Raw genomic sequence first — 57,671 nt, forward strand, 5'->3', positions numbered from 1 at the left:
CAGAAAGACCCCGTGAACCTTTACTACAGCTTGGCATTGGTTTTTGAGGTAACATGTGTAGGATAGGTGGGAGACTTTGAAGTGGCCACGCCAGTGGTCATGGAGTCAACCTTGAAATACCACCCTTGTTATCTTAGGAATCTAACCGCGATCCGTTATCCGGATCCGGGACATTGTCTGGTGGGTAGTTTGACTGGGGCGGTCGCCTCCCAAAGAGTAACGGAGGCGCGCGATGGTTCCCTCAGGCTGATTGGAAACCAGCCGTAGAGTGTAAAGGCATAAGGGAGCTTGACTGCGAGACAGACATGTCGAGCAGGTACGAAAGTAGGTCTTAGTGATCCGGCGATTCCGCATGGAAGGGTCGTCGCTCAACGGATAAAAGGTACTCCGGGGATAACAGGCTTATCTCCCCCAAGAGTCCATATCGACGGGGAGGTTTGGCACCTCGATGTCGGCTCATCACATCCTGGGGCTGGAGCAGGTCCCAAGGGTTTGGCTGTTCGCCAATTAAAGTGGTACGCGAGCTGGGTTTAAAACGTCGTGAGACAGTTTGGTCCTTATCTGTTGCGGGCGCAGGAAATTTGAAGAGATCTTCCCCTAGTACGAGAGGACCGGGGTGGACGAACCTATGGTGTTCCAGTTGTTCTGCCAAGGGCATTGCTGGGTAGCTAAGTTCGGAAGGGATAACCGCTGAAAGCATCTAAGCGGGAAGCCCACTCTAAGATGAGATTTCCCATGGCATTAGCCATCTGAAGGCTCGTTGTAGACTACAACGTTGATAGGTCAGGTGTGGAAGCGTGGTAACACGTGGAGCTAACTGATACTAATAAGCCGTGCGGCTTATCCACTTCTTTTGATTAAATACAACTACTACTACCCTACTATTCGATTATCGATTTTTAGTGGGAGTTATCATGATTCATGGTAAAACCCGCAGCCGAAATACCACAGTTTTTCGGCGGTCATAGCGAAGAGGCTCCACCCGTTCCCATTCCGAACACGGAAGTTAAGCTCTTCAGCGCCGATGGTACTGCATGGGAGACTGTGTGGGAGAGTAGGTCGCCGCCGATTCTTTATACAAAAGCCCCGATCAGATTATTTCTGGTCGGGGCTTTTTGTTGTGTAAATTGCGATTGAGCACTGGTCTGAGGGTAAAAGCCAGAAGTAAAACGTAAAGCGTTCTTAAACACTTCTCACTTCTCCCCTCCCCCTATCTGTTCACGACCAAAATGTTTTTCTACAGTCATAGCGAAGAGGCTCCACCCATTCCCATCACGAACACGGAAGTTTCCTGAAAAGTTCACCCCTTCGGTCGAGTCGATATGGCGCCGCTCGCTGCGTCGCTTGCGAGCCCGGTATATAGCCATATTACCGGGCTCACGTCTCCTTACCAGCAGCACCATCCCAACCCGTGAACTTCTCTCAGGATCAGCTCTCGAAGTCTGCCTGCGGTCACTTATCAATCGCCGATGGCACTGCATGGGAGACTGTGTGGGAGAGTAGGTCGCCGCCGATTCTTTATACAAAAGCCCCGATTAGATTCATTCCAATCGGGGCTTTTGTTTTCGAACGTCCAAAGCCCCCTCTCCCCTATCTTTCACAACCAAAAATATTTTTTGTAGTGATAGCGAAGAGGCTCCAGGCGTTCCCATCACGAACGCAAAAGTTTCCTGAACTGTTCACCACTTCGTTCGAATCGATATGGCACACTCAGAAATGGGTGCGGAAAATTGGACAGATCGTTAAGGTCGAGTCAAAACATTCGAGAGGACTTCACTTATGAGACAGCGAAGAAATTTTTCTGCAGAATTCAAAGCAAAGCTTGCCCTTCAAGCATTAACTGGAGAATCAACGCTTGTTGAACTTTCCATGAATAGGTGTTCATGCGAACATGATTACCAGGTGGAAAAGACAGGGCCAGCTAAGCATTTGTCGCCAATGCGAATTGCTCCGTCTCAAACGGTCCACATTTTACTACAAACCCAAGGGCGAAAGTGTAGAAAATCGTGAGCTGATCCTGCCGATAGACGCCCAGTTTCTCGAGACACCTTTTTATGGCACACGGCAAATGAGACGCCACCTGCGAAATCTCAGGTACTCCCTTGGACGACGCAGAGTGAAGCGGCTTATGCGAAAAATTGGACTGGTAGCTATATATCAAAAAACACGAACCAGCACAGCCCACGCGGCTCACAAGAAACAACCATACCTATCGAGAGGGCTGAAAATCGACAGGTATGGTGTACAGACATTACCCATATCACGATACCACGAGGGCCACCTTAATCATACCCCGATCCTGTCCAATGAGCCGGGACCACTTCTCAGGTCGTCCCAGATTCCACATCCAACGTCCCACATCCAACGTCCCACGTCCAACCTCCAACTTCCAACCTCCAACGCCCCCTCTCACCTGCCGTTTCTCCATGTATTATAATTTTGAACTCAGCAATTTCGATCAGTTTCAGGAAATTATGCATGTAATCTATTGTTTTTTTGGGCCATTTAATGCTTGTAAATTAGCCAACCATCCCTCTCTGCTCAATGGACTTCATCATTTAAGCAAAAGAGGCCATCATTCCCTGAACAATTCCTTTTCACCAAAAACACCCTGCAAAATATCCTGATAATTAACAATTCTTCTATCAAATTGATGTGCCAGATGAATAAAATGCACATTACGCCCAACCGCAATGACACCTATTTTGTCTACTCCCTACACCTTAAAAATTTTTTTTATATTTTTTTGATTGTTAAAATTCGTAACCACGGCAGATAATTGTCTTCCACCTTCCATCACGCCACCCTCACAACCTAACCGTTTACATCGCCCCTCAAGGATAAACATTTATCCACAATATCGTGTTGTTGATTCCGGCTTGTCTAACTTGTGTGACACCTTTACTATCGTTATCTATTAGATAAAAGGTATCAATTCACCTTATGAAGCCTTAACATAGTACTGATTGTAAGTGAAAATCGCTCGTAGCAAGATCTCTAAAAAGGTTGCCAGTCTTTTGAGGTTTCGCTAAGATCGAATCGTTCCGGTTCAAGGGGATCTGACCCTTAAATTATAATTGCTGTTTTTTTAATGAAGCACAGTGGCTAACAGGATTTTCATACACCTTTGTCTATGTGTCCCGTTATCCTTTAAGCTATAGTACGTCCTTCAAGAGCATCATTCGATCCCCCCACTCTAACGGAGTAAGAGATGAAAGAGAAAGCTGTAGGATTATCTGCGCCCAGGAAAGACGATGTTGAAGCAAAGAGTCCTTTAATGGAACGCTCTCATATCAAAAAGGATACCTATTTTAACTGCTGGTGCCCTCATTGCGACAAAGCTCTCAACGAAGAGGGCAAGGCCGTCTTCCAAATTGTTAACAGCCGTGGAGAAACCGGTATCAGCAGGGTTACTCCCTCCCTCAACGTTCTTGATCGAGAAAGTAATATTCATGTCGAGGACGATGAAGAACTGACTGATGTTCTCTGCCCTCACTGTAACACGTCACTTATTGAACCGGACCAACTCTGCAAAGAGGACGGGTGCAAGCTCGTTAAATTCAATGTCTCGGTTTCCAATTCGATAAAATTGAAACTCTTGCTCTGTGTCCGCCGGACGTGCCGCTGGTACACGATGAGCGAGGAAGACAACGAACGACTTATTTTAAGGGATAGTCATGAGTGGTAGCCACAGGAAGCGTAGGAACTGGATACGATCACTAACGGTCGTGACAATTATTGCCGGGGCCGGGGCCGTTTTGAGCGGTTTTGTCCCTAACGAACCTGCTGAAACAAATAGACTCTATTTGCAAAGCAGCGCAGGTGCAGTTTTGTTTGATCACAGCAAACACAGCAGTAACGCAGAGTCATGTGCTGTTTGTCATCATGAACTTTATAGCGCCGAGCCTGTCACTGCATGCATCGAATGTCATGATGAAGGGTTTTCCGCCGATGATGTCAGCCATGACCGACTCAAGGAAATCCACAGTCGCGACTGCTCTACCTGTCACGAACAAAACAGTGACAACGTCGAAGCAATTTCCTGCAGAGAGTGCCATCCCGGCGCTCAGCAGAGTGAACCGGATTCAATCAGCTGTACAGAATGTCACGATGATGATTATTCGCCGGAAATCATGGAGCACGATGAGTATCTTGAAATAGAAGAACATACCTGTCTGGGATGTCATTCTCCAGGTACAATCTCTGAGGTATTTCATTTAAATTGTTCTAACTGCCATCTTGAGACCGCTCCAGACAGATTCGCCACCGATAGTGGAGAAGTGTCATGCGGTGCATGCCACTTACGATGAGGAATTTATAATGCAGGGACTGCTGAAATTATTCAAGAAAAAGCCAATGCTTAAGGCTTTGACAAACTATGATCCTGAGATTCGCCAGGTTCCTGATCCCGATCGGGTAGTCATCCCCATCGAGTATCCTGGCAGGGTTCGATATCAGCCCACAGTTGCAATAGATGACGTAGTACGCAAAGGACAGGTTATCGCAAAATCCCCTATTGGAAACTGTCTCTGTGCCTCTATCAGCGGTACAGTCAAAGACATTACCAGTATCTGGACAGCTCAGAGCTACCATTCTCCAGCCATTATCATTGAGGGTAATGGAGAAGAGCCCATAGATCCCGAGGAACTCTTTGCGAGTACCGCGGCCGCCTCTTCAACAGATGATTATGAAATCGCGCTGAAACGTCTTCGTACCGCAGGCGTCGCTCCGCCCTGGTCCATGTCCGGGCGCGAATACAGTGATGACGATGAGGTAATTCCCGCTTTGCCGCCAATCAAGGCCTTCATCGTTACGGGTGTCCGCCAGGAGCCAACCATTGTCACCTCGCAAATTCTTCTGGAGCAACATGCTGACAAAGTGGCTGAAGGACTTCAACGGATAGGTGCACTGCTCCCCGGTGCCCGTGTATGCATGACTCTACCCCAGCAGTTCCGCTCCTGGGCATGGCAGAAATTTGCGGACATTGCCGAACTTGAATTCATTCCTCAACATTATTCAGGGCGCATCGAGCGTGATATCGTCTCCAAAATTGTGGGTCAGAGAATACCGAACCGTGAAAGCTACAGGTACCACGGAATAGCAGTACTTGATGTCGAGTTTTTACTCGCCATGGTTGACGCTCTTAATGGAAAGTCATCACTCACCCAGAAATGTGTCACCATCAGCGGCCCCGATATCGAGCAGGCTATTACAGTTCGTTTTCCATTGGGCAGTTCCATCGCCCATATACTTACCAGCCAGGGCTTGAATCCTTCAGATTATTCCCGGCACGTGGTTGGCGGCCCAATGATGGGATTTGCCCAGTATACTGACTCGACACCGCTCACCTATAACAACGGTATCTATCTCATTACCGAGGATCTCTCACCTTTCGATAGCATCGCCCCTTGTATCAACTGTGGTAGATGCGCCCGTGCCTGTCCAGAAAACATCCAGGTACATCTGGTGAACAGAATGATAGAGTTCGGACAAATCCAGGAAGCAAAGAACTATCACCCGGAAGCTTGCCACGAGTGTGGGCTCTGCGCCGGCGTATGTCCTGCAGAGAGACCAATCGTTCAGCTCCTCCATTTCTGCAATCACGAAATGGTTCACGGTGAGCGTTACAACTGGATTACGGGAGACAACCAATGAAAGAAATACAATCGTTCCAACAGCAGTCTCCTCCAGAGACACACATGCTTGATGTTGCCGTGGGCCCCCACTATCGGCTTGGCAGCGGACTGGCGGAAATCTACCAGCGCTGGGTTGTTGCCCTCGTACCCGCCATGCTCGCCAGTGTATATTATTTTGGCCCTGCTGCCGTGCGCATCTTCGGCCTATGCGTTCTTTTCTCGGTTCTCATCGATCTGGTATCAGAAAAGCTCGCTCCTTCCCGGGATCTTACCTCCAACTGGAGCAGCGTTAGCCTGGGACTGCTCCTCGCATTCATGATGCCCCTCAACGCGTCATGGTGGCTGGTTCTCATCGGTTGTCTGGTCATGATCGGGATAGGCAAAAAATTCTTTGGCGGAGTAGGAGCCTACCCTGCTCAGCCCGCAGTTCTTGCGTTGGCTGTTCTGCATCTTTCCTGGCCTGCCCGGATGGATCACACAGCCGCCCTCAAAGATCTCGACTGGTCAGTTACCATGGTCGAACCTCTGAGACTGTTGAAGTCCATGGGAGCCGGGGCAGAGTCTTACTACAGTTCACTCGATCTTCTGGTCGGCCGGCAGATAGCAGGCACAGCAGAGGGGATGGTGCTGTTTATTCTTATAGGCGGAATATTTCTGCTTGCACTGCGTGAAATCCAGTGGCAATTACCAGCAGGTTTCCTGATCGGTCTGTTAACTACCGCGGCCCTGCTGCATAAGACCAATCCCGAACTCTTCGCAAGCCCTGCATTTTACCTGCTGAGCGGAGGTACAGTATTCATGGGATTTTTCCTCCTTACAGACCACACCACCTCACCCGTAAACAAACTGCCTCTTTTTCTTTACGGTGTTCTTGCCGGTGTGTTACTGATTCTCGTCCGGGGGTACTCCAAACATGTTGACGGCATCGTCTTCGCCGTGCTGCTGGCCAATCTCTGCGCACCTCTGCTCGATATGATCAAACCGAAAGTCAAGGGGGCTAAAAATGTCTGAGATAGTACGCATGGTGGTGGTGCTCTCCCTGATTGCCGGGTTCTGCTCTGCCGCCCTCACCGCAGCCAACGTCAAGCTCGCACCCAAAATAGAGGAACAGACCGATCTCTATGTGAGGGGTCCCGCACTTGAGCGACTCTTTAACAAACCTGCCAAGGAAGTACTGGGTAATAAAGTGGTCATGGAGTTGAACGAGCAAGAGATCCCAGTATTTTTCACCATAAAGGATCAAAAGGTTTCCACAATTGCCGTTGAGGCCATTGGCAAAGGCGGTTACGGCGGGGACCTCAAACTGATGATCGGTATTGACCTCGCCGCCGAACGCATGACAGGCATGGAGGTGGTCAGCCACAGCGAGACCCCAGGCCTTGGAGCCAGAATCGAAGAAATTACTTTCAGGAAACAATGGCAAGACTTACCGACGGACAGCCCCATAGCACTCACAGCTGACGGTGGCCAGATCGATGCCATCAGCGGCGCTTCATTTACATCAGGCGCTGCGGTGAGAGGTACCAACGAAGTAATAAACTATGTACGTGACTACAGAGATGAGATCATTCAAGCGATCTCCAAGCTTCAAAAGGATGCGTAGCTATGGCTGAGAAACTTCAACAAACACTTACTGCCGGACTTTGGAAGAGAATACCACCCTTTCGCCTGGTGCTTGGATTATGTCCATCACTGGCGGTTACCATGTCCGCAGAGAACGGATTCGGTATGGGCCTCGCAACCGCCTTTGTACTGATCCTCTCCAATGGTGCTATTTCCGCGTTACGCAATATCATCCCCAGCAAGGTGCGTATCGCTTCATACATCGTCATTATTGCAACACTGGTCTCAATCGTTGAGATCATTATGAAAGCGTATTTTTTCCCTCTTTCCGAACAGCTCGGCATCTACATTCCCCTGATCGTCGTTAACTGCATCGTTCTCGGTCGGGCGGAAGGGTTCGCATCCAAAAATCCTCCGTTCAACTCGATGGTCGACGGCTTAAGTGTCGGCGCAGGATATGCCCTGTCACTGACCCTTATCGGTTCTGTCCGCGAGATCTTCGGTGCCGGAACCTGGTTTGGATTGCCAGTCTTTGGTGAAGCTTTCGAGCCAATGACTTTTCTTGTATCAGCGCCAGGTGCCTTTGTTACCATCGGGTCCCTGCTCGCTCTCCAAAACCTCTTCTCCCGCTGGCGCGGCGAGAAGTTTATACAGGGATAAGGGGGATAACAGCTATGGACCTTATTTATCTTGCTATTTCAGCAACTTTCGTCAACAACATTCTGTTGGCCCAATATTTAGGCAACTGCCCGTTTCTTGGTGTTTCCAAAAAACTTGAAACGGCCATGGGTATGGCGGCGGCAATCGTCTTCGTGACACTGCTTGCCTCCATTTTCACCTGGTCGGTTTTCACCTATGTTCTCCAGCCGTATGATCTGGAATTCCTGAAGACGCTGAGCTTCATCCTGATCATCGCCTCACTGGTTCAGCTGGTGGAAATCATCTTAAAGAAAAAGAGTCGAACACTCTACAATGCGTTGGGAGTCTACCTGCCCCTGATCACCACGAACTGTGCTGTCATGGGTGTGGCTCTGCTCATCGCCAAAAATGAAATGGGGTTTGTAAATATGCTGGTCTTTTCAACGACCAGCGCCCTTGGTTATGGCCTGGCCCTGATCTTGTTTGCCGGCATTCGTGTACGGCTGCAAATCTCTGCTGTGCCGCATTCATTACAAGGCACAGCTATCGCGCTGGTAACAGCGGGAATCATGGCTTTGGCTTTTATGGGCTTTCAAGGAATGGCCTAAGTTGCCCGGTTATAACCTAACAGGGAATTAAGGAGAATTATTGTGACTACCCCGGTACTCCTATTAGTCGGAATCGCTTTTGTGGCCGCTGTCATTCTTGGCATAGCAGCCCGAATTTTTCATGTGGAGGAAGATCCCCGAATCGAAGCTGTGACCAACCTTCTGCCAGGCGCCAACTGTGGTGGATGTGGACAGGCTGGCTGCAGCGCCTCAGCCGAGGCAATGGTTAAGGGAGAATTAGAAGTAAATGCCTGTGTGGTTGGCGGCACTGAAACCGCTGAAGCCATTGGCGCGTATCTCGGTTACGACGTAGCAGGTTCAGAACCTTCTCTCGCCTGTGCTACCTGTGAAGGCGGCTACAGAGCCGCCCGTAAATATAACTACTCCGGCATGGAGGACTGCCGCGCCGCCCTCCAGCTTTATCATGGTTACATACGCTGTGAAAATGGCTGTCTTGGCCTGGGTTCCTGCCGTAAGGCCTGTAAGTTCGGCGCGATCACTATGGACCCTGAATCGGGACTGCCACAATTTCATCCCGACCGTTGCGTGGGCTGTGGCAGTTGTGTTGCCGCCTGCCCGAAAGGAATCATCAAGCTGGTTGGCGAAAAAACCAGGATTCTGCACTGGAACCAGTATACCCAATGCCTTTCACCATGCCGCCAGAGATGTCCGGCCCAGATCAACATTCCGAAATATCTGGCCCATGCACGTAACGGAGAGTACGGTGCCGCATTGGCGACCGTAAAAGACAACAACCCGTTACCTGTTGCAACCGGTCGAGTCTGTCCTGAACTGTGCGCCACCGAATGTCGTCGCCAAACACAGGACGACCCACTGGCCATTAATGCAGTCAAACGCTTTGTTGCCGACTGGGAACGCAACAGCGGCGAGCGTATGCAGGTCTCAATTGCACCCGATACCGGGAAAAAGGTTGCAGTAGTTGGTGCAGGTCCATCAGGTCTGACGGCTGCATACTATCTCAGACGCCTTGGTCATCATGTTGAAATTTTTGAACAAATGCCTAAACTTGGCGGCATGCCTCTTTACGGCATTCCGGATTACCGTCTGTCCGAGGAACAGTATGAATGGGACATCGACGGGGTTCTCGAACTCGGCGTTGAGGCACACACCGGTGTCAAGCTTGGACGAGATTTCAATATTCACGCACTCAAGGCCCAGGGGTTTGATGCAATCTTTCTTGCCATCGGTCTTTGGCAGGGCCGCCTGTTGCCGTTCGAGGGTAAGGAATTAAAAGGTATCTATAGCGGTATCGATTACCTGAGACGTTTCCACACAGACGAGGAGATCATCAAAGGGAAAAGATTCGTTATCATCGGTGCCGGTAACGTAGCCATGGATTGCGCCCGTTCCGCCCTCAGGGCCGGGGCAGAAGAGGTGATCCTTACCTTCCGTTTCTCCCGTGACCTGATGGAGGCCAATGCCCACGAAATAACGGACGCGGAAAACGAAGGTGTTATCATGCGCTGCCTGCTTTCCCCGGTTCGCTTTGTCGGTGAAGATGGCAAACTGACCGGTATGGAAGTGCAGGAAGTTACCCTGAAACAAAACCCGGGCAGCTTGCCTGACTGTATCCCCGTTGAAGGCTCTAATGAAATTATCCCCTGTGACGTAGTCATTCAAGCTGTCGGCCAGGCAGCCGAACTGGATGAAATTGTCGAAGCAGACGGCTTGGAGCGAACCCGTTACGGTACCATCGACGGTAAAGAGGAAACACTTGAGACCAACATTGAAGGTGTCTTTACAGGCGGCGACTGTTTCACCGGCCCTCGCCTCCTGGTCGAAGCGGTGGCCGGCGGCAGATACGCTGCCCGCTCGATTCATTACTATGTAACTACCGGGGAGATTCCACCCATCGAGGACAGGCAACGCGAGATGGTGCCTCAGGCAATGGTCGACTCGCTCATCAACGTAGCTCCACTCAATAGTAGAGCTGTTAAACCAATGATCTCACTTGAAGAACGAATGGGCAACTTCAGAGAGGTGGAAGGCACGATCAGTGAGCAACAGTGTCTGACGGAATCCCAAAGATGTCTCAATTGCGGTATCTACTGTTATGATCAGAATGATCTGCCCCAATCTGAGATTCGCCAGGCCACATCCTGCCCTAACGAACCGCATATAGCAGAAAAAAAACAGGCTGAAAAGGCTGATTAACAGCACCCTGGATAACAGAATTCCCGTCTATACAGGGGTCCCGTAAATTTGGGACCCCTGTTCTTTTCAGGATCCACTATCTGGAAAGAACCGAACCCGACAGGTCACCGGCTTCTTCAGATAAGCACCTGTAACCGTCACTATTAAGACCACAAGGGCCGCATCGCTTTTACTGAGAAAGTTCCCCACATGCCTGGCTCTGTTCTCCACTTGGCATAAACATCCTGCCCTCCTTGTGGAGATGCTTTTCTCGACACGCTATTTTTGCTTCACGTTGCTCCTATATTGCCAAGGCAAAGTCAACTGCGTGCAATACGTTATAAAGGTGAATCCTGGTGAGACTCGAACAGGTCTCGAGTGTATTCCTATGAGAATGGCGGCAAAAAAAGTGGTTTGGAATGGTTGCCGGCAGTTTGGTACACATGCGGGGCAAGGGTGGGTACTCGTAACGAGGGACAAATCATTTGCCCCCGTCACGGCAATTTTGGCTTGATAAACTGACTGCGTACAGTCTTTCGACTGAAACCTCGGATGAGGGAACTCAATCCTCTAAAAGGTCTGGCAACTCCATCCCTTTTTAAATAATTGTGTTTCCCGCCCCCTCAGAGCGTACAGCCTTGATGAGTATTTCCGTAACAAATTTCGATCTGTTGCGGGTGGTCCAGTAATCGGTCACGTAGCGCTCAAATGTCTCTTCTCCAAGCACATATCCACTATCCTTTGCCCAACGCTCAATCTTGCGGTATGTCTCCGGTATGTTCTCGTGAGCCCCTACGTGGTAACAGGATAACATCAGGTATCCACCAAAATGATAAAGATTTTCCTCCCGGCAAGGAATGATGGTCTTCTGCAGCATCTTTATCTTCTGGTCCTTGTTTGCAACTCTTGCCTTGCGGGATGAGTAATTGATGATCACCGGACCAGTAATCTCATTTTGGATATCTTCAACATGCTTGGTGAATTCGATGTTGATGATTGAAGCCTTGATGTTATTTGCGTAGATCTGGTCCTGAAAGAGCAGTGTAGCAGGCTCTACGAATTTTATGGATACATCGGTGCTGTGGTGTTCTATCACCGCTTGTGCCTCAAGGATGAGATCATGCCAATCCTTAACTGAAATTGTTTTTCTGCGACTTTTCTCCTGTTCATCAGCCAGTTCAACGAGCTTTGCTTGAAACGAGGACTGTATGGAGCGAAAAACATTGGAATTTACCCCCTCTATAAACTCCTTCATCTGCTCGAGAGTAAACCCCATCTGTTTGTAATACTTAATAACCGGGACAGCTAATAGCGACTCTTCTGTATAATATCGGTAATTGTTACAATCCTCTCTGTGCGAGGGGATGAGGTTGATTTCATCATAATAACGCAACGCCTTTTTCGATATGTTGCAAATGCGGCTCATGTCTCCGATGAAATATTGACCGTTTCTGTTCATCGTCTGCTCCTCCTCTGCAATTTCCCTTTATTGCCCCGGTATTATCTATCTAACTTCAGCAAATCGCCAAAGTAATCTCCTTTTCCTGCCCCACTGATACACCAAAAAAAAGGAGCATACCTGATATCAGAGTCTGCTCCCTTATAAAATTGAATCCGGTTGACGTCAATCTTTAATGTAGTTATTTATCGTCGCCGCACCTTCTTCATGGGCACGATAATAGACCCGCAAATCATCGTTGGAATCCAGATCAAACCGGGATTCCTCAAGAAGTCCGTTCGCTTCAGCAGTCATTAAGGCATTGATGATCGAATCTTTTTTGAAGGCTTTGAAATTCCCGTACTGATTTTTCAGAGCCTCCATGACTGTATCTGCACAACCCTCTTCAATTCTGGTGAACAATTTCAAGATGGCGTAGTTAAGAGGGATCATACTATGCAGCCTCCTCATTAGACTTTTTGAACAAATCCATTGGATTCATAGCGATAATAAAGATACCAACAACCATGACGACTGCGGCCGCCCAAGCGATGGCAGGTATGTTCCAGCCTTCAAGACCAAACACGACACCCAGAATGATCCAGCAAACGAAAGGGCCCCAGAAGGAGAATGTACCGTTACAAGACATACCAAGAGCCGCACCGCACATGGCGTTGCCTTTGTACCAATACATAAACGCCGCGTAAGCGCTTAGTCCAGCAAGAGCGAACCAGATTATAGAACGGGGGTCAGTGAAAGACTGCACAACCATACCCACAGCATCAACTTTGGCGATTATCGCAAAAACAGGTACCAGAATAAAAAGATTGGAGATTCCGGCAGTAACCTGGCGAATGGTGATCCCGATTTCAGGATCAATCATGGAAGTACCATAACCGCAAACACAGCCTTCAACACCCCAGGCAAAAGCAGCAATGAAACCAAAGAAAAGTCCTAAGAAGAGGTTATCGGGAACATTGTCACCAAGTCCAGTGCTGCCAATCATGAAGCTGGCAAAGAAGCAGATAGCAATTCCCAACAACATACGAGGATTCAATTCCTGTTTGAACCAGACCCTACCAAGGATAGCACCAATGGCGGGACAGAGAGCTGCGATAGGAACCACAAGGGAACCTGCAAGCTGCAGTCCGACAACATAAGCAGTACTAGCGAGGGGCCCACCAATAATAGCGGCACCAACCATAACCATGCCTGGCTTTGTTTTTATGCAGCGGAGAAAGTCGCCAAACCGTCCGCGAACGGTGGCGATAGTAATAGCCCATAAGGCACTACAACTATCTGTAGTCGCGGCACCGAGAGCTCCCAACAGATACATGACCGCAAATGCTGACAGGCCGGAATTTTCGCCATACCATTCAACCCATACGCCCTTGGACATACCGAGGGTCATAAATGCTGTGTAAAAGCCATATGCCAGCCCGGAAAAAAGGGCAATTAGAATGCCGCGATTACGAAAACTGGAAGCCAGTTTCCTTTTAGCTGTGACGGCTGCCGGGCTGACAGCAACAGATGCCTGCCCTCCAATCGTCTCCTCATACGTTCCTTTTGCAGCGACGGCTGCCGGGTCAGTTGCAATAGATGCTCTCCCCATGGTCGTCTCCTCTCCATATTAAATTTGCTTACGCAGAACCTGCACAGAAAATGGTTCAACCTGTTTGCCACCCACTGCGCCCTTAGCCATTTCCTCCCCTTACCCTTAGGGGAAACGTCTGGGACATTGTACTCCTTGCCCCATAGGGGAAGGTCAATGGCATTTTTGTGACACACGTTCCAAAAAGATCGCAATTTCGGCTAGGTTCAAATGAGATCCATGCTATTTCCTGCTTAATTTCATGTGTTTAGAGCAAGATGTTCCGTGAACAGAAAAAAAATAGGCGCCAAATTAGGAAAATACTCTATTTACCCTATGAAAAGGCAGGCTCCTAGCAATTTCAACCGGACAATTCCGAAAGGCAACTACTACCGGAAATCATAATTCAAACGCTTCTAATTGTCGTAACTACTTACATTTACTTGGCACCACTAGCCTCGCGCAGGAAGTAGCCAACAGCCTGTTTTTTACTGCATATTCAATTGATTATTCCTTAATTTCCTGCCTGAAAAAACCTTCCCCTTTAAGACCTCCCTGCAAATTACCACGCTGTTACAGTAAGGAAGAGCTGGTTTGGATTCAAAACCAGCAATAGCGGGGGATTGCAACTGAAAATGTAAAGCATTGAAAAAGGGGATTGACTTTCCCCTTAGGGGAAGGCCGTAAAGTCTGTCTACAGAAGCGAGGATTATTGTCTCAATTCATAAACGGACTGAAATTAAGGTTGATCATTAAAGTATACGAACATTGGGAGAGCACATGAGGTATTACGGCGAAGAGGCGCTCGGGCTTATTGAAACTCTTGGGATGGTGCCCGCAATCAGCGGTGCTGATATTATGCTGAAAACAGCAGATGTCAAACTTATATCCTATGAGAACATTGGTTCCACTCTCGTTACCGTTATGGTCAAGGGTGACGTAGCCGCCGTGAAGGCATCTGTGGAAGCCGGTGCCGCTGCCGCTGCAGAGATCGGCAAACTTACTGCCCAGAACGTCATGCCGCGCCCGATCAAGGCCGTCGGCGACGTGGTCTCAGTTCACGCAATCCAGGACGATGACCAGGACGCCCCCCAGGAAAGACCTAAGGCCATGGGCTTTATTGAAACATTCGGCATCGTCTATGTCCTTGAGGCAGCGGACGCCATGGTCAAGGCAGCCGATGTACAACTGGTCGGCTATGAGAATGTTGCATCCGGTTACATCTCGGTTCTGGTTGAAGGTGATGTGGCAGCATGTCAAGCCGCAGTTGAGGCCGGGGTGAAAGCCGTTGAGGAGATGGGGACAGAAGTATACAGCTCCCTGGTCATCCCGACCCCGCATCCCGATTTGAAAAAGATCACCAATATCTACGATATCGAATCACTTTTACCGTAAACAGCTGCCACGTGACAGGTTGAAAGGGTGCAACACCATTGGTGCATTGGCTCTGAAAATAACAGGACAGATAAACGGGTGTCGTATGATTATTGACAATGATCTTCTCTCTATCCAGCATGCCAGGATCATCGCTGAAAATGGTTCTGAAGCTTATAAAAAACTGGCTTCTTTTTCCCAGGAAAAGCTGGATGATATAGTCGATCATGTTGCTGAGGCTGTGGCTCAGCATATTCCTGAACTCGCTGTTTTAGCCTGCGAAGAAACCGACAGCGGCAATTGGCAGGATAAGGCGGCAAAAAACCGGTTCGTCTGTGAACTGCTGCCCGCTCAGCTGAAAAAAATGCGGTGTGTGGGAATCATAGACGAGGATGCGGAGACCTGCACCATGGATGTCGGTGTACCGCTGGGGGTGATAGTGGCCCTTTGCCCTGTGACAAGTCCAGTTTCAACGACTATATCCAAGACCTTGCTCGCCATAAAATCTGGTAATGCTGTTCTCTTTTCCCCCCATCCTGGAGCCGCAAACTCAATGGGCAGGGTATTGGATATTATGATAGAGGCTGCACAGGCAGCTGGTCTGCCCGAGGGTTGCATTGCTTACCTCGACCCAATCAGCAAGACCGGAAGCCTGGAACTGATGAAACATCCGGCAACCGCCCTTATCCTCGCTACCGGGGTCCCAGGCATGTTGGATGCAGCCAGGGCGACAGGTAAACCCCTCATATATGGTGGTACTGGTAATGGTCCAGCCTTCATTGAACGTACGGCCGATGTCCGCCAGGCGGTCAAGGACATAGTAGCCAGCAAGGTTTTTGATAACGGTCTGGCACCCTCAGCCGAGCAATCCATCGTCGTAGATGCCTGCATAGCAGAGGAAGTCAGGGCTGCTCTGCGGGAGCATAACGGCTATTTCCTGTCCAAAGGTGAACTGCAGCAACTTGCCCGAACTCTTTTCTGTTCGAAAGGTATTCTCCGAAAAGGCATGGTTGGTCAGCCGGTGCAGGTTCTTGCCAAAAGAGCAGGCCTTTCGATACCGGCGGATACCACAATTCTTATTGCTGAACGCAAATATGTCTCTGAGGATGATCCGTTCGCCAGAGAACTGCTCTGTCCGGTCCTTGCCTTTTATGTCGAAGCGGACTGGATGGACGCTTGTGAGAAATGTATCGAATTACTGCTCCACGAACGCAATGCCCATTCACTGGTCATCCATTCGCAAGACAAAGAAGTAATCAGGCAATTCGCCCTGAAGAAGCCCGTGGGCAGACTGCTGGTCAACACTCCTGCCTCTTTCGGGGGCATGGGCGCCACCACCAATTTATTTCCGTCGATGACCCTTGGCAGTAGCTCCGCTGGCCGTGGAATCACCTCCGATAACGTTTCCCCCATGAACCTGATTTACATTCGCAAGGTTGGTTACGGGGTACAGAAAAGTGACGGATTTTTAGGGCAGACAACCGATAACTGCGCAAGCAAAGCACCCGATCCGGACGCTTTGGCATTGAATGAAACCGCCAAAGCCGAGGCAATACAAAAAATACTAACCGAAGCGATCAAGGCTCTCTCTGACCCTGCGGATCGATAGTTAACAAGTATCTCTAAATTGGAGGAAGCATAGTGGATCTTCATGATTTTTCACAAAAGCTCGCGGAAGCTACAAAGAACCTGAATGCAGAGGAGCGGGCTTCTTTGAAAAAAATCTTCGAAGGCGTTTCTGCGGAAGTTTTTAGCAAACCGGTCGAGGCGAGTGAACCTGTCGTCTCAGCAACCTGTAGCGCACCCGATGGACCTACCGAGCGTCACATACGCCTTAAAAAGAACTTTCTCAATCAGGTGCCAACCATCACCACCCACCGCGCGCGTGCCATCACCAAAATCGCCAAGGAAAACCCCGGACTACCCAAGGCCGTCCTCCGCGGTAAGTGCTTCAAATATTGCTGTGAGACTGCACCTCTGGTGATTCAGGACGATGAGCTCATCGTCGGTTCCCCCTGTGGCGCTCCCCGGGCCGGCTCCTTCTCTCCTGACATCGCATGGCGATGGGTCAAGGACGAAATCGATACCATCGGAACCCGTGCCCAGGACCCCTTCTTCATCTCTGAAGAAGATAAGAAGATCATGCGCGATGAGTTGTTCCCCTTCTGGGAAGGGCAATCCGTGGACGAGTATTGCGAGCAGCAGTACCGCGAAGCGGGTATGTGGGAAATTTCCGGTGAGTCGTATGTCACCGATTGCTCCTACCACGCTGTAAACGGCGGTGGCGACTCCAACCCCGGCTACGACGTGATCCTCATGAAAAAGGGCATGCTCGACATCAAAAGGGAAGCCGAAGAGAAACTTGCCGAACTCAATTACGAGAATCCCGATGACCTGGACAAGATCTACTTTTACAAGTCCCTCATCGACACTGCCGAAGGCGTGATGATCTACGCCAAGCGTATTTCTGATTACGCCTGCGAGCTGGCCGCCAAAGAGACCGATCCCAAGCGTAAAGCCGAGCTTGAGAAAATCTCTGCTATCAACGCCCGCGTTCCAGCCCACAAGCCCGAGACGTTCTGGGAAGCCATCCAGGCTGTCTGGACCGTTGAATCTCTCCTCATCGTAGAAGAGAACCAGACAGGCATGTCCATCGGCCGTGTGGACCAGTACATGTACCCCTACTTCAAGGCAGACCTCGAAGCCGGTCGCATGACTGAGTACGAAGCCTTCGACCTGGCCGGTTGTATGCTGGTGAAGATGTCTGAGATGATGTGGCTCACCAGTGAAGATGCCTCCAAGTTCTTCGCAGGCTACCAACCCTTCGTCAACATGTGTGTAGGCGGTGTTGACCGTGACGGCATCGACGCCACCAACGATCTCACCTACCTGCTGATGGATGCCGTTCGACACGTCAAGGTGTACCAGCCCTCCCTGGCCACCCGTGTCCATAATCGCTCGCCCCAGAAGTACCTGAAGAAGATTGTAGACGTGATCCGCGCCGGTATGGGCTTTCCTGCCATTCACTTCGACGATGCCCATATCAAGATGATGCTGGCCAAGGGCTGTTCCATCGAAGACGCTCGTGACTACTGTCTCATGGGTTGCGTGGAGCCACAGAAATCCGGTCGTCTCTACCAGTGGACCTCCACCGCTTACACCCAGTGGCCCATCTGTATCGAGATGGTACTCAACCACGGCGTACCCCTCTGGTACCAGAAGCAAGTCTGCCCTGACATGGGCCCCCTCAATCAGTATCAGAGCTATGAGCAATTCGATACCGCGGTCAAGGAGATGATCAAGCACGTGACCAAGTGGTCAAGCGTTGGAACCGTGATCTCCCAGCGTATCCACCGTCAGCTGGCGCCCAAGCCACTCATGTCCATGATGTACGAAGGATGCATGGAGTCCGGCAAGGACGTTTCCGCCGGAGGCGCCATGTACAACTTCGGCCCCGGTGTTGTCTGGAGTGGCCTTGCCACCCACGCCGACTCCATGGCGGCCATCAAGAAGCTGGTCTTCGATGAAAAGAAGTACACACTCGCAGAATTGAACGAAGCCCTGAAGGCTGAATTCAAGGGTTACGAGCAGGTAAAGGCAGATTGTCTTGCTGCGCCCAAGTACGGCAACGACGACGATTACGCTGATCTCATCGTCAACGACCTCATCAACTTTACCGAGCGTGAGCACCGCAAATACAAGACCCTTTACTCTGTCTTGAGTCACGGCACTCTCTCCATCTCCAACAACACGCCCTTCGGTCAGCTCCTTGGAGCCTCCGCCAACGGACGTGATGCGTGGATGCCTCTCTCCGACGGTATCAGTCCAAGCCAGGGCGCCGACTACAAGGGCCCCACCGCCATCATAAAATCTGTCTCCAAAATGGCGTGTGACAGCATGAACATCGGCATGGTTCACAACTTCAAGCTGATGAGTGGGCTTCTAGACACCCCCGAAGGGGAAAATGGCCTCATCTCCCTGCTCCGTACCGCCTGTATGCTCGGCAACGGTGAGATGCAGTTCAACTATCTCGACAACGATACCTTGCTGGAAGCTCAGAAACATCCGGAAAAGTATCGCGATCTAGTGGTTCGGGTTGCCGGTTACAGCGCATTTTTCGTCGAGCTCTGCAAAGACGTTCAGGATGAAATCATCAGCAGAACAATGCTCAACGACATTTAACAAGCCCGGCACCAGAGGGATTTGAGCCAGCAACCAACGACAACATACGGCAATGGAAAGAAAAGCACTGATATTCAACATCCAGAAATACAATATGTATGATGGCCCCGGGGTAAGAACCCTGGTGTTCTTTCAGGGGTGTCCTCTTCGTTGCAAGTGGTGCTCAAATCCCGAAAGCCAGAAGAAAGCCCACCAGCTATTCTACAAGAGCAACAACTGTGTCAACTGTGGCAGTTGTGCCAAGGTTTGCCCTGTTGGAATCCACACCATGACAACAGGGGGAATCCACCAGATCAACCGAGAAATTGAGTGCATTGGCTGCAGGAAATGCGAAAAGGCCTGCGCCAAGTCTGCTCTTGCCATAACCGGTGAGCGGAAATCAATCTCTGAGCTGGTGGAAATAATCGAAGAAGACAAACCGTTCTACGAAGTTTCCGGGGGCGGGGTCACCCTCGGTGGCGGAGAGGTGCTGATGCAGCCGGAGGCTGCGGCCAACCTGCTGCAGGTATGCAGGCACAGGGGGCTCAACACCGCCATTGAAACCTGCGGCTATGCACGACTTGCCGTTATAGAAAAGGTGGCCGAATTTACTGATCTTTTTCTCTTCGACGTCAAGCATATGGACTCCGACCGTCATTACGAACTTACCGGTGTGCGTAACGAGATGATACTCACCAACCTCAAATGGTTGCTGGAAAATCGTCACCCTGTGAAAATTCGTATGCCGCTGCTCAAAGGAGTGAATGACGGTGAACATGAGGTCAATCGCCTTATTGAGTTCCTCGGTCCATACCAGGATTTTAATAACTTCAAAGGAGTCGACCTTCTTCCATACCACAAGATGGGAGTCAACAAATACATGCAACTGGGATGGGAGTACCCTATTCAAGGGGACCCAAAACTCTCAGATGCAGATTTGGAACGTATAGAAGCTCAAATTAAACAGCACAAGTTCCCGGTTGCCATTATACGCCACTAGGCCTGGCCCGGGCTACGAACACAAGCGATTGAAGGTGGAAATCACGATGGACGCACTTGGGTTTATTGAAACAAAAGGATTGCTGGCCGCAGTTGAAGCGGCAGACGCAATGGTCAAGGCCGCCGCTGTTCGGTTGATTGAGAAAAATCTCGTTGGCGCGGGACTGGTAACCATCACCGTATCCGGAGAGGTTTCCGCCGTCAGGGCCTCGGTTGATGCCGGGGTCACCGCAGTAAATCGCATCCAGGGGGCGGTATTGGTCTCGCAGCATGTTATCGCCCGTCCCTATGAAGAGATGGCCACACTCATCGGCACAGGAGGTGACCTCACTCCACCCGCATTGCCTTCTGGCAAGGATGGCGGAGGCGAAACTGCTTCTGAGCAAGCATCTGATTCAACCGCACAACCGGACGAGATAGCCACCGCAGCCCAGGATGAAGCCCCGAAAGCTGCCACGGTTGAGAAGACAGGGCCTAAAAAAGAAGAACCTGCTCCAACCAAAACCGGGGTATTGCCAATATCGGGTTTGAAAAGACTGACTGTCAGCAAATTACGGCAAATTGCCCTTGGGTTGAGCGGGATCAGTCTCACTGAATTGGAGATCAGGAAGGCGACAAAGAAAAAATTGATCGAAGCTATCGTAACCGTTACAGATAGATAGGAGTATTCACATGGTAGACAAGGATTTATTGTCGATTCAGGAAGCCCGTTCCCTGGTTCGCGCCGCGAAAAAAGCGCAGGCGGAATTTGGTCAATATGACCAGGAGCGAGTCGACAGCATTATCAAGGCTATTGCTGATGCCGCCAAAGAGCAGGCCGAGCCGCTGGCAGCCCTGGCGGTTGAAGAAACCGGCTTCGGAATTGTTCGCGACAAGAAGGCGAAAAACCTTCTGGCGAGTGAAGGTCTGTATGAAGCCATCAAGGACATGAAGACCATAGGTGTCCTGAATGAAGACAAGGAACAAAAGCTGGTTGAAATCGCGGTACCGATGGGTGTTATAGCAGGTATCATCCCTTCTACCAACCCGACTTCCACAACCATCTACAAATCGATCATTGCCCTGAAGTCAGGCAACGCCATCGTCTTCACCCCTCATCCCAGTGCTAAAGCATGCATTGGCAAGAGCGTGGCAATGATCCGCAAGACTCTGCATGAATGCGGTGCCAACGAAGACATGGTCAGCGTTATGAGTGTGCCCACCATCCAGGGAAGCGGCGAACTCATGAAAGTTGTCGACCTCATTCTTGCCACCGGCGGACCGGGAATGGTGAAAGCTGCATACAGTTCCGGCACCCCTGCCCTTGGCGTAGGTGCCGGCAACGTACCATCCTTTATCGAACGAAGTGCCGATGTTGAAGATGCTGTTACTAAAATCTTCTCCAGTAAAACGTTTGATAACGGTACCGTATGTGCGTCGGAACAGGCCATCGTCACCGAATCCGTTATCGCCGATAAAGTCAAATCGACCCTTATCGCCCACGGCGGGTACTTCCTGAAAGGCGAAGAGCTTGAGCAAGTAAAACGTGTCATGGAACGTGCCAACGGCAGCATGAACCCTGACATTGTCGGCCGCGATGCCGGGTATATTGCCAGCCTCGCAGGCATCAGCATCCCGGCAAATGTGCGACTGCTCATTTCCGATGAAAAAGGCATTGGCCCCAATTATCCTTTTTCAAAAGAGAAACTCACCGCCCTGCTCGGCTTCTACGTGGTCGAAGACTGGCAGGAAGCATGTGAAACGTGCCATGCCCTTCTTGAAAATGGCGGTATCGGCCACTCCCTTAGTATTCACTCGACCAATGAAGAGGTTATCCGCGAGTTTGGACTGCGAAAACCTGTATCGAGAATACTGGTTAATACCCCCTCCACCCAGGGCGCAGTAGGTATCACAACTTCACTCTTCCCTTCATTCACCCTTGGTTGCGGTACGGTCGGCGGCAGCTCGACTTCTGACAATGTCACTCCGCTCAACCTGATGAATATCAGAAGGGTTGCCTATGATCTGGGCAACAGCCCCTGTGAAGTAGCTGCTCCGGATAGCACTGGTAGCGAAACAATAGATGTCAATGCGATCACAGCAATGATCGTCAAACAGTTGAAAGAGATGGTTTAACCCCAAGCCAGTTGAGCTCGGTAAATCATCAGCAAACAATAACAATGCAAGGAGAATATCATGTCCTCTTCGAACGCTCTTGGAATGATTGAAACAAAAGGTCTCGTTGGTGCTGTGGAAGCAGCAGATGCAATGGTCAAAGCCGCCAACGTAACACTTGTCGGTAAGTCTCAGGTTGGCGGTGGACTCGTTACCGTCATGGTTCGCGGCGATGTCGGTGCAGTCAAGGCTGCTACCGATGCAGGTGCCGCAGCCGCCGCAAATGTTGGTGAACTGATCAGCGTTCACGTTATCCCACGCCCCCATAGCGAGGTGGAGACCATCCTCCCCAAGGCGGAAGCCTAAGCAGTGATGGATATTGAAGAAGGGGCGCTTACGCCCCTTCTCAGATCTCTTTAGCAGGTATATCTATTGCGGTTTGAAGGGATTTGAAGTTGCAGGTAAACAAACATTGGTCTGAAAGTACAGTAAGTATGAACGAGAAAGATTTTACAGCCATACTGGAAGGTATCTTAAGAAACGTTGTTGAACAAATCGGCACCGGAACACCTGGGAATGACTGCAGCACCATAAAAGATCCCATTCCTGTCGAGTTGTCAGGCCGACATGTACATTTGAGTGAAAGTGATGCCCTGGCATTGTTCGGGACCTCCCTTACTCCAGTGCGGGAACTCTCCCAGCCAGGTCAGTTCTTGTGCAAAGAGCGGGTCAGGTTGATTGGCCCCAAAGGGGTGATGGATAATGTGGCGGTTCTTGGCCCTTCCCGGGATAGCTCCCAGGTGGAAATTTCCAAGACCGATTGCCGCATTCTCGGTATCGATGCACCGGTTCGACAGTCCGGCGACATTGCAAGTACTCCAGGCATAATACTTGCCTCTCAGACCGGCATCGTCGGTCTTGAAGAAGGGGTGATCGTGGCCGCCCGCCACATCCATATGTCGCCTGAAGATTCCCGCAGATTTGGCGTATCTGATAGAGACAAGGTCCAGGTTCAGCTGGACGGAGACCGTCCGCTGACCCTTCAGGATGTACTGGTTCGTGTTGATCCATCATTCAAGCTCGCCATGCACATCGACCCGGATGAGGGCAACAGTGCCGGATGGAACAATGCCGTAACAGGGCACATCGTCTGCTAGCAGGTGATTTATTATGGATTTCGAAGCAATTAATCGGCAGATCAGCCTGGTAGAGAGCTGTATTGACCACACCATACCGGTTCAACCGAACGAAAAGCTCTACGTTGGTGTCGACCTGGGAACCGCCTATATCGTGGTCGTGGTACTGAACAATGAGAAGCAGCCTGTTGCCTGCGCGATGGAATTCAGCCAGGTAATCAAGGACGGGCTTGTGGTCGACTATATCGGTGCCACCAGGATTGTCCGAAAACTTGTGAACGAGCTGAACCAGCGGCTGGGCAGAGAACTGACCCACACGGCCATCGCCGTGCCGCCGGGAACCGGGAGCAAGGACTGCAAAACCCACAGTTACGTCGTGGAGAGTGCTGGCCTGGAGGTTACCGCTGTTCTTGATGAGCCGACCGCAGCCAATGGAGTGCTTGGCCTGCAGAATGGGGTCATTGTCGATATTGGCGGAGGTACAACCGGCCTCTCCGTTCTTGATAAGGGGCAAGTTGTTTACGTGGCTGATGAGCCAACCGGTGGCACTCATCTCACCCTCGTTCTGGCAGGTAATTACGGCATCAGCTTTAGCGAAGGTGAAGAGTTAAAGAAACAGAACGATCGGCATGATGAAATTCTTCCTATAGTCCGCCCTGTCATCCAGAAAATGGCCACCATAGTCAACAGTCATATCCATGGCCGCCAAATTTCAAATATACACCTCGTCGGCGGCACCTGTTGCCTCACGGGCATGGAAAAAATCATGGAAAAGGAAATCGGTATTCCGGTTTACAAGCCCGCCAATCCTTTTCTGGTTACACCGCTTGGAATTGCACTCAATTGCTGATTATGGAGAAGATGGTGGATGTAAATGAACTCGTCCGGACGATTGCTCAGGAAGTGATCAGGCAACTACAGGGACAGCAGAAAAAGAAGTGCATCATGGTACTGACTGATAAGAACGACGTTTCAGCTGATACCCTTCATGACCTGGTCGGGACTGACAGCGAGTTGCTGTATATTGGCGACAGTTCAGTCAACAGGGAAATAGACCGCTACATCCTACCTTATCTTTCCTGTAGCGATATGGCAGATCTCGCCAACGGCAGAGCAGACGGGGCCCCCATGACCGAAGTATTAAAGTTGTTGCTGGCCGGTACAGCGATCGAAGCGGTTGACTACGAGCACCGTCGCTACAGCGAGACTGCTCCAGGCCCACTCTTTCTGCTCTACGAAAAGTATATGGAAACCCTGAGCGGTTACGGACTTAAACCGTTCAAGCATAAGCAGCCGGAATATATACGATGCTGGGAGCCACTGATTACGGAGCAGGTCGTGGCCAATACCAAGCAGCAGGGAGCATCTCTCCTGCAGACGCTCACCAGTGCCCAGGTCACCCCTTTAGCAGCTGAAGCTGCCAAAGATCTAAATATTATAATTAATAAATGTCTATGAGGGCTTAAGCCGTATGATTATCTGCAAGGTTATAGGCAACGTCTGGGCAACCAGAAAGAAAGAATCGCTGAACGGTCTGAAGTTAATGGTTGTTCGCCGTATTGATGCCAACCAGGACGAGGAAGGTGCGGCGGCCGACAGCTTTGTTGCTGTGGACTGCGTAGGCGCTGGAATCGGAGAACCGGTACTGGTGGCCACAGGGAGTTCTGCACGTATGGCATTGAGGAATCAGGACAGCCCGGTCGACGCGGCAATCATCGGCATAATAGACGGCAGCGACGGCTGATCCCATTAGGATTGCTGGGAAATGTCTGTTGTGCAAATTCCACATTATTGGATGTAACAGTGCGTAATCATAATCAATTCATCGACGTGGACACGCTCGGCATTGTCGAGGTGCAATCCATCGCCGGCGGCGTAGAACTCGCCGATACGATGATGAAAACGGCCGATATCCGGCTTATGAGAGCTGCGACTATCTGCTCCGGAAGGTATCTGATCTTTGTGGCCGGTGACAGGGCGGCGGTTTCCAGTTCCGTGCAAACGGCCCGTGAATCAGGCCGGTCTCTGAAAGGCAGCTTCATCATCTCGAATGCCTCATCTGAGTTGTTGAATGTCCTGCAACGAGACGGGCAACCTGCAGAGGGTGATGCAATAGGCATAGTTGAATGCCGTTCTGTCGCCGCGGGCATTGCCGCCGCAGATAGGGCTGCCAAACGTTCAGCCATTCAACTACTCCGGCTGGTGACAGGGCAGGGTATTAATGGAAAATCCTATTTCGTTCTCAGTGGCGACGTTGCATCCGTACGAGAAGCCACCGAAAACGCAGAAGCAGCTCTTGGCAAAAACCTTGTGGAGGCGGTCGTTATACCTCGACCCGATGCCTCCGTCGTCAGTTCTCTCATCAGGGGAGTGAGGTAAATCATGAAGAAAAAACTTGTAGAACAAAGCAATATCGAATCCTTCATCTGCCAGGCAAATGGTGCCATCTATGTTGACAGCACCATGATCCTGACCCCAGGTGCAAAGGATGAACTGAGTAAACGGAAGATCAGGACCGTTCGTGATGCCAAACCGGCTGCGTGTTGCGGCGGCTACCACGCCTGCCCTGCCCGTCTCTGCGACGGTGTTGCCGAAGATGCCGATTTTGAACGACTTTTTTACGGAGTGGCTGCAATGGTAAAAGAGGAGTACGGCATTGAGGATCCTGAAAAGCTGAAGGAAATCAGTCACCAGATCGTACAGACCCTCAAAAAATTATAATTTAACGAAATAAAGGAGAAACCGAAAATGAGTGCACTTGGAATGATAGAGACAAGAGGACTTGTCGGCGCAGTAGAAGCCGCCGATGCCATGGTAAAAGCTGCTAACGTTGAGCTTGTCGGCCGCGAACAGGTCGGTGGCGGACTGGTAACAGTTCTGGTACGCGGTGACGTGGGTGCGGTGAAAGCTGCCACAGATGCAGGTGCCGCCGCTGCCGAGCGTGTCGGGGAATTGAAAAGCGTTCATGTCATCCCCCGTCCGCACAGTGAAGTTGAAATAATCCTGCCCAAAGCGCAGGGGTAAGAATTCAATCCGGTTGGTATTTCGCCTGCCCGTCAGGTTCTGTAGTCTGAACCCTCGGGCTTGTTATTGATGTACGTGGAGTATTGAGTGTGACACAGTTTTACGGCAAGACAAAAATCTGTTACGGCGTTGACGCCATGGAGTCTCTTGAGCAGCTCGCTGCAAAAAAGGCTTTTATTGTTACGGACCAATTCATGGTGAAGACCGGGTTTGTGGATCGAGTGGTAAGTCACCTTGACCGAAGAGGTGTTTCGCACCTGGTTTTCTCCGATGTCGAGTCAGATCCCTCCCTGGAGACAGTCACCAGGGGCGCGAAGCTTTTTCTTGAAAACAGGGCGGATCTCCTCATCGCCCTTGGCGGTGGTTCCCCCATCGATGCGGCCAAAGCCATCGTTTACTTCGCCCACAAAGCCTCGGAGGATGTTGTCAAACCAACGCTTGTGGCAATTCCGACAACCAGCGGTACCGGATCCGAGGTGACCGACATCTCCGTGGTCACAGACAAGGTAAATGAGGTCAAGATCCCCTTAAGTGACGAGTTGCTGATTCCTGACGTGGCAATTCTCGATGCGCGGTTTACCCGCACCCTTCCACCCGCCATTACCGGCGCCACTGGAATGGATGTGCTGACCCACGCCATCGAGGCCTATACGTCGAGACAGGCCAATGCCTTCACCTCGATTTATGCCAGGTACGCCATACGCTACGTGTTCAGCTACCTGTTGCGGGCCTATCGGAACGGCGATGATATGGAGGCCAGGGAACACATGCTGCTCGGCTCCTGCATGGCGGGTATGGCATTCAATAACAGCGGACTCGGCATCACCCATTCCATCGCCCACAGCCTCGGAGGCATGTTCCATATTCCACATGGGCTTGCCAATGCGGTTGTCCTTCCCCAGGTGATCCGGTTCAATAGCTTCGATGTCGGTATCCGTTTTCAGGAAATCGCCCAGATGCTGTCACTTCCCGCTGCCACTGTGGAAGAAGGTACCTCGAGCCTGATCAAGGCCGTTTGCGACCTCAATGAAGCAATGGGAATCCCTGCCAGGATTAGCATGTTGGAAATCGGGCAGGAGGAATATTTCAATAATCTCGAGGTAATTTCCTGCAATGTATTGAACGACATCTGTACCCAAGGAAACCCGAGAAAACCTTCAAAGAGAGATATTATCGAGTTACTAAAGCTGGCCTGGTAGCGAAATGGCCTGTAATGACCTTTCTGGAAGAACGTGTGATGAATGAACAGATATTACAGAAGATTTGCGAGGCAGGAGTTGTCGGGGCAGGTGGAGCCGGCCTGCCGACACATGTGAAAGCAAGAGCGAATGTGGAGACGGTTCTGGTTAACGGCGCCTCCTGCGAGCCTCTGTTGATGAGCGACCCCTACCTCCTCGAGACCAAAACGGATTTAGTGATCCAGGGCCTTAAAGAGATCATGACATGTACAGGGGCCTCTAGGGGAATCATCTGCCTGAAAGGTAAGCATAAAGACGCCCTTGCTGCTGTTCAGGACCGAGTAAGCAAAGAGCCGATTGAGCAATCACTGGCCCTTGAATTGTATGAACTCGAAGATTTCTATCCGGCAGGTGATGAGCAGGTGCTGGTCCACGAGGTGTTGGGCAAGACTGTTCCGGAGCGTGGTATTCCCCTCCAGCTTGGCGCGGTGGTCAGCAATGTCGAATCGCTGTATAACGTCGCTCTGGCCATGGAGAATCGCCCCGTTACCCACCGCTACCTTACCGTGACAGGTGAGGTTGCCAAGCCGATGGTCGTGAAAGTACCCGTCGGTACTCCGGTCTCCGATGTACTTGCCTTTGCCGGCGGACCTACGCTCGCCAACTTCAAGGTTGTGGACGGTGGGCCGATGATGGGCCGTGTACTGAAGGATATCGATCAGCCTGTCACCAAAACCACCAGTGCTCTTATCCTATTACCATGCAATCACACGGTCGTAACAGGAAAGGTCATGGATCCGGCGAAACTGCGCCGCATCACCAATACTGTCTGCTGTCAGTGCAGCCGCTGTACCGATCTCTGCCCCAGAAACCTGCTCGGACATTCCCTGCATCCCCACAAGCTCATGCGGGTTCTCGACTCACAGGTCCTGGAGAGCCCTCTGGCGCGAGAAGCTCTGCTCTGCTCCGAATGCGGAATTTGTGAAAAATATGCCTGCCCGATGATGGTTTCCCCCCGGGAGGTCAATGCCCAAATCAAGAAAGTACTGATGGCAGCGAACGTCACCTGGGAAGCTTCGGACAAAGAGCTGTTGGCAAACCGTTTCCGAAAAAATCGCGCAGTGCCGACCAGCAGGCTCATCCAGCGTCTGAATCTGAGTCACTACGAGGCCTATGCTCGCTACCGCGGTGAACTCTCCGCGTCCCGGGTTAGCCTGGCACTTCGACAGCATATAGGCGCTCCTGCACAGTGCGTGGTCTCACCGGGAGATCATGTAAAAATGGGTGATCTGGTCGGTGAAATACCGGAAGGCGCGATGGGGGCACGGGTACATGCCAGTATTGACGGCATAGTTGAATCTGTGAGTGACGGCAAAGTAACCATCAGCAGGGGCTGAAAGAAGAGGCTAATACTATGATTTTACGTACAATAGGTTGTGTCGAACTCAACAGCATTGCCTGGGGCATGCATGTCGCAGATGAAATGGTCAAAGCAGCCAGCGTGCAACTGGTGATGGCCAGGCCTACCTGTCCGGGCAGATATTTAGTGGTGGTTACCGGGGATACAGGAGCCGTGCAAAGTTCCGTTGAGGTTGGCAGAGAACTTGCCGCTGATATGGCTGTTGACTGGTTTACCATCCCAAGTGTTCATCCGGATGTCATTCCAGCTCTCAGCGCCACCTCGATTATCCCAAAAATCAATGCACTTGGCGTCATTGAAACCTGCACCACCGCATCTTGCATACTTGCTGCCGACGCTGCAGCGAAAGCGGGAGAGGTGCAGCTCATTGAAATCCGCATGGCTGCAGGTCTTGGAGGTAAAGCTTTTGTCACCATGACCGGTGATGTCGGCTCCGTGAAGGCCTCCGTCGAAGCCGGTATCGAAGCGGTAGGTGATGCTGGTCCGGTTCACAGCCATGTGGTTATTCCTGCCCCAAGTGAAGAACTGAAAGCCAATCTATTATAGGCATAGCGAAGTTTCGAATCTGGTTCCGCGGCCCCACCTCGTGCAACCAGGTTCGTACCGGGAGTGAGAATGAAAGAAAATCTTTTGGAGCCAAAACAGCGTATAATACAGGAGTACGTCCCTGGTAAACAAGTCACCCTGGCCCATGTCATCGCCAGCCCCCAGAAATCCATCTATCTTAAGCTAGGGCTGGATGACGAAACCGCCGGCGCGATTGGCCTGCTGACAATAACCCCTTACGAAGGGGTTATCATAGCTGCGGATGTTGCGACCAAAGCTGCAGCTGTGGAGATTGGTTTCCTGGACCGGTTTGGAGGTTCGTTGCTGTTAGTTGGTGACGTTGCCAGTGTTGAATCAGCCATAAGTGAGGTCCTCAGTTATTTTGGTGAAATTCTGCATTACTCCACCGCGGAAATGACCCGTTCCTGATCTCTTTTTACACCTCGAAATTTCTCGGTCAGCTGGAATTTTATACCAGTATTGGAACCAATTAACCGCTTCAAAGTCAGGCTGTTTTCCTAATTTCATTGAAAAGGTCTGAAATTGCAGCGGGCGGATTTGTGATCATGAAAAAAATTATGCTGGTCGGCGAAACGTTCTCAGGAAAAAGTTCCCTGATACAACAACTCTCCGGCCAGAGATATCGGCCGAACAGAGCAATGGCTGTCGACTACTACGGCCAGTTCATCACAACACCGGGTGAATTCCTTGAGAACAGGCGCTTCTATCACGCACTCATCACCACCTCCGCCGATTGTGATATCCTGGCACTCATCCAGGATGCCACCAGGGCCAGCAGTCTGTTCCCCCCTCTTTTTGGCTCCATGTTCAATCGGCAGCTTATCGGCATTATTACCAAAAGCGACTCCGACGATGCCAATATCAGACGAGCGCAGATCTTCCTCAATAATGCAGGAGTAAAAGACATCATTGTCACGAGTTGCGTGACCAAAGAGGGTCTCGGTTCCCTACGCCGCCTCCTATCTTGAGGCAGGTAAATAAGGGCCGTAATCGGGCCAACGATCTACTCTGACTCCCCCCGCAAGGCTCTTTGCCCAGACATCCCACGCAAGCACCCCCCTGGAACCTGCAGGTTATCTAATAAAGCCGCTCAAAAGCCGAGGCCTTGAATACCGCTACCACCTCGCTGCCTGGCTGGATATCGAGTTCTTCCAGTGACTGCGGCACGATTTCCGCTATCAGGGTGTGTCCCTGGCAATCCAGCTCAACTCCTGAAAGCCAGTCGGTCTGATATGTCTTACGCACCACGCAGGAAAGCATATTACGGGCGCTGGTAGCTTCGGGGTGTTTCTTGAAGAGCAGAATATCCCGACTGTTCAGGGCAAATTGTCCCGGCGCAGCATCTTCAGTTTTCAAAAGCATCAGGGGTATGTTTCCCATCCAGTAGCGCAGCAGCCTGCCGGTATCCTCCGGCCTCTCCAGATCCACCAGATTGGTATACCCTCTGCCTCCGCTGCCCAGCCGCGTTCTGGCAAGATCTTCTGTGGCAATATGGTTACTCACCTTACCGTCCTCCAAGACCAGCACTTCATCCGTCATCATCCGCATTTCCTGCAAACTATGGCTGATGAAAAGTAAAGGAATGGAAAATTCGGCAAAAACCCTCTTGAGATCCGGAATTATCTGGTATTTCAGCCGGTGATCAAGGCCGGTCAACGGTTCATCCAGGAGAATCAGGTGTGGGCAGGCCAGGATTGTGCGACCAAGCGCCACCCGCTGACGCTCCCCTCCGGATAATTTTGAGACCCTCCGATCAAGCAGGCCCCCCAGCTGTAAAACGCGTATGAGCTGGTCAGGATTAATGCTGTGCTCAGCTGCAGTTACTCTTTTTAGCCCATAGTGAAGATTTTTCTTCACACTCATATGGGGAAAAAGAAGAGCATGTTGAAAAACCACACCTACCCTGCGCGCCTCCGGAGGAAGATTTATACCCTTCTCCTTATCATAGAGTACGGTTCCATTAAGCTTGATGAGCCCTTTATCAGGCTCCAACAGGCCTGATATCATGTGCATCAATGTCGATTTGCCGTTCCCTGACGGCCCGAACACACCGCATTTCTTTGATGACACTGAGAAATCAAAGCGACAGGCAAAGTCGGCAAATTTTTTCTCTACATGCACTTCAAGCAACATTACTACCTCACAGAAAGCTTTCGATTCACTGCTTCACCAAACAACAGCACCATGAAGGAGAGTAGAATAGAGACCAGGCAGAGTGAGAGCGCCATGCTGTCACCACCGGGAACACTGGTGTATTGATAGATTGCCAGGGGGATTGTCTGGGTCACTCCCGGCATGTTGCCGGCAAGTACAATAGTTGCACCAAACTCACCTAGACTCCTGGCAAACATTAACGTGGTGCCGGCAAGAATTGCCCGGCCACAAAGGGGGATAGTGATAGTGAACAAGGTATCCCACCATTTGGCCCCAAGCGTTCTCGATGCCTGGATATATTGCTTATCGATAGCCTCAAGGCCTATTCGTATCGAGCGTACCAGTAGGGGAAAACCCACTACCGACGAAGCAATTACCGCGGCCTTCAAGGTGAAGATGATACGAATATCGAAATGGGCCAAAAATTGACCGATCCAACTATTCTTGCCAAAGAGCAGCAGCAGGAGATAGCCTGTCACCACCGGAGGCAACACCAGGGGCAGGTTTATTATCCCTTCCAGAATCGTTTTACCCCTGATATTGGTCATCGCCAGCAGATAGGCGACTGCGAAGCCAACGGGAAGCGTGATAACTGTAGCGCTCAAGGCCACTTTTAACGACAGCTTTATAGCCTGAAGGTCATCCGGAGTAAGAGCAATCATATTTCCTGGTTTGTTGTTTCTTTATAAACATTGATTTTACCTGCCCGACTCAAATCCATACTTAGTGAGAATTGCAACCGCATCATCCCCTATGATGAATTTGTAGAACTCTTTCGCCAACTCTTTTCCCTCGCCTGCCACTGTCACTCCAACCGGATACGCTACCCGGCTATACAAATCATCTGGAACGTGAAAGGCAATTTTTGCATTTCGGGTCAACAAGGCGTCTGTTTTATACACGAAAGCGCCATCCACCTCACCACGATCAGCATATAAGAGAGCCTGTCGTACATCTTTAGCCAAAATTAATTTTCTGTCATCTCGTAACTGGTTGTATATACCTGCGCTCTGCATTGCTTCCTCGGCATAACGCCCCGCCGGAACACTCTTGGGATCACCAATCGCGATTCTTTCCATGGAGAGTAAATCTTCCATTGATCCATTCTGCAGCTTGGTACCACTGATAAAAACCAGCTTGTTATAAGCAAAAATTTTATCGAAGCCTGGGGCTATAAGCTGATTCTCCACCAGATAGTCCATCCATTTGGGATTTGCTGATATATAGATATCTGCCGGGGCTCCCTGGGATATCTGTTTTGCCAGACTCCCGGAAGACGCGAAATTGGGCATCATTTCAACTTCAGGATGAATTTCGGAGAATGCAGTCATTACCTCTTTGATCGCATCGGTCATGCTTGCAGCTACAGAGAGATAGAGTGTTTTCGCCTGGCAGGTTGTAAAAGAAAGAAAGACAGCCAGAAAAATGAGCAGGGAAATCTTTTTCTTCACACGTAATTCTCCTCACGGTTTAAATTTCAAGACTATTCTTAGACAAGAAAAATCATGTTGTTGCTACAATAACATCAGATGCCTTTATAATTGCCGAACATGTCTTACCGACTGCCAGGCCAAGTCGCGTTACACTTGCTGAGGTGATAATCGAAGTAACAGTGCTGCCCCCCGACAGGTCGATGGTAATTTCCTCATTAATCGCTCCGGCAATAATCGAGGTAATTTTCCCGGTAAGGATATTCCTGGCTGAGATTGACTTCCTATCGATATCACAGCCAAGAAGCACATTAGGAGCCTTAACGATGACCAGAACTTCTCTCAGAGGCCCCAGCCCAAGACGATTCACGGACCTTTCGGTGATAACCGTGCTGACACGATCTCCCCCTTTCAAACGTATATCAACGACACTGTTCACTGCGCCCTGATTAATTTCAATAACCTCACCAAGCCAGACATTTCTGGCACTGAGTGTCATTTCCATCCTGCGCAGGGTTTTCAGGGTAGATAGTGCCTCGTTTGGATTGTCAGAATAAAACTGGGTAAATTGAGAATACTCGTTTTTCAACAGGCGTAGTCGCTTGAGGAGCCCCTTGCCTTCTTCAGTCAAGGAGGAACCTCCGCCCCCACTCCCTCCCGTTTTCTTTATATATAATTGAAACGGCAGGATGTTGTTCATCCGATCAAGCTTTTGCCAGGCGGATTTATACTGTAGACCCACCTGCTGTGCAGCCTTGTTGATAGACCCGGTTTCATCCAACGCCTCAAGTAGCAGGACAGTGGTGTTATTGGCTGTCCAGCCCATTATCTCAAATATGGAATCTTCGGTCTTCATAGTTGCTGGTCTGCTTTTATTCGTATTTTATAACATTATGTTGATTTGACATAACGCTAATCCTATAAGTTCCGAAAATTTGCAACAGTTGTGCCGGTTGCAGGCATGTACTTAAAAAAGACACTACTCTATGTTTATAAAAGCTCACATAGTGTCATGTTTTCAGGTTCTTAAACAAACCATACAGGTCTCAAACTTCAAATGAGCATCCACAACTACAAACGACGTCAACCCTTTCCCAACGAGACAAACCAATCCAACCGGACGACATAATTGTCGATCGTAACCATTTTTGTCTTAAACCAACGTGAAAAGTTATTGGGAGTGGTAGATTCGCGAAGAAATGGTGTGGTGAGAAAAGATACAATGCATCTTCCTGCAGCGTAAGGTGCAGCACAATCGTTCATCAAATAAAACAAAAGCCCCTGAGCAATAAATAGCGCTCAGGGGCTTACGGAATTGTTCTTCTCCAAAATCTGCAAATCAGGGGTTGATGCCCCTGACTATCGTGCTTGCGGAGTGGGAATCACCTCTGCAATGCACTTGGCAACGATTTTACAATATCCCGTTTCTCTTCATATCCTTAATAAAGAGCTTATCAGCCTCGCTGACATATTTTTTGCTCAAAACCGGATCAGTCAATCTTGACTCCGCTGACCATACTTTCTTCTTTGTGTTCACATCATAAAGACTGGCTTCAATGGTATATTGCACACGTGAATAATTGGCGTATGTTGCCCGGGGCGCGAATAGAGGCTGAAAACTTCCATTATCCATGAAGTCATAAGAGTTCCCCACTGCAATCTGAGAGCCGCTTTCTTCAGCCACTTCAACTGTTCTCAAGACAAGCACTGTTTTTGAATCAGTAAGCCTGACCGCATCGTAAACTGCGTCGTAATCCACTTTACCTCGCACTCCATCAATGCTGTAACTGGCAATAGCTGTAACATCTTCCTTAAAAAGATCTTCAACCACAGTCTCTTCCATAAGCTTTCGTATCGATTCATGGTGAGCAACACCAACTACCAGCACTTCCCGTGCCTGGTAATCACCTTCTGCAGACCATGATGATATAAGCCGCTTTGAAGTGCAGGACGCGGACAATAAAACAGTGAGAAGCAACAGAGTAATAGTACTGATTGGTATTGTTGTAATGCGCCGAAATACAGAAATCATGTCATATCCTTCTTCAAATTTTGTAACCCCTGAAAAACATCCGATCTATTCAAATGCCATGCTTAGATAACCTATTGCATACAAGAGCAAACCTAACGTCTCACTTGTCTTTTTGCAATTCCATTTTTGTTGCTCTTTCAATGGATTAGGCATGTTCCTGCCGGGAATTCCCCTCGCCTACGCGGCAGCTATCGCTGGAGACATTTGATACATTACCCTTTCTTGTTCTATACTAAACTTCAGATCACTATGTTTCATATAGGAGACTTATGAGAGCGCACGAATATCCGGTCGTAAATAACCGACTCCTCTTTCGCTGTCCGAATTGTGACGCCAGACGTTCTTTCGGTGTCCAGTCGCATGTTCGCCGACGATCTATTCGCTGTCATAAATGTGGTTCTGTTGCCCAGTGCAGCCTCAACAGGCGAAAAGGCCGTCGCGACTCCCAAGCGGGAAAATGCATCATGATCTCACCGAACGGGCAGGAATTCGACGTGGTCCTGCACGACATTTCTCCACATGGACTCGGGTTCGATATCCCGTTGAACGCTGCAAAATCAGTTTCTATCCTTCAACAGCTCAAGTTCAAGTGTTCCTGGAATCCGAGACTACTCAGCAAAAATCGTTACATAATCCGCAGTATCAATGGCCGCAGAATCGGAGCTGAGAAAATCACATAATTGATGTATTTCGTCACGCTAGCCAGGCAACATCAAACAAATGTATTATTATTACAGGAGAACCAGCACCCTGCTGAGAGGTTTTCCGACATGACAATATCAAACTCATTTCATGATATGGCTCCTGAAAAAACGACCTTCGCAGGGGCGCTCGCGATCATAGTTTCTCTATTTATCCTTTTCAGTAACTCACATCCATGCCTGGCGAACGACAAGGCCAGCCTCCCTCGCCAGGCCATCATACTCACTATTCAAGGTGCCATTGGCCCGGCCAGCAGTCAGTATGTACTCGACAACCTGGAATATGCTCAAACCAGCAACACCGAGCTTGTTGTACTGCAGATAGATACTCCCGGCGGCCTCGACCTGGCCATGCGGGACATGATCCAGGCAATCCTCAACTCTCATGTCCCGGTGGCAAGTTACGTATTTCCGGAAGGTGCGAGGGCTGCCAGTGCCGGCACGTACATTCTCTATGCCAGTCATATTGCAGCAATGGCCCCGGCCACCAACCTCGGGGCAGCAACGCCAATACAACTCGGCAAACCACCAACAGGACAGGATGACCAGGGCGAAGACAAGAAGAATGACCAAAAGGATTCCCAGCCCGGAACCGCCCTTGAACGCAAAATGGTCAATGATGCCGCGGCATATATTCGATCGTTGGCGAAAAGACACGGTAGAAACAGTGAGTGGGCTGAAAAAGCTGTGCGAGAGGCAGTGAGTCTCAGCGCAGATGAAGCGCTTGAACTGCAAGTGGTGGATATAGTGGCAACCGACCTGCAAGATCTGCTGAAACAGATCGACGGGCGCAGAATTACCGTGGACAATGAAGAGGTTACCCTGCGAACAGCCAATCTTCAGCTTGTCTACCTTGCTCCCGGCTGGAAAGAGAAGCTGCTTGCCATAATCAGTAACCCCAATGTGGCGTATTTACTCCTGATGCTTGGAATGTATGGCCTTATCTACGAGCTTGCCAACCCTGGTGTTTTTTTCCCGGGTGTGGCCGGAATGATATCGTTACTGCTCGCCCTTTACGGCTTCCAGGTATTACCGGTCAACTACAGCGGTCTGGCCCTGCTGTTGCTGGGTATAACCCTGATGATAAGTGAGGCCTTTGTGCCGAGCTTCGGCTCGCTCGGAATTGGCGGAATCATCGCCTTCATCATTGGCTCTCTTATCCTCTTTGATGAAGAATCTATCAGGATCTCCAGGACCCTCATCATGACCACCACCGTTCTCTCCGCCACCTTTATCTTCCTGCTTATCGGCCGAATGCTCACTTTCAGAAAAAGAAAAATTACAACCGGCAAGGAGGCTCTGATCGGTATGACCGGGGTAGTCATCGAAGACTGTCCTGAAAACTGCAGAATCCGGTTACTGGGAGAATCCTGGCAGGTGGTATGCTCCGACGCCTTGCAGCAAGGGGAAGTCGTCCAGGTAACAGGGATTGACGGGCTTGTGCTCACCGTGGAAAAACTCAAGGAGATGTGAAATGATACCTCTAACCCTACTGAATTATCTCGTGCCCATCGCCTTTATTGCAGGCCTGATCGCTTTGTCTTTCAAGATCGTTGCCGAATATGAACGCCTTGTCGTGTTATTTCTCGGTAGGCTCCAGGGCATCAAAAATCCAGGTCTTCGCATCATTGTTCCAGGAATTCAGAAAGCATTCAGGGTCGACCTCCGGGTGGTGACCATGGACATTCCGCCGCAGGATGTGATCTCCCGCGATAATGTCACCGTGAGGGTTAATGCTGTGCTCTATTTCCGTGTGGTTGATCCCGAGAAAGCCATCATCCAGGTTGAAAATTATCTTCTTGCCACCAACCAGTTGGCCCAGACGACCCTTCGCTCTGTGCTTGGCCAACACGAGTTAGACGAGATGCTCTCGGAACGTGAAAAGCTGAACACGGACATCCAGGAAATTATTGATATGCGAGCCGATGCCTGGGGAATAAAGGTTATTAATGTAGAGATTAAGCATATCGATTTGAATGAATCGATGGTCCGAGCTATCGCAAGACAGGCAGAGGCAGAACGTGAGCGACGGGCGAAGGTTATCCATGCCGAAGGAGAATTTCAGGCATCTGAAAAACTGTTGGCTGCAGCCAACGTCATCATCAAAAATCCGCAGGCTCTCCAACTCAGGTACCTGCAAACTCTTGCAGACGTTGCCGCCCACAAAACTTCGAACACCATTGTATTCCCCATACCCATGGAGATGATGCATTCCTTAGTGAAGAGCAGCAAACCTGAGCCACCTGAACAACTGAATACTGACAGTTAACCAGAGGCAAGCCGCGAGAGGTTAAAAGTACCCCAATTCCCCGATTCAGAGAAACGAGAGCCTCGTTTAAGGCTCTCGTTTGAGTTTCTATAATAAATCCGAAGCCAGTTCGGCCAACTCTGATCGTTCCCCTTTCCTGAGATCAATATGGCTGTAGAGCTTCTGGCCCTGCATTTTGTCTATAAGTGAACTCAGCCCATTTGAATGAATATCCAGATAGGGATGATCTATCTGATGAATATCGCCGGTAAAGATAATCTTGGTACCTTCCCCCGCTCTGGTTATAATTGTCTTCACTTCATGGGGCGTCAGGTTCTGGGCCTCATCCACGATCATGCACATCCGCACCAGGCTTCTTCCCCGTATGTAGGCCAGAGGTTCGATAATCAGCTTTTCATCCTCGATCATCTTTTTCAGGCGCTGATACATCTCACTATTTTCGCTAAACTGGTTACGAATCACCCCAAGATTGTCATAGAGTGGCTGCATGTATGGCCGAATTTTCGATTGGATATCACCCGGCAGATAGCCGATATCCTTATTGGATAGGGGCACAATAGGCCTGGTCAGCAGAATCTGGCGATAATTCTTCCTGGCTTCTAAAGCCGCTGCCAAGGCCAGCAAGGTTTTACCGGTACCGGCCTTACCGGTGATAGTCACCAGAGGAAGACTGGTATCGAGAAGTGCATTTACAGCAAAGGACTGCTCTGCATTCCTCGGGGTAATACCGTAGACAGTGCTCTTCTGAACCAACTGGAATGATTTCACATCCGCTTTAAAGCTGGCTAATGCAGACGTGTTACCATTTTTCAGAATTATGAACTCATTAGGCTGAAAAGGCTCATCGGGAGCGAGTTTCGCCTCACATATTCCGTCAGGGCTGGCAAACAGGGACTCAATTACATCTGCAGGAACATTCTCCTCACTCCTGCAGCCTGTATAGAGCTTTTGTGGATCACGAACATGATCGGTGGTATAATCTTCGGACATCAATCCGAGGGCACGGGCCTTCATCCGCAGATTCATATCCTTGCTGACAAGGATCACCGCTTTGTCTTGATGATCCTGTTTCAAACAATAGGCGACATTAAGTATTCTATGATCGGGTTTATCGCTGTTTGGGAAACTTCCGATCAGATCTTCATGCATCGGCCGGTCCAGCCGAATGGAGATACGGCCCTTTTCCTCATCGATTTTCACCCCGCCATTGAAAAGTTTATCGGCACTCAATTCGTCAACTGCGCGAATAAACTGACGGGCGTGGTAATTAATGATCTGACCGCCTTTTTTGAAGTTATCAAGCTCTTCAAGCACGGTAATCGGAATCAGGATGTCGTGTTCTTGGAAATTATAAATGCAGGAGCTATCGTGGAGAATTACGTTGGTGTCGAGGATGAACAGTTTTTTGTGAGAGGTCATGGATCTCCAATTGCTTTGGTGGCACTAGCCTGAATTTCTCATCAGTTCAAGGGCTGTCAGCTTCGAAGTTTTCCGCTCGATATCATGAGGAATTCGGTCTAAATCTTGATCATAACAACAAACATGGACGCAACGTCTCGTGGGCCGGTTAATTGTCTGCCATTCTCACCTCCTTATCAGATATTTACCTCGTACTCTTCATCAAGAATATGTATCACCCGTTAATGTCTGTTTAAGAAAACATTTCGATTTGGCCAGTTGGAGAATATAGCGACAGTACCGTCTGAACCACCTGAAGAAAGGCAATAAAAGATTCCTTCCACCACCCGGAATCAAGTGGTGGAAGAATTCGGCAAGATAGGGATGAGATAAAAACTGAACCTTTGGCAGTTGATTAGTCTCCCAGGCAGGTATTGACGTTACGGGCTGCAGTGATCCATGAGTGATCGGCTGGCACCGTGTACCGTTTTCCGATCACATCCTCCAGCGGTACGGCTTCGGTACCATCACCACGAACCGCTATCATGCAACCGGTTACTCCCTGTTGAAAATACTCAACACAGGCTGTTCCGAGACGAGTCGCAAGAACCCGGTCTGCCGCACTCGGAGTTCCTCCGCGCTGCAGATGTCCTAAAATTGTCAGACGTGACTCCAGCCCGGTCAACTCTTCAAGTTCCTGGGTGAGTTTCAGGGTATTGTTACTCAAAGATTTAGCAAAATTTTTCAAATCTTCCGAGGCTTTTTTAATCGCTTTCGAATCACCCGCTTCCTTGGCCTCTGCCTTTCTCGCCTTGAAGTCATCCAGTGTAATACGCTCTTCGACGGAATACGCCCCCTCGGCTACGGCAACGATGCTGAAATTTGTGCCACGCTGCTGACGCTCACGTATCGCCTGAGCAACTTTCGCCAGATTGTATGGTATTTCCGGAATCAGAACCACATCCGCACCACCAGCAATACCTGAGCCAAGAGCGAGCCAGCCTGCATTGTGGCCCATTATTTCCACCACGATAATTCTGTGGTGACTATGCGCAGTTGAGTGGAGCCGGTCAATCGCTTCGGTGGCGATTTCCATAGCAGTATGAAAGCCAAACGTCACATCTGTCATACCGACATCATTGTCGATGGTTTTCGGCAGTGTGAGGATATTCAACCCCGCCTTAGCCAGTCTGTAAGCGTTTTTCTGGGTACCACCACCGCCGATACAAATCAGAGCGTCGAGATTATGCCGATGATAGTTCTCACAGATAACCTCGGTCATATCCATTATTTCACTGCCAACCTGCATTTTGTGCGGTTTATCACGACTGGTGCCGAGAATCGTACCACCCTGGGTGAGGATTGACGCGAGGACATCCCAGTCCAGACGCATGGTTCTGTTTTCCATTAAGCCGCGAAAACCGTCACGAAACCCTACAATGCGAATTTTTCCGGTTCGTAATGCTGATTTGCCAATGGCTCGAATAGCCGCGTTCAGGCCAGGACTGTCTCCACCTGCGGTCAAGATGCCAATGTGCTTACTCATTCCGCCTCTCAGGTTAATTTCTAATTATTTTATTTAATTATGGTAACGACACGTTAACATAAACTGAGCTTTGCCAGATCTAATTGCTCATTATAGACATATTGAGAGAAGATCAACAAGTCGCAAACATCAGGCTTACACAACTCTAACAATTCCTTCTGTTATCACAAGTAAGCCTGGCTCCTGTTTCCTACTTAACTCCCCCGGTGTTTCCACAACCACAGCCGCAACTCTGATGGGAAGTGGCATTGTCGTCCTTTCCCTCATTGCCGCCTGCTGCCGGGAATTGTGCAACAAAATGCGTACCTGACTCTTTTTTTGAAAAAACTTTCCTGCCCCATGTATAAAGAGGCTTTATGGAAATCGCCAGCAGGATAAAAACCGCAGCAAGTTTAATCGGCACAGGGATAATCTCCGCCGCTTCACCTATCACCGCCTGGGGAGATATCCCCGCCCTGAGATATATCTGATCCACGATGAGTCCGAAAACAACCGCTGAACCTGCCAGAACCCCAAGATATCTTAAGGTACTTTTTTTACCCAATATCTTAAACAATACCGACATTGAAGTGACGTTAGTTGCCGGCCCTACAAGTAAAAAGACCAGTGCCGCTCCGGGACTCACTCCCTTCAGGATCAAGGCTGCCGCCACCGGGGTAGATGCTGTTGCACAGATATACAAGGGAATGCCGATCACCAACATAATCAGCATGGAGCCAAGCCCGCCACCGAGGAAGTTTACCATGAGCGCGTCCGGTATCATTACCGTAATAACCGCCGCTATAGCCAAACCGACATAGAACCAAAGCGCGATGTCTCCCCATACATCGGTCACCGCATATCGAATTCCTGCACTGAGCTTATTGAGAAACGGTACCCGGTCAGCTGCTGCAACGTGTTCCTTATGCTCCGCTGCCACAGTTGCTCCGGCTGCTTTGGCCATCGGAGGAGCCACAGGTTTGGGAGATGGTTGCTGATTGTCCCAGTTGAGAAAATTCTCAAGGAAACCTGCCACTATTGCGCTAACACTTGCAGCAATCGGCCTCACCACTGTCATAATCGGATCAAGTAGCGCATAGGTCACGGCGATGGAATCAACACCTGATTCCGGTGTTGAGATAAGGAAGGCTGTCGTCGCACCCTTGTTCGCTCCCTGCTTCTGTAACGATGCTGCCGCCGGCAGCACACCACACGATCAGAGCGGCAGGGGAACACCAAAGAGCGCAGCCTTGACAACTGACCCATAGCGACCTCTGCCGAGGTGATGGGCGATCATCTCCGGATTGAGAAAAACCTTTAGAACTCCTGCGATAAGAATACCGAACAGGATGTAAACCGATGAATCAAGCAGGATATGCCAAACTTCCATGGCGATATCCAACGGCAACGACACTATTTTTTCTGATATAGACATAATTTCTTGTTGGTAAAAGCTTCTATCTTTAGACGATTCGAACCAGTCTCAGTCAATGGCAGGAAATCAGTCTACTTCTCTCTCAAATGCTCTAAAGCGTATTCGATCAGCATCATGATATGACCGTCAATCAGGCTGTAGTACAGGGTTGTGCCCTCCCTTCTGTTGGCGACCAGTTTCATGGTACGCAGCAGACGCAGTTGATGGCTTACCGCCGACTCGGAAATTTCAAGCAGAGCCGCCAGGTCGCAGACGCACATTTCCTGGCCGGATAGCGCATATAAAATCCGCAGCCTGCTCGGATCGGCAAAAGCTTTGAAGAGTTGGCTGAGTCCTTCAATTTCGATCGATGCCAGGGCTGCATCACGAGCTGCTTTCACTTTATCCTGGTGTATCACCCTGGCCCCGCAAAGATCCTCCACCATACTATCCCCTCATTGTCATTTGTTTTTTAACTTCTTCCGGCCTGAATCACTCAACTCGGCCATGAGTCTATATGAGTATCTGCTCATATATTACCGACCAGTAGAAGAATGTCAACAAAGCATGTGCAATTTCAAATCAGATTGAGCATAATGCAGCCCAAAGAGCTTTCCGATTTCATTACATGTCCTATTCTTATCCCATGAATACTATAAAGAGCACAGCCCCCGGCACCCTGTATATCGTAGCTACTCCAATAGGTAATCTTGACGACATCACCTTGCGGGCACTCAAAATTTTGCAAGAGGTTGACCGTATTGCAGCCGAAGACACCCGGCACACCAAAAAGTTATTGAACCACTTTGCTATCAACACTCCTCTGATCAGCTATTATCGCGAGAAAGAGCAGCAAAGAGGCGCTCAGATCATCGAATTTCTGAAAGCCGGAGAGAATATCGCCCTGGTGAGCGATGCCGGCACGCCCGCAATTTCCGATCCTGGTGCGGTCCTTGTAGGTCTAGCCCACGATGAACGTATCCGGGTCTGTCCGATTCCTGGTGCCTCTGCCTTGACTGCAGCGGTCTCCTGCTCGGGCTTTGCTGAAGGCTCTTTTCTCTTTCTAGGCTTTGCCCCCTCCAAAAAAGGGCAGAGAAAAAAGCTCTTCGCCTCGCTCGTACACCAGGAACATCCTGTTGTCTTTTATGAAGCTCCCCGCCGTGTACAATCATTTCTGGAAGACGCTGTCGAGACCCTGGGCAACCGGACTGCACTATGGGCTCGTGAAATCACCAAGACCTTTGAAGAATTTCACCGTAACACCCTGACCGAGTTGCTGGAACTGTGTAAAAGCAGTGAGCCACGCGGCGAATTCGTAATAATTATCGGCCCCGGGAGAAAAGAGAAGGCTGAAGGGGAAAACCTTGAAGAGCTACTCGTCTGGTATCGCGACCACTCCGAACTTTCCTTAAAAGATGCCAGCCGCAAACTCGCCAAGGATCTTGGACTCTCCCGCTCCCAAATTTACCAGCAGGCACTGGAAATCTGGAACCAGAAGGATTGACATTACGTATCTCAACCACCTGATTACCATCATGAACAGAATACGAAGCTGTGTTACTCCGGAAGGAAAGTTCATCTACGGCATTCATAAACCTGAATATTCAGTTACCAATCTCAGGCAGGAAACATGCCCGCAGTCGCTTGGCTCTCTTGATGGAGTCAAGCAGATTTTCAACGAGCGCAACCTGCCTGAAAATGATGTCACTGTAAATAAGGCGGACTGGATTTTCGAAATTCCCAACCCCCTTCCTTTCAAGGGCGCGACCTTCATCGACAAAGAGTGGGCAGATGCCAGCGCCAATAACTACCAGCGTATTCGTATCGCCACTGCTCCCCAGGTTTCGCTGTCACAGGTTCTCGATGCAAACGGCTACGGGGCCGAACTTTTCGATACACTCCCTGAGCCGATGCTGCTCTCGCTCGCCACCTGCTCTACTGACCCTGCCGATCTTGTGCGACTCGCAGAACTGAGTTGTAACTTTGAATTAGATGAGCAGGGACAACCCAACGGACTTTGCTACCGCACCATGGACGATGGGTCCATCCGCCCGGATATTTCAAAACACGTGCTGTTCGAAGCGGTCGCCAACAATCCACACCTGCCGGACAACTATAAGGTAGTGATGGTCATCAGGCCCGGAGCGCAGGGTAGCAGCGAAATTGTCGGTGAAGTGCCGGCAGATGGCACCACCCATATTTATGAGTATCTGCGACGTAATTCCTACATTGGCGGTGGCCACTACGCTGCCAATATGGCTGAAGATGCGATACGATATTCGATAGCCGAACTCTCTGAGGACGATGTGCATGGCCTTCGCCATCTCTATTATCAGCGAACATATGTACGGCTGGCAGAAGAGCTGAATATCCCCTTGGCACGTGAAAAGAGAAAACTCAACGACCTTGAGCTCGAGGAGTTACGGCTGGCAATCTCGAAATCTGTCAAAAATACACCCCTGGATGTCAATGCCACCCTCTGGGGCTGGAATTTCGGCTTTGATTATGCTCCTTCCAGGTACCGACTGCACGCCTCACATCAACAGGTACACCAACAATATGCGATGCTCCCGGCCCGCGTGGAAGGCTACAGCGGGAACCTCCAATACCCTGAATTTACCATGCCAGCCTACGGTTGCGGCGACCTGGTTGCCGAGGTTATGCAACGTTATCGTGCTGTCTATGATCGGGATTTCTTCGTCGACTACCTGGCTGCCATCATATCCAACCAGCGCATGGACGAACGTGACGACCTGGAATCCAGTCTGATTGTATGGCGGGATGAGAATGTCATGCTTTTTATACCAAAAGCCCAGACCTCGCAATGGGAATTACAGCTGATAACGCTTGAAAATGAATCCGGCTATCCTCCCGGCAATATCGTCGAAGCTAATGCTGACGTCAGGAGATCTCTGAACATCGGGATACTTACAGCCCAGAGAGTATTGGCCGCTATCGGGGCCAAAATGGTCACCTCCATAGAATACCCGAAACGGATCGGCGCCCAGGGTGAAATCGGCCAGCCTCTGCTTTATGCTTTTTTGCCCCGCCTGCCCGAATCCCCCGGAGCCTTCAGCGAGGCACAACTCCGGTTCATCAACGGTCACTACCCCGAAGATTTCGCTGCAGTTCTGCGAGCCCAGTTATAATCCGATTTTCCCATGGGGTTTCAACCGACCATATTTCTTCCGATTCGTAACAAGGTGGAATATACTTTGCGCATCGATAGTACCTATATGCCCCATTATACCGACACCTACAACACACTGCCAATGAGGTAGATAATGAACGATACTCCATCATTAAATGATCAACTCAAATCCTCTGACATCCTCTGGAATCTTTCCGACCTCTATTCCGGTTCCGATGACCCGCAATACGAGACAGACATAACCGGGGCAAAAGCCGAAGCACAAGCGATACGGGCAGCCTACTACAGCAAAGTGTCGGAGATAGATGCGGCCCAACTTCTTAAACTCGTCACGCGCCTCGAAGAACTTGACTGTACGCTTGGTAAACTCGCCACCTATACCTTTTTAGACTTCACCACACAGGTCGATAATGCTGAGGCCGGTGCCCAGAGCCAACGCATACGTGAACTTGTCAGTGAATGTGGGAAGGAAACCGTCTTTTTTGAACTTGAGTGGAACAAGCTTGATGATACCCATGCAGAAGAACTGCTGAAAGACCCACTCCTTGCCGGCTACTGTCACTATCTGAAATCGATGCGCCGCTATCTGCCCCACCAGTTGAGCGAGACAGAGGAAAAGCTCCTTCTGGAGCTGCAACCTGTCGGCAGGCGCAGCTGGACTACACTCTTTGAAAAAATCTTCGGGCAGCTCAAATTCGGCCCTGAAGGGCGAAGTGAGGAAGAAGTTCTCACTGATCTGTACGATCCGGCGAGGGATGTCCGACAGCAGGCGGCCTCTGAAATGACGGAAGGCCTTAAGAGCCAGAACCACATCCTCACTCATATTTTCAATACCCTGGCAGCAGAAAAAATGATTGCCGACCGCACCAGAAAGTTTGATAGCTGGGTCGGCTCAATGAATCTTGACAACCAGCTGGAAGATAAAACTGTTGAGACTCTTATCGATGCAGTTACCAGCAGGTACGATCTGGTCCATCGTTACTACAGGGTAAAGAGAACGCTTCTTGGCCTGGATGAACTTACGGACTTTGACAGATATGCCCCTCTGCCTTCACTGCCATCCAAGAAAATAGACTGGCCGACCTGCAAAAAAACTGTGCTGGATTCTTTCGCAGACTTTTCCCCTCAACTGGCCAGCAACGCCAAAGACTTTTTCGACCGCAACTGGATACATGCACCCGTCATTCCGGGAAAGCGCGGCGGTGCCTTTGCTCACCCCTGCGTTCCCGATGTCCATCCGTACGTACTGGTCAACTACACAGGCAACCTGCGCGATGTTTCCACAGTCGCCCATGAACTTGGCCACGGTGTACACCAGGTACTCGCTGCCCGGAAAGGATATTACAATAGCGACACACCTCTGGTACTTGCCGAAACAGCATCTGTTTTTGCAGAATTGCTGGTTTTCAACAGCCAGCTTGAACTGATTGACAGCGCTTCGGAGCGACAAGCCTTTATCTGCCAGAAGCTTGAATCCATCTTTGCTACAGTGTTCAGGCAAACCGCCATGAACAGATTTGAGCAGGCCATGCACCAGGGCCGGCGGAGTCGTGGAGAACTCAGTAGCGAAGAACTCAGCGAGTACTGGCTTGCGACCCAGCGCGAGATGTTTGGAGACTCTGTCACCCTGACCGATGATTACGGAATATGGTGGTCCTATATTCCCCATTTCCTCCATACTCCCGGATATGTCTACTCGTATGCTTTCGGCGAACTTCTTGTTCTCGCACTCTATGCCATTTACCAGAAAGAAGGGGCCGGGTTCATCGACCAATACCAGGAACTGCTGGCGGCAGGTGGTTCCGAGTCACCATATGAGCTGATGAAGCCCTTTGGAATCGACCTGAATTCTCCACAGTTCTGGCAACAGGGGCTGGACGTCATTGAGCAAATGATAGTCAAAATCGAATAACCTGCTCCCAGCGGTCCCTCGACAGACTGCTTTAGATGGTGCTGGGCAGCCACACTCAGTGGTTAATGATTTATGTTTTGAATTAATCAAGCGTGTTTCACACCACTGAGTGTCATTTTTTTACAAATTCGTCTGCATTTACATTACATTAACGAACAATCCCAGGGAGCAACCTGTTTCAGTATGTATTTGTGAACACAAGCTTTTTTTTCCTATCCATTGAAATAGATGTTTTTTTTTGGGTATGCAGAAGAGATACCAGCTGTATATTGCCAAGGAGACAGCATATTCAGGGGGAAATATGCCAACGATCACTGGACCGATCAGTAAAGAGCGTCGAGCCCATGAGCGGTATCATGTCAAAGAAAAGGTTATGCTCTACAACGGCACAACCTTTGCCGAGGTTTTGAATATCAGTACAGGTGGTGTTCTCTGTCGCTTCCTAATAGACACCAAGAACCCGCTTTATCCCGTTCACACCATCGATCTCATCGATGCCCCGAAAAAGCTTTTTATCCAGAATATTTCCTGTATTGACCTGAATTGGCAGGATACTGAACCATGCACTCTTTTCGGTTCCACCGCACTCAGGGATTGTCGCTTGCAGTTCTCTGCTCTTTCCGCCGACAAACACTCCGAGCTTTCTGATTTCATACAGCAGGTAATCACATCCCCATCCAGCCAAAGCAATTCGCAAGCGCCTGCAAACGATATCATTGCGTAACGTATCCTGCAGGCACCCGGCATATCTTTAATGTTTTTCACCTTCAGATAGTGTATCCTCACGCAGTAAATACCACGCACCATGTTATATCACAGTAATCTATAATTCTTCGCTGACAGTACAGGGCGGTATGCCTCTTCCCGCAGGTATCCGGTCACATCATTTCCCACCCCCCACTCATTGAAAGAATCTTTTAGACAACCTGATCAATTGTGACACTGATACAATGTTCATGGGAAATGCCGGGGTAGAATTTTTTATAGCCACAGTCGCCAACATGAGTGATCAGCTCATAACCGTGATGTTGATAAACCGTTATATGAGAACTTCCAATGCAAGATTTTACATACGAAGATGAGAAGTGGATGAAAATGGCTTTAAAAGCTGCAGAAGCAGCAGCTTCACAGGGTGAAGTCCCGGTTGGAGCTGTAATCATCCAAAACAACACCCTGCTGGCTGCTGCCGGCAACAAACCAATTGGCCTCAACGACCCCACTGCCCATGCGGAAATACGCGCACTCCGGCTTGCCTCTGAAGCCGTAGGCAATTACCGTCTTCCAGGTACCACCCTTTACGTGACCCTGGAACCATGCATAATGTGTTTAGGAGCCATTTTGCATGCACGGGTAGAGAGACTGGTATACGGCGCAAGAGACCCAAAAACAGGGGCCGTACATTCTCTTTATCAGATAGGAGAGGATGAACGACTGAACCACAGCCTCCTGATTACAACGGGTATCCTTGAAGATGATTGCGGCGATCTCCTCAAGGGCTTTTTCAAACAAAAACGAAAAGCACGTTAAATTAATGTGGTATGAAAATAGAGCTATTTTTTTTTGCACTTTTCCTAAATTTTCATTGCCAAAAGAACGCCGACAGGATACATAGTGTTTCACAATTTCATCGGGGCAACCGATTATGGAGAGGTGACCGAGTGGCTTAAGGTGCACGCCTGGAACGCGTGTGTACGCAAGTACCGTGAGTTCGAATCTCACCCTCTCCGCCATAAGATTTCGGTTTGGTAGCCGGGTCTGCGCAACAAAGAATCACGAACCCCGCCAGGTCCGGGAGGAAGCAACGGTAGTGAACCTCTTTGTGTGCCGCAGATAGCCCGGCTACCATTTTTTTTATCTCCTGACTGAAAGCCTCTCATGCACGGTGACGCATGTCATACCTTGTCTTAGCAAGAAAATCCCGCCCGCAAACATTCGACCAGGTCGTCGGTCAACGTTCAGTTGTCAAAACTCTTCAGAACAGTATCAGACGCGACCGTATCGCCCACGCCATACTTTTTTCCGGCGTACGTGGTGTAGGCAAAACCACCCTCGCCCGCATTATGGCCAAGGCCATTAACTGTGAAGGCGACAGTGATAACCCACCATGCAACGAATGTGCTCCCTGCACCGAAATTACCAACGGCAATTCACTTGACCTGATAGAGATCGACGGTGCCTCCAACAGGGGTATACAGGAGATCCGTGAACTTAAAGAAAAAATCAAGTTCATGCCGACCTCATGCAAGTACAAGGTTATCATTATAGATGAGGTGCACATGCTCACCACCGAGGCCTTCAACGCCCTGTTGAAGACCCTGGAAGAACCTCCAGCGCATGTTCACTTTATGTTTGCAACCACCGAGTTGCATAAAATTCCAATAACCATTCTTTCCCGTTGCCAGCAATATGAGCTCAAGCGCATCCCTGCAACTGAACTGGCCGCCCACTTCAACAGGTTGGCGGAAGATGAGGGGATAACAATTGATCCTCCGGCTCTGTCTCTGATTGTACGTGAAGCCGAAGGATCGGTTCGTGACGGTTTGAGCCTGCTTGACCAGGTATTTTCGTTTGGCGAAAAGCATATCTCCGTTGCCGATGTGACCGAAGTGCTCGGCCTGGTTGACAGAGACATCCTTATCTCGCTGAGTGAAAGCCTGCTGACAGGCGATAGGCCCGGAGCACTGGGTTCGCTTGAAGATATCTTTGCCTTCGGCATGGACATCAAGCGATTTTCCGCTGATCTGCTGGAATGCTTCCGAACCCTGTTGCTGACCAGAATTGAAGGATGCGGCAAATTACTCGACCTGCCCGAAGATGAACGGTTACGCTTTTCTGAGCTCAGCGCCCGCTTTTCACCGGAAACTATCCACCAGAAGCTGACACTCCTGATGCGCATGGTGGAGGATGTTCGCTATTCCAGCCAGCCCCGGCTCACCATGGAGACCGGTTTTCTTAAAATTATCGAAGCCGGCAGTGTCGTACCGCTTAGCGAACTGCTCGGCAAAATGGAGCAGCTGCTTGAGGCCGCAGGAAAGAGCAATTCAGCCCCGGCCCCGCCCCGGCCCGCCGCGACTCAAAAAAAAACTGAATCCGCCACGCTGAACCCTGCCGTATCGGCCCCTCAGCGCCAAATACATACGGCTAAATCAGCAGCCGACTCAGCGGGAAAGTCTTCTTCATCGCCCAGCAGGAATGCAACTGCGCCATCCGGCCCGGTTGCTCCACCAATCCCTGAGCCCACCGGCCCTGATGCCATGATGGCCCAGCGAGCGAACTCACAAAACCACGCTCCGCCCCCATCCGAGTCAAAGAATGGTCAAGCTGCGACAATACGCGACTCTTTGGCGGCACAGCAGGACGAGGCCCCCCACAAGGTTCAGGTGCACCCTCACCAAAAAGATATCAGGCGCCACTGGCCCGACTTCCTTGCCCACGTAAAGAGCCAGGTAGTATGGATCGCCCAGGCGCTCAACAGGGCAAAAGTCAAAGAAGTCGGCAACGAGCTGCAACTCCATTACGACGATCCAGCCGATTGTTCGCTGCTAAAACAAAAAGCCAACAAAAATCAGCTTACCGAGTTTGTCCTTGATTTTTTTCAGAAAGAACTCACCGTACGTTTTATACTTCCTGATGTTGAAGACACCACGGAAGATGGTGGCGATGAAACTCCCCACCAGAAGCGTCAACAACTCGCCCAGGATCCACTGACCATCATGACCGCAGAGATTTTTCACGGCCAGGTAGGTGACATTCGCATTGGGCGCAAAAACAATTAATCAAAATTTATAATATAGGATAGTACCCATGGACATGAGCAAGATCATGGAACAGGCCCAGCAGATGCAGGAACGCATGAAACAGATTCAGGACGATCTGGCCAAAAAGGCAATCATCGGTTCTGCTGGAGGTGGCATGGTTCAGGTAACCGTAAACGGCCAGGGCGATGTATTGAAAGTGGAAATCGAACCACAACTCATTTCTGCCGATGAATCCCAAATGCTGCAGGACCTTATCGTTGCAGCAACCAACGACGGTCTCCGTAAGGCAAAGGATCTCAGCAAGCAGGAACTTGGCCAACTGACAGGCGGCCTCGACCTGCCCGGTCTCACCAACTTTATGCGATAAGCAAAAGGCTCTGTATGCAGGTTATTCCTCCGGCTCTGGAAAGGCTTATTGAAGATCTTGCCAAGCTGCCCGGTATCGGCAAAAAAACCGCCACCAGGCTTGCCCTGAACGTACTGAGAAGGCCACCGGGCTATGCCCATGAGCTATCCGAAGCACTGCAGGCGCTGCACGCCTCCATCCAGCTCTGCTCCTGTTGCTTCACTTTTTCCGAAAGCGACCCATGCGCTGTCTGCTCCGATCCCAAAAGAGACGCCAGCCTGGTCTGTGTTGTGGAAGAACCGGGTGACCTGATGGCTATTGAGAAAACCGCCAGTTTCCGTGGTCACTACCACATCCTGCATGGCGTACTTTCCCCCATTGACGGTATAGGCCCCGATGAATTAAAGATCAGAGAACTCATTGCCAGAATCAATAACGGCAGTGTGCGAGAAGTGCTGATCGCTACCAGTTCGACCGTGCCGGGTGAGGCCACTGCCTCGTACCTTATAGACCTGCTTGCCAACGGTCCGGTAAATGTAACCCGGCTCGCCTGTGGTATTCCAATGGGGATGGATATAAAGTATGCTGATAAACATACACTGGCGAGAGCAATAGAGAGTCGGTCTGCTGCAAAATGAAAAAACGCTTTAAAAACCATAGCAGCTATCATTTTTTCTTGACACCGGCTCTGATACTTGGTAATTCAAGCGCGTTCTTTGCAACACCCCATAGCGATAGGGGTAGCATTGAACCACCCAACAAAATGGATACGCAGGCGCGTAGCTCAGTGGGAGAGCGCCACCTTGACGTGGTGGATGTCGTGGGTTCAATCCCCTCCGCGCCTACCAAATAAAAGGCTAAAGTAGAACGACCTTCCCAGATTGTCGTTGTTCTTTAGCCTTTCTTTTTTATACGGGAAGGGAAAACAATGTCAGACATCGCTGTTTCAATCAAAGACGGTGAATCTATCTCTGTTCCTGCGGGCACAACCGTTCAGGACGCACTCTCACAACTCCTGTCTAATAAGCAACGCAAAAAAACTCTCGCGGTGAACACCGGCGAAGGCGTTGTCGATCTCAGCACTCCACTGACTGAGGATACTCTTCTCACGCTCGTCCAGACCGGAACGGATGAGGGCCTTGAGGTACTGCGCCACTCCACCGCGCACATTATGGCCCACGCTGTCCGCGACCTTTTTGGAGATGACGTCAAAGTCGCCATCGGTCCTTCCATCGACAACGGTTTCTATTACGATTTTCAGTACAGCGAGGGTTTCAGCCCTGAAGACTTCGACAAGATCGAAGCACGCATGACTGAGATCGCCAACCAGAATCTTCCGTTTGAGCGTGTGGAAGTGAGCGCCGAAGAGGCCATCGCCAAATTTGAAGCTGAAGGCGAAAAATATAAAGTTGAACTGATCCGTGATCTTGGTAGTGAAAGCATAAGCCTGTATACTGTCGGCGGCTTCAAAGATCTCTGTCGCGGACCACATGTACCGAACACTTCATTCATCAAAGCGTTCAAGCTTCTCCGCGTTGCCGGTGCATACTGGCGTGGTGACGAGAAGAACGATGTGCTGCAGAGAATTTACGGCACCGCCTTCTACGATGCCAAGGCACTCAAAAAACACCTGAACGCTCTCGAAGAAGCCAAGAAACGCGACCATCGTCGAGTTGGTAAAGACCTCCAGCTGTTCACCACTGAAGACCAGATCGGCCCGGGCCTTATTCTCTGGCAGCCAAAGGGTGCACAGCTCAGACGTCTGATAGAGGATTACTGGAAGGATGAGCATTATCAGCACGATTACGAGCTGCTCTATACCCCGCACATCGCCCGCCAGGATCTCTGGAAGACATCCGGACATCTCGATTTCTACGGTGAGAATATGTACTCTGCCATGGACATCGACGAGGTGAGCTACCAGCTCAAGCCGATGAACTGTCCATTCCATGTCGGTGTGTACCAGAGCAACAAGCGCAGCTACCGTGAGTTCCCGATCCGCTGGTGTGAGCTTGGTACAGTTTACCGCTATGAGCGTGCCGGTGCCCTGCACGGCCTGCTTCGGGTTCGTGGTTTCACCCAGGATGATGCTCACATATTCTGCCGCCCTGATCAACTTGAGGACGAAATTTTCAACATCCTTGAGCTAAATCTGCATATTCTGAAAAATTTCGGTTTTGCAGATTACGACATCTACCTCTCCACCCGTCCGGAGAAATCCGTCGGTACCGACGAGAACTGGGATGCTGCTACCACCGCCTTAAAACTTGCCCTTGAAAAGAAAGGTCTCAGTTACGAGGTCGATCCTGGTGAAGGTGTATTTTACGGGCCGAAAATTGATATAAAGATCAAGGATCAGCTTGGTCGCTCATGGCAGTGCTCCACCATTCAGGTTGACTTCAACCTGCCGGAACGGTTCAAGATGACCTATGTCGGCGCAGATAACGCCGAACATCAGCCGATCATGATTCACCGCGCACTCATGGGCTCTCTTGAGCGCTTTATCGGTGTACTCATCGAGCATTACGCAGGTGTGTTTCCTCTCTGGTTTGCACCTGTTCAAGCGCGAATTCTGAACATTACTGATGATCAGGCCGACTACTGCGAAGAGGTTTATAAGCAGCTCAGAAAAGCCGGTGTCAGAATTGAAAAAGATTTGCGCAATGAAAAATTGAACTATAAAATCAGGGAAGCACAACTCGCTAAAATTCCGTACATGCTTATAGTCGGTGACAAAGAGAAAGAAGATGGTACAGTCACAGTGAGACTGCGTGATGGTAAAAATCTTCCGGCTATGCCGATCTCTGAATTTGCCCAGAAGGTGGCGACAGAGGTTGCCGAAGGTCGCGGAATCTGATTTTATTTAAAAAAGATATATTTTATCGTGTACCGAATGACAAAAATACGCTATTATCAATCGTTTTTTTTGCCAAACTGGTATAATCAAGATTTTTCAAGCTCGTAGATCGAGGAGGTACAGTTATTAACAGAAGAGGAAGGCACGCACCGGCACAACGTGAAGTTAAGGCGGTTATCAACGACAATATTCGTCACCCGAACGTCAGACTCATAGGCAGTGACGGAGCCCAGCTGGGAGTCGTTTCCACTGATGAAGCCAAAGAGAAAGCATATGGCGAAGGGCTTGATCTGGTAGAAGTTTCTGCTAATGCTGATCCGCCTGTGTGCCGTATCATGAACTATGACAAGTTCCGCTACGAGCAGAAGAAAAAGACGCAGGAAGCAAAGAAAAAGCAGTCTATTGTCGAGACCAAGGAAATAAAATTCCGCCCGAAAACTGAAGAACACGATCTGAATTTTAAGATCAAGAATATTAAAAAATTTCTCGGGCAGAAAAACAAGGTCAAGATTACTATGCGTTTCAGAGGTCGTGAGATTGTTTATTCACAATCCATTGGTCTCGAAGCGATGAACAAAATTGCCGAAGCCCTTCAGGAAGACGCTATCATCCTGCAGCCTCCCAAAATGGAAGGCCGTCAGTTGGTAATGTTTGTCGGGCCCAAGTAATCGATATTTTTTTTGAGTTTCGTCCCATCCCGTTGGAACTCACCATTGTGTCAATTGAAAAACGCTAGAGAACGGTTTACGTATTCGCTTTTCCTCTGAATGCGCCGGCCATTCCTAAAGCAACGTATACCGAGCGCAAAGGAGTAATATCATGCCAAAAATGAAAACAAACAGAGGCGCTGCGAAGCGTTTCAAAAAGACCGGATCAGGAAAGATCAAGCGTGGCAAAGCTTATACCAGCCACATCCTGACCAAGAAGTCCACAAAACGTAAGCGCGGTCTGAGACAGATCGAAACAGTTTCTGCTGCGGATCACAAGTCCATCCTGCGGATTCTTCCATACATGTAATAATCCGGTGTGCGAAAACGGTCTGTCTTAAAGCAGACAGTCCAGCTCACTAAATCGTAACTCGGCACGAGAGAAGTCCGAGAATAAGGAGTTATATAATGCCACGCGTTACTCGAGGTTTTAAGGCACGTAGAAGAAGAAATAGAGTTCTCAAACTTGCAAAAGGTTTTAGAGGTGGACGTTCCCGCCTTTATCGCACCGCCACTGAAGCTGTTGATCGCGCTCTCAGCTATGCATATCGTGACAGACGCACCAAGAAGAGAGATTTTCGTCGTCTCTGGATCGCACGTATCAATGCCGGTGCACGTATGAACGATATGAGCTACAGCCAACTTATGGGCGGCCTTAAAAAGGCCGGGGTCGAGTTGGACAGAAAGGTTCTCGCAAATATGGCAATTCTCGATGCCAACGCTTTCGCTAAGGTTGTTCAGGTAGCCAAAGAAGCGAACGCGTAACCCTTTCTCCACACACGCTTTATTTTCTATGCATGCCGGTAATGGTTTTACACCATTGACCGGCATGCTGTTTCCTTGAGCACTAGACTTTCTCGTTTATTATGGAACAGGAACTCCAAAGCCTGGCTGATGAAGCCAAAGCACGTCTCGAAGCGTTATCCGAAACCTCTCAACTCGAAGAATTTCGCATTCACTATCTTGGCCGCAAAGGTCAGTTCACCTCAATCATGCGCCAGCTTGGCACAGTGCCCAAGGAAGACAGACCACGCCTCGGCCAGCTTGCCAACTCTTTTAAATCCGATCTTGAAGAGCTTTTCGAAAAGAAAAAAACGACCCTCCAGGGTGCGTCTCTCAGCAGCGCGGATTTAACTAAACCAGATCTCACCCTTCCAGGTCGCAGACCACAGACTGGCCGGCTCCACCCGGTTACCAGGGTAATGACTGAAGCTTGCGCTATTTTCGAAAACCTTGGTTTTTCAGTCGCTGAAGGCCCGGACGTAGAACAGGATTATTACAATTTCGAAGCACTCAATATTCCAGCACATCACCCTGCCCGGGATATGCACGACACCTTTTATGTCAGTGACTCTATCCTTCTGCGCACCCACACCTCTCCTATGCAGGCACGCATTATGGAGGTTCAGGAGCCGCCTCTGCGCGTTATCGCTCCTGGCAAGGTCTACCGCTGTGATTCCGATATTACCCACACCCCGATGTTCCATCAACTCGAGGGCTTCCTGGTAGACAAAAATGTCTCCTTTGCTGACCTCAAGGGTGTGCTCACCGTTTTCACTGAAAAGATGTTCGGCAAAAAACTGGCACTCAGATTCCGCCCCAGCTTTTTCCCTTTTACCGAACCCAGCGCTGAAGTAGATATAGCCTGTGTTATTTGTGAAGGTAAGGGCTGCCGTGTCTGTAAGAAAACCGGCTGGCTCGAAATCCTCGGCTCCGGCATGATAGATCCGGAAGTTTTCAAGATGGTCGGTTACGATCCAGAGGTCTACAGCGGATTTGCCTTCGGACTCGGTATCGAGCGTATCGCTATGCTCAAATATGGTATCGACGACATCAGGCTTTTCTACGAGAACGATCTCCGTTTTCTTTCCCAGTTCTAATCGCTCCTATAATACGACTATACCGCTATGAAGTTCACTCGTGACTGGTTGCAAAATTATGTAGATACAGACGAGCTGTCTAATGAACAGCTCGCCGATCACCTCACCATGCTCGGTCTAGAGGTTGATTCTGTAGAGCAGCTCTACCAGGATCTCGCTCCACTGAAGACCGGCCATATCCTGACTGCGGAAAAACACCCGGATGCAGACAAGCTTCAGGTTTGTGAAGTACAAATCGGAGATGAGGTTCACCAGATTGTCTGTGGTGCGCCCAATGCACGCGCCGGGCTTAACGTTGTTGTTGCCCTGCCCGGTGTCACCCTGCCTGGCAATTTTAAAATTAAAAAGGCCAAGGTTCGTGGTGTTGCCTCTGCCGGTATGATCTGCTCTGAGCGTGAGCTTGGCTTGAGTGAGGATCACAACGGCATCATGGAATTGCCCGAAGATGTTGCCCACGGAGAGTCTTTTGTTGAGGCCATGGGTCTTGCCGACACCATGATCGAAGTAGACCTGACTCCGAACCGCCCTGACTGTGCCTCTGTCATCGGTGTTGCC

At 50.0% G+C, this 57,671-nt stretch carries 58 protein-coding genes, 2 tRNA genes, 2 rRNA genes and 1 other RNA gene (2 of these 63 only partly in view); 50 read left to right on the plus strand and 13 right to left on the minus strand.

Annotation, left to right across the window (positions count from 1 at the left end):
* Window positions 1–848, plus strand: a 23S ribosomal RNA gene (locus tag FCL45_RS18525) (it extends 2,065 nt beyond the left edge of the window).
* Between the two features lie 106 nt (window positions 849–954).
* Window positions 955–1,071, plus strand: a 5S ribosomal RNA gene (gene rrf, locus FCL45_RS18530).
* Between the two features lie 122 nt (window positions 1,072–1,193).
* Here rrf and FCL45_RS18535 read toward each other — a convergent pair.
* On the minus strand, window positions 1,194–1,526 hold the full coding sequence (locus FCL45_RS18535; protein ID WP_136799068.1) for a hypothetical protein: 333 nt from the start codon (window positions 1,524–1,526) through the stop codon (window positions 1,194–1,196).
* Between the two features lie 365 nt (window positions 1,527–1,891).
* On the opposite strand from FCL45_RS18535, the gene FCL45_RS25385 reads away from it, so the two are divergent.
* The 9 genes from FCL45_RS25385 to FCL45_RS18580 all read left to right on the plus strand — a co-directional run bounded on the left by FCL45_RS25385 (window position 1,892) and on the right by FCL45_RS18580 (window position 10,621).
* Window positions 1,892–2,437: an IS3 family transposase gene (locus FCL45_RS25385; RefSeq protein WP_136799069.1), complete on the plus strand. Its 546-nt coding sequence runs from the start codon at window positions 1,892–1,894 to the stop codon at window positions 2,435–2,437.
* Between the two features lie 774 nt (window positions 2,438–3,211).
* A complete protein-coding gene (locus tag FCL45_RS18545; RefSeq protein ID WP_136799070.1) occupies window positions 3,212–3,688 on the plus strand; it encodes a hypothetical protein in 477 nt (158 codons plus the stop codon).
* Window positions 3,678–4,310, plus strand: a complete 633-nt coding sequence (locus FCL45_RS18550) for a cytochrome c3 family protein (protein ID WP_136799071.1) — start codon at window positions 3,678–3,680, stop codon at window positions 4,308–4,310. Before FCL45_RS18545 ends, FCL45_RS18550 begins: the two co-directional genes overlap by 11 nt.
* 10 nt (window positions 4,311–4,320) lie before the next feature.
* Window positions 4,321–5,655, plus strand: a complete 1,335-nt coding sequence (locus FCL45_RS18555; RefSeq protein WP_136799072.1) for a 4Fe-4S dicluster domain-containing protein — start codon at window positions 4,321–4,323, stop codon at window positions 5,653–5,655.
* Entirely contained in the window at window positions 5,652–6,647 is a 996-nt protein-coding gene (locus FCL45_RS18560; protein ID WP_136799073.1) for an RnfABCDGE type electron transport complex subunit D, read from the plus strand. Before FCL45_RS18555 ends, FCL45_RS18560 begins: the two co-directional genes overlap by 4 nt.
* Window positions 6,640–7,239 carry an RnfABCDGE type electron transport complex subunit G gene (locus FCL45_RS18565; protein WP_136799074.1) on the plus strand — a complete coding sequence of 200 codons (600 nt, stop codon included), beginning with the start codon at window positions 6,640–6,642 and terminating at the stop codon, window positions 7,237–7,239. Before FCL45_RS18560 ends, FCL45_RS18565 begins: the two co-directional genes overlap by 8 nt.
* A gap of 2 nt (window positions 7,240–7,241) precedes the next feature.
* The gene (gene rsxE, locus FCL45_RS18570) at window positions 7,242–7,859 is read left to right on the plus strand and encodes an electron transport complex subunit RsxE (RefSeq protein WP_136799075.1); all 618 of its coding nucleotides are present in this window, start codon (window positions 7,242–7,244) and stop codon (window positions 7,857–7,859) included.
* Window positions 7,860–7,873: 14 nt separating this feature from the next.
* Complete coding sequence (locus FCL45_RS18575) at window positions 7,874–8,446, plus strand: electron transport complex protein RnfA (RefSeq protein ID WP_136799076.1); 573 nt, start codon at window positions 7,874–7,876, stop codon at window positions 8,444–8,446.
* Window positions 8,447–8,488: 42 nt separating this feature from the next.
* Complete coding sequence (locus tag FCL45_RS18580) at window positions 8,489–10,621, plus strand: FAD-dependent oxidoreductase (protein WP_136799077.1); 2,133 nt, start codon at window positions 8,489–8,491, stop codon at window positions 10,619–10,621.
* A gap of 577 nt (window positions 10,622–11,198) precedes the next feature.
* On the opposite strand, the gene FCL45_RS18585 is transcribed toward FCL45_RS18580, so the two are convergent.
* The 3 genes from FCL45_RS18585 to FCL45_RS18595 form a co-directional block, all read right to left on the minus strand.
* Complete coding sequence (locus FCL45_RS18585; RefSeq protein WP_136799078.1) at window positions 11,199–12,059, minus strand: choline utilization transcriptional activator; 861 nt, start codon at window positions 12,057–12,059, stop codon at window positions 11,199–11,201.
* A 165-nt stretch (window positions 12,060–12,224) separates the two neighbouring features.
* Window positions 12,225–12,491 carry a hypothetical protein gene (locus tag FCL45_RS18590; RefSeq protein WP_136799079.1) on the minus strand — a complete coding sequence of 89 codons (267 nt, stop codon included), beginning with the start codon at window positions 12,489–12,491 and terminating at the stop codon, window positions 12,225–12,227.
* 1 nt (window position 12,492) lies between these two features.
* The gene (locus tag FCL45_RS18595) at window positions 12,493–13,650 is read right to left on the minus strand and encodes a hypothetical protein (protein ID WP_228721362.1); all 1,158 of its coding nucleotides are present in this window, start codon (window positions 13,648–13,650) and stop codon (window positions 12,493–12,495) included.
* A 759-nt stretch (window positions 13,651–14,409) separates the two neighbouring features.
* Here FCL45_RS18595 and FCL45_RS25130 point away from each other — a divergent pair.
* The 19 genes from FCL45_RS25130 (at window position 14,410) to FCL45_RS18690 (ending at window position 30,550) form a co-directional block, all read left to right on the plus strand.
* Entirely contained in the window at window positions 14,410–15,024 is a 615-nt protein-coding gene (locus FCL45_RS25130) for a BMC domain-containing protein (protein WP_136799080.1), read from the plus strand.
* Between the two features lie 85 nt (window positions 15,025–15,109).
* Entirely contained in the window at window positions 15,110–16,612 is a 1,503-nt protein-coding gene (locus FCL45_RS18605) for an aldehyde dehydrogenase family protein (protein ID WP_136799081.1), read from the plus strand.
* Window positions 16,613–16,644: 32 nt separating this feature from the next.
* On the plus strand, window positions 16,645–19,185 hold the full coding sequence (gene cutC / locus FCL45_RS18610) for a choline trimethylamine-lyase (protein WP_136799082.1): 2,541 nt from the start codon (window positions 16,645–16,647) through the stop codon (window positions 19,183–19,185).
* A gap of 52 nt (window positions 19,186–19,237) precedes the next feature.
* Window positions 19,238–20,164, plus strand: a complete 927-nt coding sequence (gene cutD, locus FCL45_RS18615; RefSeq protein WP_136799083.1) for a choline TMA-lyase-activating enzyme — start codon at window positions 19,238–19,240, stop codon at window positions 20,162–20,164.
* A gap of 46 nt (window positions 20,165–20,210) precedes the next feature.
* Window positions 20,211–20,825, plus strand: coding sequence for a BMC domain-containing protein (locus FCL45_RS25135; protein WP_136799084.1), 615 nt, complete (start codon window positions 20,211–20,213; stop codon window positions 20,823–20,825).
* A 10-nt stretch (window positions 20,826–20,835) separates the two neighbouring features.
* Window positions 20,836–22,278, plus strand: coding sequence for an acetaldehyde dehydrogenase (acetylating) (locus FCL45_RS18625; RefSeq protein WP_136799085.1), 1,443 nt, complete (start codon window positions 20,836–20,838; stop codon window positions 22,276–22,278).
* A gap of 60 nt (window positions 22,279–22,338) precedes the next feature.
* Window positions 22,339–22,623 carry a BMC domain-containing protein gene (locus tag FCL45_RS18630; protein ID WP_136799086.1) on the plus strand — a complete coding sequence of 95 codons (285 nt, stop codon included), beginning with the start codon at window positions 22,339–22,341 and terminating at the stop codon, window positions 22,621–22,623.
* 128 nt (window positions 22,624–22,751) lie between these two features.
* A complete protein-coding gene (locus tag FCL45_RS18635; protein WP_136799087.1) occupies window positions 22,752–23,414 on the plus strand; it encodes a phosphate propanoyltransferase in 663 nt (220 codons plus the stop codon).
* 13 nt (window positions 23,415–23,427) lie between these two features.
* Window positions 23,428–24,243, plus strand: a complete 816-nt coding sequence (eutJ, locus tag FCL45_RS18640; RefSeq protein WP_176360066.1) for an ethanolamine utilization protein EutJ — start codon at window positions 23,428–23,430, stop codon at window positions 24,241–24,243.
* Between the two features lie 11 nt (window positions 24,244–24,254).
* Window positions 24,255–24,851, plus strand: coding sequence for a hypothetical protein (locus FCL45_RS18645; RefSeq protein WP_136799089.1), 597 nt, complete (start codon window positions 24,255–24,257; stop codon window positions 24,849–24,851).
* Window positions 24,852–24,864: 13 nt separating this feature from the next.
* On the plus strand, window positions 24,865–25,137 hold the full coding sequence (locus FCL45_RS18650; protein ID WP_136799090.1) for a EutN/CcmL family microcompartment protein: 273 nt from the start codon (window positions 24,865–24,867) through the stop codon (window positions 25,135–25,137).
* Window positions 25,138–25,196: 59 nt separating this feature from the next.
* Window positions 25,197–25,772, plus strand: coding sequence for a BMC domain-containing protein (locus FCL45_RS18655; protein WP_228721363.1), 576 nt, complete (start codon window positions 25,197–25,199; stop codon window positions 25,770–25,772).
* A 3-nt stretch (window positions 25,773–25,775) separates the two neighbouring features.
* On the plus strand, window positions 25,776–26,114 hold the full coding sequence (locus FCL45_RS18660; RefSeq protein WP_136799091.1) for a hypothetical protein: 339 nt from the start codon (window positions 25,776–25,778) through the stop codon (window positions 26,112–26,114).
* 27 nt (window positions 26,115–26,141) lie between these two features.
* Window positions 26,142–26,417: a BMC domain-containing protein gene (locus tag FCL45_RS18665; RefSeq protein WP_136799092.1), complete on the plus strand. Its 276-nt coding sequence runs from the start codon at window positions 26,142–26,144 to the stop codon at window positions 26,415–26,417.
* 89 nt (window positions 26,418–26,506) lie between these two features.
* Complete coding sequence (locus FCL45_RS18670) at window positions 26,507–27,616, plus strand: 1-propanol dehydrogenase PduQ (RefSeq protein ID WP_136799093.1); 1,110 nt, start codon at window positions 26,507–26,509, stop codon at window positions 27,614–27,616.
* Between the two features lie 38 nt (window positions 27,617–27,654).
* Window positions 27,655–28,992 (plus strand): 4Fe-4S dicluster domain-containing protein, encoded by a 1,338-nt coding sequence (locus FCL45_RS18675; protein ID WP_136799094.1) that lies wholly within the window; start codon window positions 27,655–27,657, stop codon window positions 28,990–28,992.
* Between the two features lie 17 nt (window positions 28,993–29,009).
* Window positions 29,010–29,561, plus strand: coding sequence for a BMC domain-containing protein (locus FCL45_RS18680; RefSeq protein ID WP_136799095.1), 552 nt, complete (start codon window positions 29,010–29,012; stop codon window positions 29,559–29,561).
* 69 nt (window positions 29,562–29,630) lie between these two features.
* Window positions 29,631–29,990 (plus strand): BMC domain-containing protein, encoded by a 360-nt coding sequence (locus FCL45_RS18685; protein ID WP_136799096.1) that lies wholly within the window; start codon window positions 29,631–29,633, stop codon window positions 29,988–29,990.
* Between the two features lie 137 nt (window positions 29,991–30,127).
* Window positions 30,128–30,550: a EutP/PduV family microcompartment system protein gene (locus tag FCL45_RS18690; RefSeq protein ID WP_136799097.1), complete on the plus strand. Its 423-nt coding sequence runs from the start codon at window positions 30,128–30,130 to the stop codon at window positions 30,548–30,550.
* Between the two features lie 109 nt (window positions 30,551–30,659).
* On the opposite strand, the gene modC is transcribed toward FCL45_RS18690, so the two are convergent.
* The 5 genes from modC to FCL45_RS18715 form a co-directional block, all read right to left on the minus strand.
* Window positions 30,660–31,715: a molybdenum ABC transporter ATP-binding protein gene (gene modC / locus FCL45_RS18695; RefSeq protein ID WP_136799098.1), complete on the minus strand. Its 1,056-nt coding sequence runs from the start codon at window positions 31,713–31,715 to the stop codon at window positions 30,660–30,662.
* Window positions 31,716–31,717: 2 nt separating this feature from the next.
* Window positions 31,718–32,395, minus strand: a complete 678-nt coding sequence (gene modB, locus FCL45_RS18700) for a molybdate ABC transporter permease subunit (protein WP_136799128.1) — start codon at window positions 32,393–32,395, stop codon at window positions 31,718–31,720.
* A gap of 39 nt (window positions 32,396–32,434) precedes the next feature.
* Window positions 32,435–33,187 carry a molybdate ABC transporter substrate-binding protein gene (gene modA / locus FCL45_RS18705; protein ID WP_136799099.1) on the minus strand — a complete coding sequence of 251 codons (753 nt, stop codon included), beginning with the start codon at window positions 33,185–33,187 and terminating at the stop codon, window positions 32,435–32,437.
* Between the two features lie 52 nt (window positions 33,188–33,239).
* Window positions 33,240–34,022, minus strand: a complete 783-nt coding sequence (locus FCL45_RS18710) for a TOBE domain-containing protein (RefSeq protein WP_136799100.1) — start codon at window positions 34,020–34,022, stop codon at window positions 33,240–33,242.
* Between the two features lie 555 nt (window positions 34,023–34,577).
* Window positions 34,578–35,198 (minus strand): hypothetical protein, encoded by a 621-nt coding sequence (locus FCL45_RS18715; protein ID WP_136799101.1) that lies wholly within the window; start codon window positions 35,196–35,198, stop codon window positions 34,578–34,580.
* A 269-nt stretch (window positions 35,199–35,467) separates the two neighbouring features.
* On the opposite strand from FCL45_RS18715, the gene FCL45_RS18720 reads away from it, so the two are divergent.
* The 3 genes from FCL45_RS18720 (at window position 35,468) to FCL45_RS18730 (ending at window position 38,168) form a co-directional block, all read left to right on the plus strand.
* The gene (locus FCL45_RS18720; protein WP_136799102.1) at window positions 35,468–35,878 is read left to right on the plus strand and encodes a hypothetical protein; all 411 of its coding nucleotides are present in this window, start codon (window positions 35,468–35,470) and stop codon (window positions 35,876–35,878) included.
* A gap of 90 nt (window positions 35,879–35,968) precedes the next feature.
* Window positions 35,969–37,372, plus strand: a complete 1,404-nt coding sequence (locus FCL45_RS18725) for an NfeD family protein (RefSeq protein ID WP_217907605.1) — start codon at window positions 35,969–35,971, stop codon at window positions 37,370–37,372.
* A 1-nt stretch (window position 37,373) separates the two neighbouring features.
* Window positions 37,374–38,168, plus strand: coding sequence for a slipin family protein (locus FCL45_RS18730; protein WP_136799103.1), 795 nt, complete (start codon window positions 37,374–37,376; stop codon window positions 38,166–38,168).
* Between the two features lie 87 nt (window positions 38,169–38,255).
* On the opposite strand, the gene FCL45_RS18735 is transcribed toward FCL45_RS18730, so the two are convergent.
* The 4 genes from FCL45_RS18735 to FCL45_RS18750 all read right to left on the minus strand — a co-directional run bounded on the left by FCL45_RS18735 (window position 38,256) and on the right by FCL45_RS18750 (window position 42,951).
* A complete protein-coding gene (locus FCL45_RS18735; protein WP_136799104.1) occupies window positions 38,256–39,587 on the minus strand; it encodes a PhoH family protein in 1,332 nt (443 codons plus the stop codon).
* 394 nt (window positions 39,588–39,981) lie between these two features.
* Window positions 39,982–41,112 carry a 6-phosphofructokinase gene (locus tag FCL45_RS18740; RefSeq protein ID WP_136799105.1) on the minus strand — a complete coding sequence of 377 codons (1,131 nt, stop codon included), beginning with the start codon at window positions 41,110–41,112 and terminating at the stop codon, window positions 39,982–39,984.
* Between the two features lie 190 nt (window positions 41,113–41,302).
* On the minus strand, window positions 41,303–42,481 hold the full coding sequence (locus FCL45_RS18745; protein WP_217907759.1) for an SO_0444 family Cu/Zn efflux transporter: 1,179 nt from the start codon (window positions 42,479–42,481) through the stop codon (window positions 41,303–41,305).
* 116 nt (window positions 42,482–42,597) lie between these two features.
* Window positions 42,598–42,951, minus strand: a complete 354-nt coding sequence (locus tag FCL45_RS18750; protein ID WP_136799106.1) for an ArsR/SmtB family transcription factor — start codon at window positions 42,949–42,951, stop codon at window positions 42,598–42,600.
* A 182-nt stretch (window positions 42,952–43,133) separates the two neighbouring features.
* Here FCL45_RS18750 and rsmI point away from each other — a divergent pair, with 182 nt between their 5' ends.
* From rsmI to pheT, 17 genes are all read left to right on the plus strand, one after another.
* Window positions 43,134–44,009: a 16S rRNA (cytidine(1402)-2'-O)-methyltransferase gene (rsmI, locus tag FCL45_RS18755; protein ID WP_228721367.1), complete on the plus strand. Its 876-nt coding sequence runs from the start codon at window positions 43,134–43,136 to the stop codon at window positions 44,007–44,009.
* A gap of 31 nt (window positions 44,010–44,040) precedes the next feature.
* A complete protein-coding gene (locus tag FCL45_RS18760; protein WP_136799107.1) occupies window positions 44,041–45,654 on the plus strand; it encodes a hypothetical protein in 1,614 nt (537 codons plus the stop codon).
* Window positions 45,655–45,789: 135 nt separating this feature from the next.
* Window positions 45,790–47,568 carry a M3 family oligoendopeptidase gene (locus FCL45_RS18765; protein WP_136799108.1) on the plus strand — a complete coding sequence of 593 codons (1,779 nt, stop codon included), beginning with the start codon at window positions 45,790–45,792 and terminating at the stop codon, window positions 47,566–47,568.
* A 301-nt stretch (window positions 47,569–47,869) separates the two neighbouring features.
* Window positions 47,870–48,292: a PilZ domain-containing protein gene (locus FCL45_RS18770; protein ID WP_136799109.1), complete on the plus strand. Its 423-nt coding sequence runs from the start codon at window positions 47,870–47,872 to the stop codon at window positions 48,290–48,292.
* Window positions 48,293–48,624: 332 nt separating this feature from the next.
* Complete coding sequence (gene tadA, locus FCL45_RS18775; protein ID WP_136799110.1) at window positions 48,625–49,095, plus strand: tRNA adenosine(34) deaminase TadA; 471 nt, start codon at window positions 48,625–48,627, stop codon at window positions 49,093–49,095.
* Between the two features lie 117 nt (window positions 49,096–49,212).
* Window positions 49,213–49,298: transfer RNA gene (locus FCL45_RS18780), tRNA-Ser, on the plus strand.
* A gap of 17 nt (window positions 49,299–49,315) precedes the next feature.
* Window positions 49,316–49,412, plus strand: an RNA gene (gene ffs, locus FCL45_RS18785) — signal recognition particle sRNA small type.
* Between the two features lie 45 nt (window positions 49,413–49,457).
* Window positions 49,458–51,344, plus strand: a complete 1,887-nt coding sequence (dnaX, locus tag FCL45_RS18790; RefSeq protein WP_136799111.1) for a DNA polymerase III subunit gamma/tau — start codon at window positions 49,458–49,460, stop codon at window positions 51,342–51,344.
* A 28-nt stretch (window positions 51,345–51,372) separates the two neighbouring features.
* The gene (locus FCL45_RS18795; protein WP_136799112.1) at window positions 51,373–51,693 is read left to right on the plus strand and encodes a YbaB/EbfC family nucleoid-associated protein; all 321 of its coding nucleotides are present in this window, start codon (window positions 51,373–51,375) and stop codon (window positions 51,691–51,693) included.
* Between the two features lie 14 nt (window positions 51,694–51,707).
* Window positions 51,708–52,310: a recombination mediator RecR gene (gene recR / locus FCL45_RS18800; RefSeq protein ID WP_136799113.1), complete on the plus strand. Its 603-nt coding sequence runs from the start codon at window positions 51,708–51,710 to the stop codon at window positions 52,308–52,310.
* A 135-nt stretch (window positions 52,311–52,445) separates the two neighbouring features.
* Window positions 52,446–52,520 (plus strand) — tRNA-Val (locus FCL45_RS18805).
* Between the two features lie 80 nt (window positions 52,521–52,600).
* Window positions 52,601–54,529, plus strand: coding sequence for a threonine--tRNA ligase (gene thrS / locus FCL45_RS18810; RefSeq protein WP_136799114.1), 1,929 nt, complete (start codon window positions 52,601–52,603; stop codon window positions 54,527–54,529).
* Window positions 54,530–54,705: 176 nt separating this feature from the next.
* Window positions 54,706–55,197, plus strand: a complete 492-nt coding sequence (infC, locus tag FCL45_RS18815) for a translation initiation factor IF-3 (protein WP_228721517.1) — start codon at window positions 54,706–54,708, stop codon at window positions 55,195–55,197.
* Window positions 55,198–55,348: 151 nt separating this feature from the next.
* The gene (rpmI, locus tag FCL45_RS18820) at window positions 55,349–55,546 is read left to right on the plus strand and encodes a 50S ribosomal protein L35 (protein WP_136799116.1); all 198 of its coding nucleotides are present in this window, start codon (window positions 55,349–55,351) and stop codon (window positions 55,544–55,546) included.
* A 98-nt stretch (window positions 55,547–55,644) separates the two neighbouring features.
* Window positions 55,645–56,001, plus strand: coding sequence for a 50S ribosomal protein L20 (rplT, locus tag FCL45_RS18825; RefSeq protein WP_136799117.1), 357 nt, complete (start codon window positions 55,645–55,647; stop codon window positions 55,999–56,001).
* Window positions 56,002–56,102: 101 nt separating this feature from the next.
* Window positions 56,103–57,116, plus strand: a complete 1,014-nt coding sequence (gene pheS, locus FCL45_RS18830) for a phenylalanine--tRNA ligase subunit alpha (RefSeq protein ID WP_136799118.1) — start codon at window positions 56,103–56,105, stop codon at window positions 57,114–57,116.
* Between the two features lie 27 nt (window positions 57,117–57,143).
* Window positions 57,144–57,671, plus strand: partial view of a phenylalanine--tRNA ligase subunit beta gene (gene pheT / locus FCL45_RS18835; protein WP_136799119.1) — the 5' portion only. Its footprint extends 1,914 nt past the window's final position; only the first 528 of its 2,442 coding nucleotides appear in the window; its start codon is at window positions 57,144–57,146; its stop codon lies beyond the right edge, outside the window.

Origin of the sequence: Desulfosediminicola ganghwensis (assembly GCF_005116675.2) — a bacterium.
Taxonomy (GTDB): domain Bacteria; phylum Desulfobacterota; class Desulfobulbia; order Desulfobulbales; family Desulfocapsaceae; genus Desulfopila; species Desulfopila ganghwensis.

Coding starts and splice junctions, on each gene's coding strand:
- rsxE (WP_136799075.1), top strand. CDS start 7,242: ATGGCTGAGAAACTTCAACAAACACTTACTGCCGGACTTTGGAAGAGA.
- FCL45_RS18680 (WP_136799095.1), top strand. CDS start 29,010: ATGATTTTACGTACAATAGGTTGTGTCGAACTCAACAGCATTGCCTGG.
- FCL45_RS18555 (WP_136799072.1), top strand. CDS start 4,321: ATGCAGGGACTGCTGAAATTATTCAAGAAAAAGCCAATGCTTAAGGCT.
- rplT (WP_136799117.1), top strand. CDS start 55,645: ATGCCACGCGTTACTCGAGGTTTTAAGGCACGTAGAAGAAGAAATAGA.
- FCL45_RS18575 (WP_136799076.1), top strand. CDS start 7,874: ATGGACCTTATTTATCTTGCTATTTCAGCAACTTTCGTCAACAACATT.
- FCL45_RS18770 (WP_136799109.1), top strand. CDS start 47,870: ATGCCAACGATCACTGGACCGATCAGTAAAGAGCGTCGAGCCCATGAG.
- FCL45_RS18565 (WP_136799074.1), top strand. CDS start 6,640: ATGTCTGAGATAGTACGCATGGTGGTGGTGCTCTCCCTGATTGCCGGG.
- FCL45_RS18595 (WP_228721362.1), bottom strand. CDS start 13,650: ATGGGGAGAGCATCTATTGCAACTGACCCGGCAGCCGTCGCTGCAAAA.
- FCL45_RS18715 (WP_136799101.1), bottom strand. CDS start 35,198: ATGATTTCTGTATTTCGGCGCATTACAACAATACCAATCAGTACTATT.
- dnaX (WP_136799111.1), top strand. CDS start 49,458: ATGTCATACCTTGTCTTAGCAAGAAAATCCCGCCCGCAAACATTCGAC.
- FCL45_RS25135 (WP_136799084.1), top strand. CDS start 20,211: ATGGACGCACTTGGGTTTATTGAAACAAAAGGATTGCTGGCCGCAGTT.
- rsmI (WP_228721367.1), top strand. CDS start 43,134: ATGTCCTATTCTTATCCCATGAATACTATAAAGAGCACAGCCCCCGGC.
- FCL45_RS18605 (WP_136799081.1), top strand. CDS start 15,110: ATGATTATTGACAATGATCTTCTCTCTATCCAGCATGCCAGGATCATC.
- FCL45_RS18675 (WP_136799094.1), top strand. CDS start 27,655: ATGAATGAACAGATATTACAGAAGATTTGCGAGGCAGGAGTTGTCGGG.
- FCL45_RS18685 (WP_136799096.1), top strand. CDS start 29,631: ATGAAAGAAAATCTTTTGGAGCCAAAACAGCGTATAATACAGGAGTAC.
- FCL45_RS18750 (WP_136799106.1), bottom strand. CDS start 42,951: ATGGTGGAGGATCTTTGCGGGGCCAGGGTGATACACCAGGATAAAGTG.
- FCL45_RS18720 (WP_136799102.1), top strand. CDS start 35,468: ATGAGAGCGCACGAATATCCGGTCGTAAATAACCGACTCCTCTTTCGC.
- FCL45_RS18590 (WP_136799079.1), bottom strand. CDS start 12,491: ATGATCCCTCTTAACTACGCCATCTTGAAATTGTTCACCAGAATTGAA.
- modC (WP_136799098.1), bottom strand. CDS start 31,715: ATGTTGCTTGAAGTGCATGTAGAGAAAAAATTTGCCGACTTTGCCTGT.
- FCL45_RS18630 (WP_136799086.1), top strand. CDS start 22,339: ATGTCCTCTTCGAACGCTCTTGGAATGATTGAAACAAAAGGTCTCGTT.
- recR (WP_136799113.1), top strand. CDS start 51,708: ATGCAGGTTATTCCTCCGGCTCTGGAAAGGCTTATTGAAGATCTTGCC.
- FCL45_RS18550 (WP_136799071.1), top strand. CDS start 3,678: ATGAGTGGTAGCCACAGGAAGCGTAGGAACTGGATACGATCACTAACG.
- FCL45_RS18660 (WP_136799091.1), top strand. CDS start 25,776: ATGAAGAAAAAACTTGTAGAACAAAGCAATATCGAATCCTTCATCTGC.
- rpmI (WP_136799116.1), top strand. CDS start 55,349: ATGCCAAAAATGAAAACAAACAGAGGCGCTGCGAAGCGTTTCAAAAAG.
- FCL45_RS18585 (WP_136799078.1), bottom strand. CDS start 12,059: ATGAACAGAAACGGTCAATATTTCATCGGAGACATGAGCCGCATTTGC.
- FCL45_RS18735 (WP_136799104.1), bottom strand. CDS start 39,587: ATGACCTCTCACAAAAAACTGTTCATCCTCGACACCAACGTAATTCTC.
- FCL45_RS18760 (WP_136799107.1), top strand. CDS start 44,041: ATGAACAGAATACGAAGCTGTGTTACTCCGGAAGGAAAGTTCATCTAC.
- FCL45_RS18690 (WP_136799097.1), top strand. CDS start 30,128: ATGAAAAAAATTATGCTGGTCGGCGAAACGTTCTCAGGAAAAAGTTCC.
- FCL45_RS25385 (WP_136799069.1), top strand. CDS start 1,892: ATGATTACCAGGTGGAAAAGACAGGGCCAGCTAAGCATTTGTCGCCAA.
- FCL45_RS25130 (WP_136799080.1), top strand. CDS start 14,410: ATGAGGTATTACGGCGAAGAGGCGCTCGGGCTTATTGAAACTCTTGGG.
- FCL45_RS18635 (WP_136799087.1), top strand. CDS start 22,752: ATGAACGAGAAAGATTTTACAGCCATACTGGAAGGTATCTTAAGAAAC.
- FCL45_RS18710 (WP_136799100.1), bottom strand. CDS start 34,022: ATGAAGACCGAAGATTCCATATTTGAGATAATGGGCTGGACAGCCAAT.
- FCL45_RS18545 (WP_136799070.1), top strand. CDS start 3,212: ATGAAAGAGAAAGCTGTAGGATTATCTGCGCCCAGGAAAGACGATGTT.
- cutD (WP_136799083.1), top strand. CDS start 19,238: ATGGAAAGAAAAGCACTGATATTCAACATCCAGAAATACAATATGTAT.
- pheS (WP_136799118.1), top strand. CDS start 56,103: ATGGAACAGGAACTCCAAAGCCTGGCTGATGAAGCCAAAGCACGTCTC.
- eutJ (WP_176360066.1), top strand. CDS start 23,428: ATGGATTTCGAAGCAATTAATCGGCAGATCAGCCTGGTAGAGAGCTGT.
- FCL45_RS18795 (WP_136799112.1), top strand. CDS start 51,373: ATGGACATGAGCAAGATCATGGAACAGGCCCAGCAGATGCAGGAACGC.
- FCL45_RS18645 (WP_136799089.1), top strand. CDS start 24,255: ATGGTGGATGTAAATGAACTCGTCCGGACGATTGCTCAGGAAGTGATC.
- FCL45_RS18560 (WP_136799073.1), top strand. CDS start 5,652: ATGAAAGAAATACAATCGTTCCAACAGCAGTCTCCTCCAGAGACACAC.
- FCL45_RS18730 (WP_136799103.1), top strand. CDS start 37,374: ATGATACCTCTAACCCTACTGAATTATCTCGTGCCCATCGCCTTTATT.
- FCL45_RS18725 (WP_217907605.1), top strand. CDS start 35,969: ATGACAATATCAAACTCATTTCATGATATGGCTCCTGAAAAAACGACC.
- tadA (WP_136799110.1), top strand. CDS start 48,625: ATGCAAGATTTTACATACGAAGATGAGAAGTGGATGAAAATGGCTTTA.
- FCL45_RS18765 (WP_136799108.1), top strand. CDS start 45,790: ATGAACGATACTCCATCATTAAATGATCAACTCAAATCCTCTGACATC.
- FCL45_RS18665 (WP_136799092.1), top strand. CDS start 26,142: ATGAGTGCACTTGGAATGATAGAGACAAGAGGACTTGTCGGCGCAGTA.
- FCL45_RS18740 (WP_136799105.1), bottom strand. CDS start 41,112: ATGAGTAAGCACATTGGCATCTTGACCGCAGGTGGAGACAGTCCTGGC.
- thrS (WP_136799114.1), top strand. CDS start 52,601: ATGTCAGACATCGCTGTTTCAATCAAAGACGGTGAATCTATCTCTGTT.
- FCL45_RS18625 (WP_136799085.1), top strand. CDS start 20,836: ATGGTAGACAAGGATTTATTGTCGATTCAGGAAGCCCGTTCCCTGGTT.
- FCL45_RS18650 (WP_136799090.1), top strand. CDS start 24,865: ATGATTATCTGCAAGGTTATAGGCAACGTCTGGGCAACCAGAAAGAAA.